This is a genomic window from Nocardioides agariphilus, from assembly GCF_015352445.1.
In the GTDB taxonomy this organism is placed as follows: domain Bacteria; phylum Actinomycetota; class Actinomycetes; order Propionibacteriales; family Nocardioidaceae; genus Nocardioides; species Nocardioides agariphilus.
Genome location: NZ_JADKPO010000011.1, coordinates 55885 through 113555 on the forward strand (window position 1 = coordinate 55885; position 57671 = coordinate 113555).

Annotated in this window: 52 protein-coding genes (2 of these 52 only partly in view); 36 read left to right on the forward strand and 16 right to left on the reverse strand. The window is 70.1% G+C overall.

Translation table 11 applies throughout. The features are described 5' to 3' along the window. Both ISU10_RS09875 and ISU10_RS09880 read left to right on the forward strand, forming a co-directional pair. Positions 1-340, forward strand: partial view of a dienelactone hydrolase family protein gene (locus ISU10_RS09875; RefSeq protein ID WP_194696231.1) — the 3' portion only. Its footprint begins 242 nt before the window's first position; 340 of the gene's 582 nt are visible here — the last part of the coding sequence; the start codon falls outside the window, past its left edge; it ends in the stop codon at positions 338-340. Positions 341-363: 23 nt separating this feature from the next. After that, positions 364-1446 (forward strand): PQQ-dependent sugar dehydrogenase, encoded by a 1083-nt coding sequence (locus tag ISU10_RS09880; RefSeq protein WP_194696232.1) that lies wholly within the window; start codon positions 364-366, stop codon positions 1444-1446. Between the two features lie 29 nt (positions 1447-1475). Here ISU10_RS09880 and ISU10_RS09885 read toward each other — a convergent pair whose 3' ends face one another. From ISU10_RS09885 to ISU10_RS09900, 4 genes are all read right to left on the reverse strand, one after another. Continuing rightward, entirely contained in the window at positions 1476-4853 is a 3378-nt protein-coding gene (locus tag ISU10_RS09885) for a pyruvate carboxylase (RefSeq protein WP_194696233.1), read from the reverse strand. Between the two features lie 78 nt (positions 4854-4931). Then, a complete protein-coding gene (locus ISU10_RS09890; RefSeq protein ID WP_194696234.1) occupies positions 4932-6494 on the reverse strand; it encodes a PH domain-containing protein in 1563 nt (520 codons plus the stop codon). Beyond that, positions 6491-6982 carry a PH domain-containing protein gene (locus ISU10_RS09895; protein WP_194696235.1) on the reverse strand — a complete coding sequence of 164 codons (492 nt, stop codon included), beginning with the start codon at positions 6980-6982 and terminating at the stop codon, positions 6491-6493. Before ISU10_RS09895 ends, ISU10_RS09890 begins: the two co-directional genes overlap by 4 nt. 51 nt (positions 6983-7033) lie before the next feature. Further along, on the reverse strand, positions 7034-8821 hold the full coding sequence (locus ISU10_RS09900) for an acetyl/propionyl/methylcrotonyl-CoA carboxylase subunit alpha (RefSeq protein WP_194696236.1): 1788 nt from the start codon (positions 8819-8821) through the stop codon (positions 7034-7036). A gap of 215 nt (positions 8822-9036) precedes the next feature. Here ISU10_RS09900 and ISU10_RS09905 point away from each other — a divergent pair, with 215 nt between their 5' ends. The 11 genes from ISU10_RS09905 to ISU10_RS09955 all read left to right on the forward strand — a co-directional run bounded on the left by ISU10_RS09905 (position 9037) and on the right by ISU10_RS09955 (position 21824). Beyond that, positions 9037-9420 (forward strand): nuclear transport factor 2 family protein, encoded by a 384-nt coding sequence (locus ISU10_RS09905; RefSeq protein WP_194696237.1) that lies wholly within the window; start codon positions 9037-9039, stop codon positions 9418-9420. 45 nt (positions 9421-9465) lie between these two features. Beyond that, positions 9466-9768 (forward strand): hypothetical protein, encoded by a 303-nt coding sequence (locus ISU10_RS09910; protein WP_194696238.1) that lies wholly within the window; start codon positions 9466-9468, stop codon positions 9766-9768. Continuing rightward, positions 9765-10598 carry a biotin/lipoyl-containing protein gene (locus tag ISU10_RS09915; RefSeq protein ID WP_194696239.1) on the forward strand — a complete coding sequence of 278 codons (834 nt, stop codon included), beginning with the start codon at positions 9765-9767 and terminating at the stop codon, positions 10596-10598. Before ISU10_RS09910 ends, ISU10_RS09915 begins: the two co-directional genes overlap by 4 nt. After that, on the forward strand, positions 10598-12799 hold the full coding sequence (locus ISU10_RS09920; protein ID WP_194696240.1) for an NHLP family bacteriocin export ABC transporter peptidase/permease/ATPase subunit: 2202 nt from the start codon (positions 10598-10600) through the stop codon (positions 12797-12799). The genes ISU10_RS09915 and ISU10_RS09920 overlap by 1 nt, the downstream gene beginning before the upstream one ends. Next, positions 12796-15594: an ATP-binding cassette domain-containing protein gene (locus tag ISU10_RS09925; RefSeq protein WP_194696241.1), complete on the forward strand. Its 2799-nt coding sequence runs from the start codon at positions 12796-12798 to the stop codon at positions 15592-15594. The genes ISU10_RS09920 and ISU10_RS09925 overlap by 4 nt, the downstream gene beginning before the upstream one ends. A gap of 77 nt (positions 15595-15671) precedes the next feature. Further along, on the forward strand, positions 15672-17030 hold the full coding sequence (locus ISU10_RS09930; RefSeq protein WP_194696242.1) for an FAD-binding oxidoreductase: 1359 nt from the start codon (positions 15672-15674) through the stop codon (positions 17028-17030). 26 nt (positions 17031-17056) lie between these two features. Continuing rightward, positions 17057-18244, forward strand: a complete 1188-nt coding sequence (locus ISU10_RS09935; protein ID WP_194696243.1) for an acyl-CoA dehydrogenase family protein — start codon at positions 17057-17059, stop codon at positions 18242-18244. After that, a complete protein-coding gene (locus tag ISU10_RS09940; RefSeq protein ID WP_194696317.1) occupies positions 18241-18876 on the forward strand; it encodes a class I SAM-dependent methyltransferase in 636 nt (211 codons plus the stop codon). Before ISU10_RS09935 ends, ISU10_RS09940 begins: the two co-directional genes overlap by 4 nt. 59 nt (positions 18877-18935) lie before the next feature. Further along, the gene (locus tag ISU10_RS09945; protein WP_194696244.1) at positions 18936-20120 is read left to right on the forward strand and encodes an acyl-CoA dehydrogenase family protein; all 1185 of its coding nucleotides are present in this window, start codon (positions 18936-18938) and stop codon (positions 20118-20120) included. A gap of 20 nt (positions 20121-20140) precedes the next feature. Beyond that, a complete protein-coding gene (locus tag ISU10_RS09950) occupies positions 20141-21193 on the forward strand; it encodes a hypothetical protein (protein WP_194696245.1) in 1053 nt (350 codons plus the stop codon). Between the two features lie 37 nt (positions 21194-21230). Next, positions 21231-21824 (forward strand): GtrA family protein, encoded by a 594-nt coding sequence (locus ISU10_RS09955; protein WP_194696246.1) that lies wholly within the window; start codon positions 21231-21233, stop codon positions 21822-21824. Here ISU10_RS09955 and ISU10_RS09960 read toward each other — a convergent pair. From ISU10_RS09960 to ISU10_RS09980, 5 genes are all read right to left on the reverse strand, one after another. After that, positions 21724-22362: a Maf family protein gene (locus ISU10_RS09960; RefSeq protein WP_194696247.1), complete on the reverse strand. Its 639-nt coding sequence runs from the start codon at positions 22360-22362 to the stop codon at positions 21724-21726. The two genes, ISU10_RS09955 and ISU10_RS09960, sit on opposite strands and share 101 nt — an antisense overlap. Then, positions 22359-24053 carry a DUF885 domain-containing protein gene (locus ISU10_RS09965; RefSeq protein WP_194696248.1) on the reverse strand — a complete coding sequence of 565 codons (1695 nt, stop codon included), beginning with the start codon at positions 24051-24053 and terminating at the stop codon, positions 22359-22361. Before ISU10_RS09965 ends, ISU10_RS09960 begins: the two co-directional genes overlap by 4 nt. Positions 24054-24105: 52 nt before the next feature. Beyond that, positions 24106-24978 (reverse strand): sigma-70 family RNA polymerase sigma factor, encoded by an 873-nt coding sequence (locus ISU10_RS09970; RefSeq protein WP_194696249.1) that lies wholly within the window; start codon positions 24976-24978, stop codon positions 24106-24108. A 96-nt stretch (positions 24979-25074) separates the two neighbouring features. Next, positions 25075-25305 carry an acyl-CoA carboxylase subunit epsilon gene (locus tag ISU10_RS23030; protein WP_194696250.1) on the reverse strand — a complete coding sequence of 77 codons (231 nt, stop codon included), beginning with the start codon at positions 25303-25305 and terminating at the stop codon, positions 25075-25077. Beyond that, complete coding sequence (locus ISU10_RS09980) at positions 25302-26867, reverse strand: acyl-CoA carboxylase subunit beta (protein ID WP_370865101.1); 1566 nt, start codon at positions 26865-26867, stop codon at positions 25302-25304. Before ISU10_RS09980 ends, ISU10_RS23030 begins: the two co-directional genes overlap by 4 nt. Positions 26868-26954: 87 nt before the next feature. Here ISU10_RS09980 and ISU10_RS09985 point away from each other — a divergent pair, with 87 nt between their 5' ends. From ISU10_RS09985 to ISU10_RS10000, 4 genes are all read left to right on the forward strand, one after another. Next, positions 26955-27728, forward strand: coding sequence for a biotin--[acetyl-CoA-carboxylase] ligase (locus tag ISU10_RS09985; RefSeq protein WP_194696251.1), 774 nt, complete (start codon positions 26955-26957; stop codon positions 27726-27728). 31 nt (positions 27729-27759) lie between these two features. Beyond that, complete coding sequence (locus tag ISU10_RS09990) at positions 27760-28269, forward strand: PH domain-containing protein (protein WP_194696252.1); 510 nt, start codon at positions 27760-27762, stop codon at positions 28267-28269. Beyond that, positions 28256-29272: an adenylate/guanylate cyclase domain-containing protein gene (locus ISU10_RS09995; RefSeq protein WP_194696253.1), complete on the forward strand. Its 1017-nt coding sequence runs from the start codon at positions 28256-28258 to the stop codon at positions 29270-29272. The genes ISU10_RS09990 and ISU10_RS09995 overlap by 14 nt, the downstream gene beginning before the upstream one ends. Positions 29273-29362: 90 nt before the next feature. Next, entirely contained in the window at positions 29363-29677 is a 315-nt protein-coding gene (locus ISU10_RS10000; protein WP_194696254.1) for a winged helix-turn-helix domain-containing protein, read from the forward strand. 6 nt (positions 29678-29683) lie between these two features. On the opposite strand, the gene lepB is transcribed toward ISU10_RS10000, so the two are convergent. Next, positions 29684-30466 carry a signal peptidase I gene (gene lepB, locus ISU10_RS10005; RefSeq protein WP_370865084.1) on the reverse strand — a complete coding sequence of 261 codons (783 nt, stop codon included), beginning with the start codon at positions 30464-30466 and terminating at the stop codon, positions 29684-29686. 65 nt (positions 30467-30531) lie between these two features. On the opposite strand from lepB, the gene ISU10_RS10010 reads away from it, so the two are divergent. Both ISU10_RS10010 and purE read left to right on the forward strand, forming a co-directional pair. After that, on the forward strand, positions 30532-31698 hold the full coding sequence (locus ISU10_RS10010; protein WP_228500424.1) for a 5-(carboxyamino)imidazole ribonucleotide synthase: 1167 nt from the start codon (positions 30532-30534) through the stop codon (positions 31696-31698). 5 nt (positions 31699-31703) lie between these two features. Beyond that, positions 31704-32222: a 5-(carboxyamino)imidazole ribonucleotide mutase gene (purE, locus tag ISU10_RS10015; RefSeq protein ID WP_194696256.1), complete on the forward strand. Its 519-nt coding sequence runs from the start codon at positions 31704-31706 to the stop codon at positions 32220-32222. Positions 32223-32324: 102 nt separating this feature from the next. Here the strand turns inward: purE and ISU10_RS10020 are convergent, their stop codons facing one another. Then, a complete protein-coding gene (locus ISU10_RS10020; protein ID WP_194696257.1) occupies positions 32325-33416 on the reverse strand; it encodes a potassium channel family protein in 1092 nt (363 codons plus the stop codon). Between the two features lie 79 nt (positions 33417-33495). Beyond that, a complete protein-coding gene (locus tag ISU10_RS10025) occupies positions 33496-33936 on the reverse strand; it encodes a CoA-binding protein (RefSeq protein WP_194696258.1) in 441 nt (146 codons plus the stop codon). A gap of 24 nt (positions 33937-33960) precedes the next feature. On the opposite strand from ISU10_RS10025, the gene ISU10_RS10030 reads away from it, so the two are divergent. From ISU10_RS10030 to paaI, 3 genes are read left to right on the forward strand one after another with little or no spacing between them, the layout of a single operon-like run. Beyond that, positions 33961-35142 carry an acyl-CoA dehydrogenase family protein gene (locus tag ISU10_RS10030; protein WP_194696259.1) on the forward strand — a complete coding sequence of 394 codons (1182 nt, stop codon included), beginning with the start codon at positions 33961-33963 and terminating at the stop codon, positions 35140-35142. Between the two features lie 57 nt (positions 35143-35199). Continuing rightward, on the forward strand, positions 35200-35904 hold the full coding sequence (locus ISU10_RS10035; RefSeq protein WP_194696260.1) for a dienelactone hydrolase family protein: 705 nt from the start codon (positions 35200-35202) through the stop codon (positions 35902-35904). Then, on the forward strand, positions 35901-36338 hold the full coding sequence (paaI, locus tag ISU10_RS10040; RefSeq protein WP_194696261.1) for a hydroxyphenylacetyl-CoA thioesterase PaaI: 438 nt from the start codon (positions 35901-35903) through the stop codon (positions 36336-36338). The genes ISU10_RS10035 and paaI overlap by 4 nt, the downstream gene beginning before the upstream one ends. Here paaI and ISU10_RS10045 read toward each other — a convergent pair. Beyond that, on the reverse strand, positions 36335-37918 hold the full coding sequence (locus ISU10_RS10045) for an LCP family protein (RefSeq protein WP_228500367.1): 1584 nt from the start codon (positions 37916-37918) through the stop codon (positions 36335-36337). The two genes, paaI and ISU10_RS10045, sit on opposite strands and share 4 nt — an antisense overlap. Positions 37919-38057: 139 nt before the next feature. Between ISU10_RS10045 and ISU10_RS10050 the strand changes: the two genes are divergently transcribed. After that, entirely contained in the window at positions 38058-39536 is a 1479-nt protein-coding gene (locus ISU10_RS10050; RefSeq protein WP_194696262.1) for an LCP family protein, read from the forward strand. Positions 39537-39754: 218 nt separating this feature from the next. On the opposite strand, the gene ISU10_RS10055 is transcribed toward ISU10_RS10050, so the two are convergent. Continuing rightward, complete coding sequence (locus ISU10_RS10055; RefSeq protein ID WP_228500369.1) at positions 39755-40162, reverse strand: hypothetical protein; 408 nt, start codon at positions 40160-40162, stop codon at positions 39755-39757. Between the two features lie 89 nt (positions 40163-40251). Between ISU10_RS10055 and ISU10_RS10060 the strand changes: the two genes are divergently transcribed. From ISU10_RS10060 to ISU10_RS10100, 9 genes are all read left to right on the forward strand, one after another. Beyond that, positions 40252-41583 (forward strand): DUF222 domain-containing protein, encoded by a 1332-nt coding sequence (locus tag ISU10_RS10060; protein WP_194696263.1) that lies wholly within the window; start codon positions 40252-40254, stop codon positions 41581-41583. Between the two features lie 13 nt (positions 41584-41596). Continuing rightward, the gene (locus tag ISU10_RS10065; RefSeq protein WP_194696264.1) at positions 41597-42514 is read left to right on the forward strand and encodes a glycosyltransferase family 2 protein; all 918 of its coding nucleotides are present in this window, start codon (positions 41597-41599) and stop codon (positions 42512-42514) included. Beyond that, entirely contained in the window at positions 42507-43427 is a 921-nt protein-coding gene (locus ISU10_RS10070) for a glycosyltransferase family 2 protein (protein WP_194696265.1), read from the forward strand. Before ISU10_RS10065 ends, ISU10_RS10070 begins: the two co-directional genes overlap by 8 nt. Positions 43428-43486: 59 nt before the next feature. Further along, entirely contained in the window at positions 43487-44683 is a 1197-nt protein-coding gene (gene glf, locus ISU10_RS10075; RefSeq protein ID WP_442417789.1) for a UDP-galactopyranose mutase, read from the forward strand. After that, positions 44684-46729, forward strand: a complete 2046-nt coding sequence (locus ISU10_RS10080; protein ID WP_194696267.1) for a glycosyltransferase — start codon at positions 44684-44686, stop codon at positions 46727-46729. After that, entirely contained in the window at positions 46722-47666 is a 945-nt protein-coding gene (locus ISU10_RS10085; RefSeq protein WP_194696268.1) for an ABC transporter permease, read from the forward strand. Before ISU10_RS10080 ends, ISU10_RS10085 begins: the two co-directional genes overlap by 8 nt. Further along, positions 47666-48430 carry an ABC transporter ATP-binding protein gene (locus ISU10_RS10090; RefSeq protein ID WP_194696269.1) on the forward strand — a complete coding sequence of 255 codons (765 nt, stop codon included), beginning with the start codon at positions 47666-47668 and terminating at the stop codon, positions 48428-48430. The genes ISU10_RS10085 and ISU10_RS10090 overlap by 1 nt, the downstream gene beginning before the upstream one ends. 38 nt (positions 48431-48468) lie before the next feature. Next, the gene (locus ISU10_RS10095) at positions 48469-49494 is read left to right on the forward strand and encodes an alpha-hydroxy acid oxidase (RefSeq protein WP_194696270.1); all 1026 of its coding nucleotides are present in this window, start codon (positions 48469-48471) and stop codon (positions 49492-49494) included. A 330-nt stretch (positions 49495-49824) separates the two neighbouring features. Continuing rightward, positions 49825-52722, forward strand: a complete 2898-nt coding sequence (locus ISU10_RS10100; protein WP_194696271.1) for an FG-GAP-like repeat-containing protein — start codon at positions 49825-49827, stop codon at positions 52720-52722. Here ISU10_RS10100 and ISU10_RS10105 read toward each other — a convergent pair. Then, on the reverse strand, positions 52697-53437 hold the full coding sequence (locus ISU10_RS10105) for a TIGR03089 family protein (RefSeq protein ID WP_194696272.1): 741 nt from the start codon (positions 53435-53437) through the stop codon (positions 52697-52699). The two genes, ISU10_RS10100 and ISU10_RS10105, sit on opposite strands and share 26 nt — an antisense overlap. Before the next feature lie 88 nt (positions 53438-53525). Here ISU10_RS10105 and ISU10_RS10110 point away from each other — a divergent pair, with 88 nt between their 5' ends. Further along, positions 53526-54095, forward strand: a complete 570-nt coding sequence (locus ISU10_RS10110; RefSeq protein WP_194696273.1) for a hypothetical protein — start codon at positions 53526-53528, stop codon at positions 54093-54095. On the opposite strand, the gene ISU10_RS10115 is transcribed toward ISU10_RS10110, so the two are convergent. Beyond that, a complete protein-coding gene (locus ISU10_RS10115; RefSeq protein ID WP_194696274.1) occupies positions 54092-54739 on the reverse strand; it encodes a hypothetical protein in 648 nt (215 codons plus the stop codon). The genes ISU10_RS10110 and ISU10_RS10115 overlap by 4 nt on opposite strands. 88 nt (positions 54740-54827) lie before the next feature. Between ISU10_RS10115 and ftsE the strand changes: the two genes are divergently transcribed. The 3 genes in view from ftsE to ISU10_RS24100 are tightly spaced (at most 56 nt apart) and all read left to right on the forward strand, a layout consistent with a single transcriptional unit that may run on beyond the window. Next, positions 54828-55517 carry a cell division ATP-binding protein FtsE gene (gene ftsE / locus ISU10_RS10120; RefSeq protein ID WP_194696275.1) on the forward strand — a complete coding sequence of 230 codons (690 nt, stop codon included), beginning with the start codon at positions 54828-54830 and terminating at the stop codon, positions 55515-55517. A 34-nt stretch (positions 55518-55551) separates the two neighbouring features. Further along, on the forward strand, positions 55552-56457 hold the full coding sequence (gene ftsX, locus ISU10_RS10125) for a permease-like cell division protein FtsX (protein ID WP_370865089.1): 906 nt from the start codon (positions 55552-55554) through the stop codon (positions 56455-56457). A gap of 56 nt (positions 56458-56513) precedes the next feature. After that, on the forward strand, positions 56514-57671 hold the 5' portion of the coding sequence (locus ISU10_RS24100) for a murein hydrolase activator EnvC family protein (RefSeq protein ID WP_194696276.1). It continues 129 nt past the right edge of the window; only the first 1158 of its 1287 coding nucleotides appear in the window; it begins with the start codon at positions 56514-56516; its stop codon lies beyond the right edge, outside the window.

Sequence of the window (57671 nt, forward strand, 5' to 3'; positions counted from 1 at the left end):
CTACGGCGTCCCGCCGGCTCTGCAGCTGACCGTCAAGCGCCCGGGAGCCCGGGGCCTGCTGATGCTCGAGTCGGCGATGCCGATCGCCGGCGAGTGGGCGGTCGGTCCCTTCCCCGACGGCGTACCGCTGCAGATCCACGGGGCCGAGGGCGACGAGTACTTCGGGGAGGACCGGCCCTTCGCCGACGAAGCGGTCGCTCTCCTCGGAGCCGAGCGCGCCGAGCTGTTCGTCTACCCGGGCGAGCAGCACCTGTTCACCGACAGCAGCCTCCCGTCGTACGACGCCGAGGCAGCTGCGCTGGTGACCGAACGCACGCTGGCGTTCCTGGATCGCCTGTAAGGCGCTGCGCGACACTTCAGGTCATGGGGCGGTGGGCTCGCGTGGTCTTCGCGGTCGGGCTTGCTGTGCTGGCCGGCGCGGTCGGCCTGTCTCGCTGCTCCAGCGTCGATCACGGGGACGGCGCGGCGCAGGTGCTGGCGACCGGGCTCGAGGTGCCGTGGGGGTTGACGTTCCTGCCCGACGGGGACGCGCTCGTCGGCGAGCGCGAGACTGGCCGGATCTACCGGCTGTCATCCGAGGGCGGCGACCGGACCCTCGTCGGGACCGTCCCGGGTGTCGCGCCTGACGGTGAAGGTGGGCTGCTCGGCCTCGCGTTGGACCCGCTCTTCATCCACTCCGGCCACGCGTTCGTCTACGCCTACCTCACGGCCGAGGCCGACAACCGCATCGTGCGGTTCCACCTCGATCCAGACGGCTCTGGGATCTACGGCCTGCAGGTGATCCTCGACGGCATCGCCAAGGCGAGCAACCACGACGGGGGAGGGCTGGCGTTCGGTCCGGACGGACAGCTGTACGCCGGGGTGGGTGACGCCGGTGTTCCCGCCCGCGCCCAGGACCCCGCGAGCCTGAACGGCAAGATCCTGCGGATGACGACGACGGGTCAGCCGCCGCTCTCGCCGGCCAACCCCGATCCCCACTCGCTCGTCTGGTCGATGGGCCACCGCAACGTGCAGGGCCTGGCCTGGGACGAGAACGGCGGCATGTACGCCACCGAGTTCGGCCAGAACTCCTTCGACGAGGTCAACCTGATCCGGCCAGGAGCCAACTACGGCTGGCCGGAGGTCGAAGGCAAGGGCGGCGAGCCTCAGTACGTCGACCCCTTGCTCACCTGGGCCACCGACGAGGCCAGCCCGTCGGGCCTGGCCTACCTCGACGGCGGCCTGTACGTCGGTGCGCTGAGGGGGCAGCGCCTGTGGCGCGTACCGCTGACCGACGAGGGCGTTGGCAAGCCGGTCGCGCTGCTCGCGGGCGACTACGGACGGCTCCGCAACGTGCAGGTCGCCCCCGACGGCTCGCTGTGGATCACGACCAGCAACCGGGACGGGCGCGGCGAGTTCGACCAGGGCGATGACCGGGTGCTGCGCGTGGTGACCGGATCGCCCTAGCGGCCGAGGACGACCCACCAGCCAAGCGGCTATCCCAGGACCAGCACCAGGTCGCCGCCGTCGACGGTCTGGGTGCCGGCGAAGGCGAGGCGCTCGACCGTGCCCGCGCGGGGGGCGGTGATGGCGGCTTCCATCTTCATCGCCTCGATCGTGGCGATGGTCTGGCCGGCCTCGACCTCCTCGCCCTTCTCGACCACCACCGTGACCGCACCCTGGAACGGCGCAGCGACATGGCCGGGCTCGTGGGGGTCGGCCTTCTCGGCAGCCGCGACGGCCGTCGAGACGTTGCGGTCGCGGATGCTGATCGGGCGCAGCTGGCCGTTGATCAGGGCCATCACCGTGCGGTATCCGCGCTCGTCGGGCTCCGAGATCGCCTGCAGGCCGAGGAAGATCGTCACGCCCTCGTCGAGCTCGACCTGGTGCTCGACGCCTTGGCGCAGGCCGTAGAGGTAGTCGATGGACGACAGCACCGACACGTCGCCGTAGGTCGCCCGCACCTCCTTGAAGTCCTTGGTCGGCCCGGGGAAGAGCAGCTCGTTGAGGGTGTGCCTGCGATCGGCCGCCAGGCCAGCGGTCTGCTCGTCGGTCAGCTCGCCCGACGGCGGCTCCCACGGGCGCCCCTCGATGGCGCGGGTGCGGAACGGCTCCGGCCAGCCACCGGGCGGGTCGCCGAGCTCGCCGTGGAGGAAGCCGATCACCGAGGCGGGGATGTCGAAGCGCTGGGGGTTCTCGGCGAACTCCTCGGGGTCGGCGCCGACCGCCACGAGGTGCAGGGCCAGGTCGCCGACCACCTTGGACGACGGGGTCACCTTCACGATGTGGCCCAGGATGCGGTCGGCCGCGGCGTACATGTCCTCGATCTGCTCGAACTTCTCGCCGAGGCCGAGAGCGATGGCCTGCTGGCGCAGGTTGGAGAGCTGGCCGCCCGGGATCTCATGGGTGTAGACGCGACCCGTGGGCGCGGGCAGGCCCGACTCGAACGGTGCGTAGACGCGGCGCACGGCCTCCCAGTAGGGCTCCAGGTCGCAGACCGCCTGGAGGGACAGTCCTGTCTCGCGTGGCGAGTGGTCGGTCGCCGAGACCAGCGACGAGAGCGCCGGTTGCGACGTCGTGCCGGACATCGACGCGGTCGCGGCGTCGACGGCGTCCACCCCGGCGTCGATCGCCGCGAGGAGGGTGGCGAGCTGGCCACCGGGGGTGTCGTGCGTGTGCAGGTGCACGGGCAGGTCGAACTCCCGGCGCAGGGCCGTCACGAGGGTTCGCGCGGCGGGTGCCCGGAGCACGCCGGCCATGTCCTTGATCGCCAGCACGTGCGCGCCCGAGGCGACGATCCTCTCGGCGAGACCGAGGTAGTAGTCGAGCGTGTAGAGCTTCTCGGCCGGGTCGGACAGGTCGCCGGTGTAGCACAGCGCGACCTCGGCGACCGTCGTGTCGGTCGCGAGCACGGCCTCGATCGCCGGGCGCATCTGCTCGACGTCGTTGAGGGCGTCGAAGATCCGGAAGACGTCGATGCCGGTGGCCGCCGCCTCCTCGACGAAGGCGTCGGTGACGGCTGTGGGGTACGGCGTGTAGCCCACGGTGTTGCGACCGCGCAGCAGCATCTGGAGGCAGATGTTGGGCGTCGCCTGGCGGAGCTTGGCCAGGCGCTCCCACGGGTCCTCGCTCAGGAAGCGCAACGCCACGTCGTACGTCGCCCCGCCCCACGCCTCCAGCGACCACAGTTGCGGGGTGGTGCGGGCGAGGTGTCCGGCGACGGCGAGCAGGTCGCGGGTACGCACGCGGGTGGCCAGCAGCGACTGATGGGCATCGCGGAACGTCGTGTCGGTGACGGCGACGCGGTCCTGGTCGCGCAGTGCCTGGGCGAACGCCTTCGGACCGAGCGAGAGCAGGGCCTGGCGCGTGCCGTCGGGAGCGGGCGCGGCGAGGTCGACGTCGGGCAGCTTGGTGACCGGGTCGATGCTGACCGGCGCCGGGCCGTGGGGCTGGTTGACCGTGACGTCGGCGAGGTAGGTCAAGAGCTTGGTGCCGCGGTCGCCGCTGGCCCGCGCCGTCAGCAGCTCGGGGTGGGTCTCGATGAACGACGTGGTCACGCGGCCGGCGTAGAAGTCCGGCTCGTCGAGCAGCGCCTGCAGGAACGCGATGTTGGTCGAGACGCCGCGGATGCGGAACTCCGCCAGCGCCCGGCGGGCGCGCTCGACGGCCTTGTCGAAGGTGCGGCCGCGACAGGTGAGCTTGGCCAGCATCGAGTCGAAGTGCGGGCTGATCTCGGCGCCGGTGTAGGTCGTGCCGCCGTCGAGCCGGATGCCCGCGCCACCGGGGGAGCGGTAGGTCGTGATGCGACCGGTGTCGGGCCGGAAGTTGTTGGCGGGGTCCTCGGTGGTGATCCGGCACTGCAGCGCGGCGCCGCGGATCTGCACGGTGTCCTGGCTCAGGCCGAGGTCCTCGAGGGTCTCACCCGACGCGATGCGCAGCTGCGACTGCACGAGGTCGACGTCGGTGATCTCCTCGGTGACGGTGTGCTCGACCTGGATCCGCGGGTTCATCTCGATGAAGACGTAGTTGCCCGCCGGGTCCACGAGGAACTCCACGGTGCCGGCGTTCTGGTAACCGATGTGCCGCGCGAATCTCACCGCGTCGGCGCAGATCTGCTCGCGCAGCTCAGGGTCGAAGTTGGGGGCCGGCGCGATCTCGACGACCTTCTGGTGGCGCCGCTGCACCGAGCAGTCGCGCTCGAACAGGTGCATGACGTTGCCCTGCTTGTCGGCGAGGATCTGCACCTCGATGTGGCGAGGGTCCACCACCGCCTGCTCGACGAACACCGTCGGGTCGCCGAAGGCGCCCTCGGCCTCGCGCATGCAGGTCTCGACGGCCTCGCGCAGGTCCTTCGGGTCGTCCACGCGCCGCATGCCGCGGCCGCCGCCGCCCGCGACCGCCTTCACGAACAGCGGGTAGGGCAGTGAGCTCGCCGCCTCGACCACCTCGTCGACGTTCGCACTCGGCGGCACCGAGGCGAGGGTGGGTACGCCGGCCGCCTTGGCCGCCGCGATGGCGCTCGCCTTGTTGCCGGTCAGCGTCAGCACCTCGGCGCTCGGACCCACGAACGTGATGCCGGCGTTGGCGCAGGCCTCGGCGAGACGCGGGTTCTCCGACAGGAAGCCGTAGCCGGGGTAGACCGCGTCGGCTCCCGCGCGCACCGCGACCGCGACGATCGCGTCGGGGTCGAGGTAGGCGCGCACGGGGTGCCCGCGCTGCCCGATCTCGTAGGCCTCGTCGGCCTTCAGCCGGTGCTCGGACCACCTGTCCTCGTTGGGGAACACCGCCACCGTGCGGGCACCCAGCTCGTAGGCAGCCCGGAACGCGCGGATGGCGATCTCGCCCCGGTTGGCCACGAGCACCTTGGAGAACATGGCCCGCAGGCTACCGACGCTGGGTCACGCCGAAGTCTGCGTCCCGCAGGATGAGGAGGCCGCGCTACCGCGACTCCCTCAACCGGTGACGAGGAACTGGTCCACCAGCCCGGGTACGGCGTCGCGCGCCACCGCCGTACCTTCCGCCTCGGGCACGTCGAGCACCTCCACGGCCTGCCGGCCGCCGGCCATGGTGGCGACCAGGGTGGTCAGGCCGACGCGGCGCTGGAACCAGGTCGCGGTCATCGTCCAGCCGATGATCGCGGGCGCCTCGAGCATGACGCGACGCCGCATCAGGCTGCCCGAGCGGGCGACCAGGTGGCCGGGTTGCTGGCGCGGCACGAGGGCGTGCCCGAGGCCGCGTGCCCGGTCGACCCCGAGCCCGGCACCCACCGCCAGCGCGAGCGGCGAGAGCCACAGCACGTCGGCAGGTACGTCGGCCAGCAGCACCAGGGTCACCAGCGCAGCGCTCAGGAGCAGTGGAACGGCGAGGGCCCGCGTGTAGCGGCGGCGTACGGCGGCCCGCCCGTGCTCGACGAGCGGGGCGAGGAGTGGGTCGGTGGTGCCGAGGATCTGGGCGGCGACGTGGTGCGCGACGCCCTCGGGCGCCGGGGGCACGACCGTCGACGAGCCCTGCTGCTCACGGTTGAGACCGGTGACGATCGCCGAGAGGCGAGCGCCGCGGGCCAGCCGAAGCCCGAGGGGCTCGACGAGGTTGACCCCCCGCAAGCGGTTGGCGTCCATGCTGGTCTCGCGCGTGGTGAACAGGCCGCGGCGAAGGTGCCAAGCATGGTCGGATCTGGTGTAGGTGACGGTGAAGCCGAAGTTGGTCACCAGGTAGCCACCCACCGCGAGGACCGAGGCCACGAGCAGCAGTCCGACCGCGATGACGGGGACGAGGACCAGCACCGAGAGTCCGGCCACGTTCTCCGCGGCTGCATCGAGGCGCAAGTGGTCCCAGAGCCCGCTCGCGTCGAGGATCTGGCTGCCACCGCCGAGAACGGCCGCGGCGATGACCAGGCCGGAGCTGGTGAAGGGTGCGTACCACAGCCAACGCGGCTCGAACCCCGCCACGACGACCGCGTTGTCCGGCGAGGTGGCGGCCTGGCGTTCCTCCGGCGAGGCGGTGCGGTGCAGCAGGTCGGTGCGCAACAGCTCGGCGGCGCGGGCTCTGATGCCGTCGAGGGCGAGCTCGTCCTCGCCCTGCTTGGAGGCCGTGCCGGTGCCGATCCGCACCGTGGTCAGCCCGAGGACGCGGTGGATCGGCGACGCGGTGATGTCGACGGTGCGGACGCGGTCGATCGGCGTGGACAGCACGTGCTTGTTGAGCAGGCCGCGCCGCAGCTCGACGCGCCCCTCGGAGATCCGGAAGCTGGTCGTCAGGTACCTCGCGATGCCGAGGGCGACCGGCCCGCCGATGGCCAGCACGTTCCACCACCACTGTCCGCCTCCCGAGGCGGACCCGGCGAGCAGCAGGCCGATCAGGGCCGGCAGGAACCGCAGCACCTCCCTGATCGGGTGGACCAACAGCATCATGGGGTCCAGCCGCTGCCACTCGCGGTGGTCGACCAGGAAGTCGGGCCGCGCGTCGGCGTACGGGTTCGTCGGCTGGACCTCGGGCTGGACCTCGGGTTGGGTCACGTGGCGTCGCCCGGGTTCGCATCGGCCTTGAGGGTCAGCTCGTCGACGAGGCTGCGCGCCCGGTCGCGGTCGAGTCCGGCGATCTCCAGGGCGCCCGCGGCGGATGCGGTCGTGGCGGTGACGGACGCCAGACCGAACAGCCGGGCGATCGCACCCTCGACGTAGTCGACGGTCTGGATGCGCGACATCGGCGCGATCCGGCGCTCACGTCGCCACCATCCGGTCTGGGTGTAGACCGCGGTGTCAGTGACCTCCCAGCGGTGCACGGCATAGCGCCACTGGGGAATCAGGACGGCGGCCGCGAGCGTGACGACGCCGAGCACGACCGGCATCCACCACTGCAGGTCGTACCAGTCGAAGGCGAGCGAGGTGACCAGCAGGACCGCCATCAAGACGACGGCACGGACCACCCCGCCGAGCATCCACATCAACTTGGCCCTCGGGCTGACGCGCTCGCGGGGGTCGCGCAGCCGGGGCGCTGGATCCATGCCACGACCCTACGACGACGCTTGTCCAGCAGCTCCCGTCGAGCTCGGCGCTCAGTCCTTCAGCTCGCAGATCACCGCGCCGTTGGTGACCGTGGCACCGACCTCGGCGGCCAGGCCGGTGACGGTGCCGGCCTTGTGGGCCTTGAGCGGCTGCTCCATCTTCATCGCCTCGAGCACGACGACGACGTCGCCCTCGGCGACGCTTTGGCCCTCCTCGACGGCGACCTTGACGATGGTGCCCTGCATCGGGCTGGTCACGGCGTCGCCGGAGGCCGCGGCGCCCGCCTTCTTGCTCGCCGAGCGCTTCGGCTTGGCGGCGCCTCCACCAGCGGGTGCAGCCAGACCACCCAGGCCGCCCGGTAGCACCACCTCGAGTCGCTTGCCCCCGACCTCGACGGTGACCCGCTGCCGCTCGCCGGGGTCGTCGGCCTCGGCGGTCTCACCGGAGTAGGGCTGGATCTGGTTGTCGAAGTCGGTCTCGATCCAGGTCGTGTAGACCTCGAAGGAGCCCTCCCCACTGGGGTTCGATGCCCCGACGTAGGCCGGGTCGTCGACGACGGCCCGGTGGAAGGGGATGACGGTGGGCATGCCGTCGACCACGAACTCCGCGAGAGCGCGGCGCGAGCGCTCCAGCGCCTGGGTGCGGTCACGGCCGGTGATGATGAGCTTGGCGATCAGGGAGTCGAACGAGCCGGGGATGGTCTCGCCGTTCTCGTAGCCTCCGTCGAGGCGTACGCCGGGGCCGTGCGGCGGCTGCCAGGCCGAGAGCGTGCCGGGGGCCGGCATGAAGTTGCGGCCGCCGTCCTCGGCGTTGATGCGGTACTCGATCGAGTGGCCGCGGATCTCGGGGTCGTCGTAGCCGAGCTCCTCGCCGGCCGCGATGCGGAACATCTCGCGCACCAGGTCGATGCCGGTGACCTCCTCGGACACGCAGTGCTCGACCTGGAGACGGGTGTTGACCTCGAGGAAGGAGATGGTGCCGTCCTTGGCGACGAGGAACTCGCACGTGCCGGCCCCGACGTAGCCCGCCTCGCGCAGGATCGCCTTGCTGGACTCGTAGAGGCGCGCGACCTGGTCGTCGGTGAGGAACGGCGCGGGTGCCTCCTCGACGAGCTTCTGGTGGCGGCGCTGGAGCGAGCAGTCGCGCGTCGAGACGACCACGACGTTGCCGTGCTGGTCGGCCAGGCACTGGGTCTCGACGTGACGCGGACGGTCCAGGAACTTCTCCACCAGGCACTCGCCGCGGCCGAACGCGCCGACCGCCTCGCGCACCGCCGACTCGTAGAGCTCGGGGATCTCCTCCAGCGTGCGCGCGACCTTGAGCCCGCGTCCGCCACCGCCGAAGACCGCCTTGATCGCAACGGGCAGGCCGTTGGCCTTGGCGAACTCGACGACCTCGTCGGCGTCCTTGACAGGGTCCTTGGTGCCGGGCGCCAGCGGGGCGTTGGCCTTCTGGGCGATGTGCTTGGCCTTGGCCTTGTCGCCCAGCGCGTCGATGGCCTCGGGCGACGGCCCGATCCAGGTCAGGCCCGCGTCGATGACGGCCTGCGCGAAGCCGGCGTTCTCGGCGAGGAAGCCGTAGCCCGGGTGCACCGAGTCGGCTCCGGACTTCTCGGCCACCGCGATGATCTTGGCGATGTCGAGGTAGGAGTCGGCCGGTGTCGCACCCGCGAGGCTGTGCGCCTCGTCGGCGAGCCGCACGAACAACGCGTCGCGGTCGGGGTCGGCGTACACCGCGACGGACCCGATCCCGGCGTCCTTGCAGGCACGGATGACGCGCACGGCGATCTCGCCGCGGTTGGCGATCAGGACCTTGTGGAGAGGCTTGATCTCAGGCACCGGGGCAGACTATCGCCCGCCTCGCCTCGTGCCCGGTGACCTCCCGCTCGCTGCACTTGTGACCCTGGCGGACGCCGAACGAGGGCATTCCGGAAGCCGTGGGGGTCACCAGTGACGGGATACCCGGACATCCGGGGATCCCGCCACGGGGGCGGCTCCGCGCTGCTCATCGGTGGAAGTACCGCTTCGGGTGCCCGCGGGCGGAAGATACCGAGATGACCACAGCGGACATCGACGTGCTCACCGATCTCCTGGCCGCCTTCAACGCCCACGACCTCGACCACATCATGACCTTCTTCAGCGAGGACTGCGTGCTGGAGACTCCGCGCGGCGCGAGCGAGTGGGGCACTCGCTTCACCGGTCCGGCCGAGGTGCGCGAGGGGCTGGCCCAGCGCTTTCGTGGACTACCCGACGTGCACTATGGCGAGGACGAGCACTGGATCAGCGGCAACCGCGGTGTCTCGCGCTGGCTGCTCACCGGGACGACGCCCGACGGCGAGCGAGTCAGTGTCCGCGGCTGCGACCTGTTCGACCTGGCCGACGATGGCCGGATCAGGCGCAAGGACTCGTACTGGAAGATCGTCGAGCCGTCGCGCTGACGGCGTCCTTGACCCCACGGCGGCGATCGGCTGGGATCTCACATCGTGCGGGACAGTCCGGGGGAGCGTGGCCGCGCGCTCGTTGCGTTCCTGGGACCCTCCCTACCGGCGTCCGTGGCGCGCCGGATCGTCCCGGATGTCGTCCTGCTGCCACCGGTGTGCCGGGGCGACCTGACCTCCGCGGTGCTCAACCTCTCACCGAGGGCCGTGCTGATCGTCGACGGGGAGTTCTCCCAGGCGCTCTCGGTGTGGCACAAGGAGGTCCTGCACGCGCCAACTCGGCCAGCCCGGGAGCCGCTCGTGCAGCCGTTCTTCCACTACACCTTCGCCGCCGAGGAGCCCGGGTGACCGCGCAGGGGGACCGCGAGACGCGGCGCAACCCGGACTTCGCCGAGCGAGCCCTGGGTGGCTCGGCCAACCCGTTGGACAACATCGACCACGTGTTCCGGCACACGGCGCGGCGTACGTGGCTCGGGGTGCTGGGCCTGGCGGTGCTCCTCGGGGCGGGCGTGCTGTGGACGGCCGTGGCCGAGCAGAAGGTCGTGGTGGACGCCTCGGCCATCGTCGCTCCGCACGACGGCGTCTTCGCCGTCGGCCAGGAGGTCGCTGGACTGGTCACCGAGGTGCTGGTGAGCCAGGGCGAGGAGGTCACGACGGGCCAGGTCCTGGCCGAGGTACAGACCTCCTCGGGCAAGCCTGTGGACGTCTCCAGCCCCGTGGCGGGCCTGGTGATCTCCGTCGACGTGCGCGCGGGTGACATCACCGGCGTCGGCGAGGGCATGGTCCGGATCGCCCCGCCCGGTGAGCAGCTCGCGATCGCGTTCTACCCCGCGGGCGACGTGTCCCGGCTGGCGGTGGGTCAGACGGTCGCGGTCACGGTCAACGGAGTCCTGCCTGACCAGCAGGGCCGCGCGGTGGGTCACGTCGACTCGATCGGCCCGACGCCGGTGACCGACCAGCGACTGCGTCAGATCTCCGGCGACGCCTCCCTGCTGGCGCTCGTGCAGCGGCTCGGTCCGCTGCGGGAGGTGCAGATCAGGTTCGAGAAGGCCGACACCCCCTCCGGCATCGCGTGGGCTGGCGGCCGGGGACCCTCGGCCCCGCTGGCGACCGGCACACTGGCGGTCGCGGCGATCACGGTGGGCCAGCGCACCTTGCTGGACCGGGCCTTCGACTGATGAGCACCACGAGCACGGCACCCGAGAAGCCCGCACATCCGGTGGGCTCCACGACGCGGGTGAGGACGCCGACGTACCTGCAGATGCAGGTGACCGAGTGCGGCGCGGCGTCCCTCGGCATGGTGCTGGCCCACTATGGGCGATGGGTGCCGTTGGAGGAGCTGCGCGAGCGCAGCGGAGCCTCCCGCGACGGCACCACGATGTCGGACCTCGTGAAGACGGCGGAGGCCTACGGGCTGGTCGGCAAGGGCTACCTGCGCGGCGCCAAGCTGCTGCCCGACCTCGGCTTCCCCCTCATCTTGTTCTGGAAGGGCGCCCACTTCCTGGTGCTCGAGGGTCTCGACGAGAAGTACGCCTGGCTCAACGACCCGGCCTCCGGCCCTCGCCGGGTCACCCGCGAGGAGTTCCAGCGCGACTACTCGCGGTTCTGCCTCTCGCTGCGGCCCGGGCCGGACTTCACTCCTGGCGGCTCCCCGCCGGCAAGGCTGACCGGGATCTGGCGGCGCGTGCGACCGGTGCTGTCGGAGGTGCTCGCCGTCGTCGTCATCGGCCTGTTGGCGACCCTGCCGGCCCTCGCGGTCGCGGCCGTGGCGAAGTTCTTCGTCGACGACGTGCTGATCCAGGGGCTCACCGACCGCACCTGGCCGCTCGTCGGCGCCCTGGCTGCGCTGGTGCTCGCCCAGGCAGGGTTGACCTGGTTCCAGCAACGGATCCTGTTGCGCCTGAGCACCCGACTGACCGTCGCCGAGTCCGCTCGGTTCGTCCGACACGCGCTGCGGCTCCCGGAGAGGTACTTCGTGGCGCGGTCGGTCGCCGACCTCGCCCTACGTGCCCAGCACAACCGCGAGGTCGCGAGCCTGCTGACCGGCAAGCTGGCCAGCGCGGGCGTCGGTCTGGTGATGATGCTGGTGTACGGCGTGGCGCTGGTGGCCATCGACCCGTTGCTGGCCGCGATCGCCATCGTCTCGAGCGCAGTGACGCTCGTGGTCCTCCGGCAGGGGCTGGCCCGCCAGCGTCAGCTGTCGCAGGTGCTCTTCCAGGAGCAGGCCATGCTCAACCAGACCACGGCCTACGGCGCGGTGACGATGGAGACCATCAAGGCCGGCGGCCTCGAGAGCGACTACTACGCCCGGTGGGAGGGCGGTGCGGTTCGCGTCAACGAGGCCCGGCAGCGGATGGCCGTCGCCGCCCAGCTGAGCGACTCGGTCCCGGTCCTGCTGAGGTCGCTGGTGGCAGCCGGGGTGCTGTGCGTCGGCGGTCTGCGGGTGATGGACGGCAGCCTGGAGGTGGGCTCCTTGGTGGCCTTCCAGTCGTTGCTCGGCTCGTTCGGTGCTCCCGTGGCCGAGCTGGTCGGGTTCTCGTGGCTGGTGCAGCACCTGCAGAACCTCGTCCGTCGCCTCGACGACGTCTTCGAGGAGCCGGTCGACCCGGCGTGCGACCCGGCCGTGCAGCGGCTCGAGCTGGCCGCTGGCACCCCCGCACGCCTCGACGGTGCCGTGGAGCTGCGTGAGGTCACCTTCGGTTTCAAGCCGACCGTGCCCCCGTTGATCCGTGACTTCTCACTGGCGCTCACGCCGGGCGCACGCGTGGCCGTCGTGGGTCCGTCCGGAAGCGGCAAGTCCACGCTGGTCAGGCTGGTGACGGGGCTCTACGAGCCGTGGGCAGGCACCGTGCTGCTCGACGGCCGGCTCCGTCACGAGATCCCGAGCCCCGTCATCGCGCGCTCGGTGGCCATGGTCGAGCAGCGGATCGCCCTGTTCGCGGGCACGGTGCGCGAGAACCTGACGCTCTGGGACGACGACGTGCGTGACGACGACCTCGCACGCGCGGCGATGGACGCCCAGATCTACGAGGACATCCTGGCCCGTCCTGGCGCCTTCGAGTCCCGCATGGAGGACGGCGGTGCCAACTGGAGCGGCGGTCAGCGGCAGCGCCTGGAGATCGCGCGCGCGCTGGTGCGCAACCCGGCCGTCCTGGTGCTCGACGAGGCCACCAGCGCGCTGGACCCCGACACCGAGGCGGCCGTGGAGGCCGCCTTGAGGCGGAGGGGCTGCACCACCATCGTCGTGGCCCACCGGCTCTCGACCGTGCGGGACGCCGATCTCATCTTGGTGATGGTCAAGGGCGAGGTCGTCGAGCGCGGCACCCACGAGGAGCTGCTGGCGCTCGACGGCCACTACGCGGGGCTGGTGCGCGAGTGACCGGCGTACCGCACCGCTCGACGGGGTCGGTCGTGCCCGCCGAGCTGGTGCTGCCCGATGGTCTGGCGCTGCTGGTGACCGGGGGAGAGGCGACCTTGTTCCTGGTCGACGAGTCGCGCGGCGGCGTCCGGACTCCCGTGGCGACGTTCCCAGAGGGCGGCCTCGTGGTCGCGGCGGAGCCCGTCGCCGGACGCCGCTGGGCGCTGTCGGGCGACCTGGGCAGCAGGCTCGAGGAGCTGGATCTCGGCGCTGGTGAGACCGCGCTCCTGGAGGCAGCGGCCACCAGCGCCACGGTGCTGGGTGACGTCCTGCGTGACATCGAGGGCCCGCCGGCCACCCGCGTTGCCTACCTGACGGGTCTGCCCACCACGCTCACGCCGGGCACCGGCGCCGTCGTGGAGGACGTCTCCTGGGTGTGGGTCTCGTCGGGGCTGGTCACCGTCGGCGGGCAGCGGATCCCGGACTCCGGGACGCTGGTCGCACCGCGCATCACGCTCCAGGTCGGTGAGGAAGCAGCGTTGCGGAGCGCGCCCGTCTCGGAGCCTGACGTCCACGGCCTGCTCGACGGCCTTGCTTGGTTGACCACGACGGTGGCGGCCGCTGTCGCCGCCGCCGCCGACCGACGGCTCATCGGTGAGGCAGCCAGTGCCGCGACGGCGACCGCCCGGGCCGCTGCCGCCGAGCGTCGAGGCGTCGAGCTGCTGGCGCGTGAGCTCCGCGCGGAGCGCGAACCCGTGCTGCCCCAGGACGCCCCGGAGTTCGTGGTCGCAGCTACCCGGGTGCTCGCCGCATCGGGGATGCAGGCCGTGGTCCCACGTGGCGGCCTGGGCGCGCTCGAGGGCATCGAGGCGGTGCGCGCCCTGGCCACCGCGTCCGGCTGCTTCTCACGGCGCATCAGCCTGCGCGGGGACTGGTGGCGCCGGGCCGTGGAGCCGGCACTGGGCTTCCTTCCCGATGGCACGCCCGTGTCACTGCTGCCCGACTCCTCCGGCGGCGTGCTGGCCTACCCGGGCGGTGATGCACCGGTCCTGGTCACCGCTGACGTCGCCCGGGGGCTGCTCGACACCGCGTTCACCTTCTCGCGGCCCCTCGTCGACGGCGAGGTCGACGAGCGCTCGGTGGGACGCAGCGCCTACCAGGGGGCGCGACGCGAGCTCGGTGCCTACCTCGGCTGGGCGGCCGTGCTCGCCGCTGCCGGGTTGGCCGTCCCCTTCGCCTCCGGCGTGGTCTTCGACGAGATCGTCCCGCAAGGAGACCGGAGCCGGCTGTGGTTCCTGCTGGCCACCCTGGTGATGGTGGCGCTCGCGATGCTCCCCGTGCAGGTCGCCCTCGCGTCGGTGCGGACCAGGCTCGAGACGGGCGCGTCCTACGACCTGCTTCGTGGCCTGTGGGGACGGGTGCTGCGCAGCCGCGTCAGCCTGGTCCGCCGGCTCGGCGCCGGCGACGTGACCAACCGCCTGGCCACCATCGAGGGCGCCCGCGACGCTGTCGACCGCTCGATGCTCGCGATGCTTCCGGCCGTGCTCTCCGGCCTGCTCGCCGGACTGGTCCTCCTGCACTACGACGCAGCCCTGGCGGGGTTGGTGCTGGCCTTCGGTGCAGTGATGTTCGTGCTCGCCGTGCTGCTCGCACGGGCGGGCGCCCGGGAGCAGACCGAGGTGGACCGGGCCACGGGTGCGGTCAACGGGTTCTTGTTCCAGGTGCTCGCCGCCATCCCCAAGATCCGGGTGGCCGGGGCGGAGTCGCGTGCGTTCTTGGCGTGGGCGACGAGGTTCGCGCCGGCGGTCGGCCGCCGCCTGGTGCTGCTGACCACGCGCCAGCAGCTGGTGACAGTGCTGCTGCCGACGGTGGGCACGCTGGCCCTGATCGCTGCCGCTGCCGTGGTCGGCCCCGAGCACATCGACGTCGGCACCTTCATCGCCTTCCAGATGACCTACTCGCTGTTCGTGACGGGCATCGCGGCCGTGGTGGGGGCGGCCTCGGCCGCCCTCCAGACCAGGCCCGTGCTCTCGCGCGGCCTCGAGCTCGCCCAGGACCGTCTCGACGGCGACGGCTCGGCCGACCAGGAGCGGCTGCTGGGCGGCGTACGCCTGGTGGACGTCACCTTCCGCTACGGCGGTGACGCCCGGCCGGCCCTCGACGGCATCTCGCTGCGCATCGAGCCCGGCGAGCTGGTCGCCATCGCCGGCCCGAGCGGCAGTGGCAAGTCGACGATCCTGCGGCTGCTGCTCGGCTTCGAGGAGCCCGAGCAGGGCTCGGTGCTCTACGACGACCACCCGCTCGGCTCGCTGGACCTGGGGTCCGTACGCCGCCAGCTCGGCGTCGTGCTGCAAGACGGCCAGCTGCTGCCCGGCAGCATCCACGACAACCTGGGCGGTGTCACCAGCCTCACCGAGCAGGAGGCCTGGGAACTGGCCGAGCTCGTCGCGCTCGCCGACGACATCCGCGCCATGCCGATGAAGCTCAACACCGTGATCACCCTCAACGGCGGTGCGTTCTCGGGCGGTCAGCGACAGCGGTTGCTGATCGCCCGCGCGCTGGCCTCGCGTCCCAAGATCCTGCTTCTCGACGAGGCCACCAGCGCCCTCGACAACGTCACGCAGCGCGTGGTCACCGACAACCTCGCCCAGCTGGGCATGACCCGGATCGTGGTGGCCCACCGTCTCTCCACGATGGTCGATGCCGACCGGATCCTCGTGGTCGAGGACGGGCGGTTGGTGGAGAGCGGCACCTACGCCGACCTGATGGAGCGGGGCGGACGGTTCCACGCCCTGGCCTCACGGCAGGTGCTGTGAGCGACCAGGAGTGGCTGGTGCCCGCGGACCTGGATCGAGGCCCTGCTGGAGCATCTCGCCGGGTCATCATGGGCGGCATGACGAACATCGACGACCTGGTCGCCTCGCTCCCGGAGGGCGTCGTGGTGACCGAGCCGGACGCGATGGAGAAGTACCGCTTCGACTGGTCGCGCGACCAGTCCGCCGGGACGCCGCTGGCCGTCGTACGCGCCGAGGACGCCGGCCAGGTGCAGACCGCGGTCAGGTGGGCCGCCGAGCACGGCATCGGCATCGTGCCCCGCGGGGCAGGCAGCGGGCTCTCAGGTGGGTCCAGCGCCGTCGACGGATGCCTGGTCGTCAGCCTCGAGCGGATGCGTGCGGTCCAGATCGACCCGGCGAGCCAGGTAGCGGTCGCGGAGCCGGGGGCGTTCAACGCCGACGTCAAGCGTGCGGCTGCCGAGCACGACCTCTGGTACCCGCCGGACCCGTCGTCGTTCGAGATCTGCTCGATCGGAGGCAACGTCGCGACCAATGCCGGCGGTCTGTGCTGCGTGAAGTACGGCGTGACGACCGACTACGTGCTCGGCCTGGATGTCGTGCTGGCCGACGGCACGTTGGTCGAGCTCGGCGGGAAGCGGATCAAGGACGTCGCCGGTCTGCCGCTGCTCAAGCTCTTCGTGGGCAGCGAGGGCACGCTCGGCATCGTCACCCGCGTCATCCTGCGGCTGGTGCCGCGCCAAGGTGCCCGCTCGACGCTGGTGGCGAGCTTCGCGACAGTGCGCCAGGCGGCGGACGCCGTGGTCGCGATCCGAGCGGTGCTGCGGCCCTCGATGCTCGAGCTGATGGACCGCGCCACGGTCAACGCCGTCGAGGACTACAAGCCGATGGGGCTGGACCGCACTGCAGGAGCGCTGCTGATCGCGCAGTCGGATGCGCCCGCCGCGGCCCGGTCGGCAGAGATGGCCGCGATGGAGAGCGCCTGCGCGGGCCAGGGCGCCGAGGTGTTCGTGACCGACGACCCCGACGAGGGGGAGCTGTTCGTGCAGGCCCGCCGCTCCGGCTTTCCGGCGCTCGAGCGACGCGGCTCCCTGCTGCTGGAGGACGTCGGGGCACCGGTGCCGCTGCTGCCCGACCTGCTCGACGCGATCGCCGAGATCGCCGAACGACACGGCGTGGAGATCCCCGTCGTCGCCCACGCGGGCGACGGCAACACCCACCCCAACATCGTCTACGACGCCACCGATCCCGACTCCGAGCGCCGTGCTCGGCTCGCCTTCGACCACGTGATGAGCGCAGCCATCGCCCTGGGCGGCACGATCACCGGGGAACACGGCGTCGGCCGAGCCAAGAGGGCCGCGCTGCCCGAGCAGCTGGGGCCCGACGTGATGGCGCTGAACCGTCGCGTCAAGGACGCGCTGGATCCACAGGGCATCCTCAACCCGGGTGCTGCCCTCTGACGGCTGTCTGCTTGTAGCGTCTCCGCGTGACCAACCGCCCAGGCCCCCTGGACCTGTTCGACCTTGACGACCTCGTCGGCGAGGAGGAGCGCGCGATCCAGCAGACCGTGCGCGACGTCGTCGAGCAGCAGATCCGGCCGCACGTCGCGCAGTGGTACGACGAGGGCTCGCTGCCCGCTCGAGAGCTCGCCCTCGAGCTCGGCAAGGTCGGGCTGCTCGGGATGCACCTGACCGGCTACGGGTGCGCGGGCACCAGCGCCACGGCGTACGGGCTGGCGTGTCTCGAGCTCGAGGCCGGTGACTCCGGGGTCCGCTCTCTGGTCTCGGTGCAGGGGTCGCTGGCGATGTACGCGATCTGGAAGCACGGCTCCGCGGAGCAGAAGGACGAGTGGCTGCCACGCATGTCGGCGGGGGAGGCCATCGGCTGCTTCGGCCTCACCGAGCCGGATGCGGGCTCCGACCCGGCGTCGATGCGCACCCGGGCCAGGCGCGACCCCGCGCCTGACGGACGGGGCGACTGGGTGCTCAACGGCTCCAAGATGTGGATCACCAACGGGTCCATCGCCGACGTAGCGGTGGTATGGGCCCAGACGGACGAAGGGATCCGCGGCTTCGTCGTACCGACCGACAGTGCCGGCTTCAGCGCTCCGGAGATCAAGCGCAAGCTCTCGCTGCGGGCATCGGTCACCAGCGAGCTGGTGCTGGACGACGTACGACTGCCGGCCGATGCCGTGCTGCCGGAGGTGACCGGCTTGAAGGGGCCGCTGTCGTGCCTGACCGAGGCGAGGTTCGGCATCGTCTTCGGCTCCATCGGCGCCGCTCGCGACTGCCTCGAGTCCGCGCTGCGCTACTCGGGCGAGCGCGACATCTTCGGGCGCAAGCTGGCCGCGTTCCAGCTGACGCAGGCCAAGCTCGCCGACATGACCATCGAGCTGGGCAAGGCGATGCTGCTGGCCCTGCACCTCGGCCGCCTCAAGGACGCCGGCCGCATCACCGCCGCCCAGGTCAGCCTCGGCAAGCTCAACAACGTGCGCGAGGCGATCGCCATCGCTCGCGAGTGCCGCACGATCCTCGGTGCCGCCGGCATCACGCTCGAGCACCCCGTGCTCCGCCACGCCAACAACCTCGAGTCCGTGCTGACCTACGAAGGCACCACCGAGGTCCACCAGCTGGTCGTGGGCCAGGCGCTGACCGGCGAGTCCGCGTTCCGGTGACCGCCTCCTCTGACCTGCCTCCGACGCGCTGGGAGGGACCGGCGAGCGTCGGGCGCGGTTACGGCGTGCACTTCGCCGAGCTGATCGCCTCCGGCGCCGACGTCGATGGCGAGGCGCGGCTGGCCGATGTCCTGGCGCCGCGCGGCGCTCGCATCCTCGACGCAGGCTCGGGGATGGGACGGGTCGCTGCAAGCCTCAGGGCGCGTGGTCACGAGGCCGTCGGCGTCGATCTCGACGCCTCCCTCATCGAGCAGTCGCGGGCGGCCTACCCCGAGCTCCCTGTCGCCCAGGCCCGGCTCGAGCAGCTCGACGCTGCGTTCATGGCGGCCCACGAGATGCCGGGCGTCTATGACCTGATCGTCTGCGTCGGCAACGTGATGGTGCTGTTGGCCGAGGGCTCCGAGCGCACCGTGCTGGCCAGGTTCCGGGGGCTGCTGGCTCCGGGCGGTCGGATACTGGTCGGCTTCTCCCTGGTGGGCGCCCCGCCGCGGTCGAGGGTGTACCCGGCCGAGGAGTTCGTGGCCGACGCCGCGGCAGCCGGCCTGGTGGTCGAGTCGCGGCATGCGACGTTCGACCTGCGACCCGTCGGCGCGGGCGACGACTTCGCCGTCTGGGTCCTCAAGGTCGCCTGACCAGGCACCGGGGGCGCACAGGTTAGCGATCATTAACCTGACGGGTTAGCATCTGCCGCATGGGCTTCGAGCTGTCACGCGAGCACGCCGAGTTCCGGCAGACGGTCCGCGAGTTCGCGGAGGCGGAGATCGCCCCGCACGCGGCGAAGTGGGACAAGGACCATCACTTCCCGGTCGACGTCGTGCAGAAGATGGGCGGCCTCGGACTGATGGGCCTGACTGCCCCCGAGGAGTACGGCGGCGCGGGCGACGACGGCGACTTCACCAGCCTGTGCGTGGCCATCGAGGAAATCGGCCGCGTCGACCAGTCGCTCGGGATCACCCTCGAGGCCGCGGTCGGGCTCGGCATCAACCCGATCCTCACCTTCGGCACCCAGGAGCAGAAGGACAGGTGGCTTCCCGACCTCGTGGCCGGCCGCACGCTGGCGGGGTTCGGCCTGACCGAGCCCGGCGCGGGCTCCGACGCCGGCGCCACCCGCACCAAGGCCGACCTCGACAACGGCGAATGGGTGCTCAACGGTGCCAAGGCGTTCATCACCAACTCCGGCTCCGAGATCACCTCGCTGGTGACCGTGACGGCGCGCACCGGGGTCCGAGAGGGCGGCAAGCCCGAGATCTCTGCGATCCTCGTACCTTCCGGCACCTCCGGCTTCACCGTCGAGCCGCCCTACGACAAGCTCGGCTGGCACGCCTCGGACACGCACGGACTGAGCTTCGCGGACTGCCGGGTCCCCGAGGACAACCTGGTCGGCGAGCGCGGCCGCGGCTACGCGCAGTTCCTGGCCACCCTCGACGACGGACGCGTCGCCATCGCGGCGCTGGCCGTCGGCTGCATCCAGGCGTGCCTGGACCTCAGCCTGCAGTACGCCGGCGAGCGCCAGACGATGGGCGGACCCATCGGTCGCAAGCAGGGTGTGGCCTTCCAGATCGCCGACCTGCAGGTGATGGCCGAGGCAGCGCGGCTGCTGGTCTACAAGGCCGCGGCGATCAAGGACGCCGCCAGGTCGGGGCGCTTCGACGCCCAGGCGTTCAAGCAGGCGGCCTCGATCGCCAAGCTCTACGCGACCGAGTCGGCCGTGACGGCGACTCGGATCGCGACCCAGGTCTTCGGCGGCTACGGCTTCATGGAGGAGTACCCCGTGGTCCGCTTCTACCGCGACGCCAAGGTGCTGGAGATCGGTGAGGGCACCTCGGAGGTCCAGCGGATGCTGATCGCCCGCGGGTTGGGCCTTCCGGTCGAGTAGCCAGGACCGACACTGTTCGGGTGACCCATCGTCGGCAACGCCTCGTGGCACTGGTCCTCGTCGGTGCGTGCGCTGCTCTCGCGGCGTGCTCCGACGACTCGTCCTCCACGGTCGCCGGCGAGGTGGTCGCCGGGCGGCCGTCGCTGGAGATCATCGGCGACTTCGGGTTCGTGCTGATCCCGACCGGGCGGATCGACGTCGTCGTGGGCGAGGCCCAGACCGGCGATGTCACCCCCGACGAGGCCCGCGACGACGCGACGCACCAGGCCCCCGAGGGCGGCAGCTGGATCCCGGTCCACATCGCCCATGACCCGTTCGGGCACATGGGCATCTCGGTCGGGCTGACCGGAGGGTCGCCGCAACCGGCCCAGGTCGCCCTCGTGGTCGACGGCAAGACGACCAACCTCGGGGCTCCCTACCGCGTGGTCGGCGACGAGGGGACGGCCGACTCGGGGCTCGACAACGTCTGGGTGGCCGTCGACGAGCGACCGGACCAGATCGACTCGGTGCGCGTGGCGGTGACCTATGACGGGCTGACGCAGACCGTAAATCCCAAGACCGGCGCGCGTGAGGCCGGGGCGGCCGAGCCGCTCTACGTCAAGCAGGCCCAGGAGTACCAGGCGCCCTGCGCCCAAGGTGGCATCGAGACCGGCGGCGTCGAGCTCGAGCTCGCGTGCACGATCGGCCCTGCGCAGCGCACGCCGTACCTCCCCGGCGCCGGCTGGGCAGCCGAGGACCATGCGTGGCTCGTCCTGGGTGCGGCGGTCTCCGTCTCGCGGGCAACCGCCGATGCCACGGCCTACGACGTGGTGAGCATGCAACCCGCCCTCACCGTCGACGGCTCGACCCCCCTGCCGCCCGACGGCCGGTTCGGTGAGGTACGCCGCGATCCCCAGCGCGTGTCAGGCACCTGGGCCTTCGACGTGGCAGCCGAAGGAGCGGTCAGCGTCGGTGTGGAGGTCGACCTCCGGCTGCGCAAGAGCGACGACGCAGATCCCGGCCCGGGCACCCGTCGGGCGACCGTTCGGCAGACCGTCGAGCTGGCCGGCGAGTTGGCCGGCGAGTCGGGCTGACGCCATCGAGAGCCGGCGCTCGGTAGTCTTGCCCCCCGTGGGAGAGGGCTGGGACCGCCTGCGGGTCGAGGTCGGGCGCTTTATGGCGGTCGGCGGCATCTCGACGTTCGCTGCGTTCGTGGTCTTCAACTTCTTGGCGCACGGCCTCTACCTCACCAACGACCCGTGGTTGCACGGCCACCCGGTGACGGCGTTCGTGATCGCGAACTTCGTCGGCATGGTGATCAGCTACCGGCTCAGCCGCGCGTGGACGTTCAAGCACCGCCCACCACGGCACGCCGACGGCGGACGTACGGCGTTCTTCGTGATCAACCTGATCACGATGCCGATCCCGATGATCCTGCTGTGGCTCAGCCGCAACTGGCTCGGCCTCGACGACCCCCTCTCCGACAACCTGGCCGGCACCGTGATCGGTCAGCTGCTGGGTCAGGTGGCGAGGTTCTACCTCTTCCGCGAGTACGTCTTCCAGCAGCCGATGCCCCTCGACATCCCGCGCCTGGTGCACTGGGGCGACGTCGAGGACGTCAGGTTCAGCTCGGAGACGGACCCGGAGGTGGCGCAGGGTGTGGCCACAGATCCGTCCACGAGTGGCCGAGCTCAGCCAGGAGCTCCCGCAGCAGGGGAAGGCTGAGTCCCACCACGTTGTGGTGGTCGCCCTCGATGGCCGTCACGAAGGCGCCACCGAGGCCGTCGATGGTGAAGGCTCCCGCCACGTGGAGCGGCTCGCCGGTCGCGACGTAGGCGTCGATCTCGTCATCGGTCACCCCGGCGAAGTGGACGACCGTCGACGCGGTCGCGGCAGCAACCCGGCCGCTCGCGGCGTCGTGGAGGGCGTGGCCGGTGTGCAGGACGCCGGACCTGCCGCGCATCGCCTGCCAGCGGGCGCGGGCCTCGTCCGGGTCAGCGGGCTTGCCGTGGGCCTGGCCGTCGAGCTCCAGGACGGAGTCGCAGCCGAGCACGACGTGGCCTTGCCGGTCTGGGCGCTCCGTCACCGTCCGGGCGACGGCCGAGCACTTCAGCTCGGCGAGCTGGAGCGCGAGCTCCGCGGGTGGCAGGTCGACCACCTGCGACTCGTCGACGCCCGACACGATGACGACGGGCTCGACTCCGGCGGCGCGCAACGTCGCCAGCCGGGCGGGGGAGGCCGAGGCCAGGACGAGGGTGGTCACAGTCGCGCCATCGCCGCTCTGAAGGGGTCGAGGCCCAGGGAGCCGAGGTTGAGCGCCTCGGTGTGGAACTGCTTGAGGTCGAAGGCGGCGCCCCGCCGGGCCTTGACCTCGTCGCGGCACTCGAGCCAGATGCGCTCGCCGACCTTGTAGGACGGCGCCTGGCCGGGCCAGCCGAGGTAGCGCAGCACTTCGTACTTGATGAACTCGTCGTCCATGCTCGAGCGCTCGCGCATGAAGTCCAGGCCCAGCTGGGGGGTCCAGATCTCGCCCGGATGAAACCCGAACGGGTTGTCGCGAGGGATCTCCAGCTCGAGGTGCATGCCGATGTCGACGATCACCCGGGCGGCGCGGAAGGCCTGCATGTCGAGCATGCCGAGCTTGTCACCCGGGTCGGCGAGGTAGCCGAGGTCGTCCATCAGTCGCTCGGAGTAGAGCGCCCATCCTTCACCGTGACCACTGACCCAGCACATCGCCCGCTGCCAGCGGTTGAGGATGTCGTCGCGGTAGAGGGTCTGCGCGCACTGCAGGTGGTGGCCGGGCACGCCCTCGTGGAAGACGGTCGTGGTCTCCTGCCAGGTGGAGAAGGTGTCGATGCCGTCGGGCACCGACCACCACATGCGGCCGGGCCGGCTGAAGTCCTCACTCGGCGGCGTGTAGTAGATGCCGCCGTCGTTGGTCGGGGCCAGCCGGCACTCCAGGCTGCGGATCGGCTCCGGGATGTCGAAGTGCACGTCGGCCATCTCGGCGACGGTGCGGTCGGAGAGCTCCTGCATCCAGTCGCGGAACCGCTCGCGGCCCTCGACCATGCGGGTGGGGTCGGCGTTGAGGGCCGCGATCGCTTCGTCGACCGAACCACCGGGCACGATGCGGTCCGAGGTCGCGACCATCTCGTCGTGGAGCCGTTTGAGCTCTGCCCAGCCCCAGTGATAGGTCTCGTCGAGGTCGACCGTCGCACCGAGGAAGCTGCGGTTGCACAAGGCGTACTCGTCGCGGCCGACGGCCTCGCGGTCGCGGCCGCGCGGGCCCAGCTCCTCGCCGACGAAGCGGCCGAAGTCGGCCATCGCAGCACTGGCCTCAGCAGCGTGCCTGGCCAGCGACTCGGCCATGGCGCCGTCGGCGTCGAGCGAGTCGACGAGCTTGGCGAACACGTCGCCGGTGGTGCCGTCCTGCCCGGTCCAGCGGCGCAGCTGGAGGGCGATCTCGGAGTACTGGCGCTTGGCGGAGACCCGGCCCCTGTCGGCGGACTCGAGGAGGGTGGCCCTGAACCCGGCCAGCGCCTCGGGCACCGCAGCCAGGCGGGCGTCGATGTTGGCGATCGCCTCCTCGCCCTCGGTCGGCATCAGGTCGAACGCGCCGCGGAGGCTGGTGACCGCGCTCGAGGTCACCGAGATCTGGCTGCGCGGGATGCCGGCGTCGGCCATCTCGACCTGGAGAGCGAGCCGCTCGATCATCGCCTCCCGCGCGACCCGTTCGCGTTCGTCGACCGGCGGCGCGTCGCGCAGGTCGGCCAGGGTCTTGCGGGTCAGGCCGTCTCGGGCGTCGTAGCCGTCGGGGGAGAGGTCGGGCAGCCGGTCGTCGTGACCGGCCACGCCGTAGTAGGTCGCCTGCACGGGATGGAGGGCCGCGGCCTGCTCGACGTAGCGCTCGGCGATCGCGTCTACGGTGCGGTCGGGCAGATGGCCTGAAGTCATGCGGGCCACCTTAGGAGCCGCCGCCGACGGCGCGCCTGCGGGTTCTAGGTCCTCACGATCGGCGAGGTGAGCGTCGGCCCACACGCGTGAGCACCGACGGGTCGGCCAGCAGCTCGATCTGCTTGACCTTCCCGTCCACCACGGTGAACGCGAAGACCACCTTGATCTCGCCGAGGTGCTGCCAGCACGATGCGGCACCGCCATCGAGGGTGGCCGGCAGTGCCGCCTTGGCCCGCCCCGCGAAGAACTCCGCGATCTCGCGGCCGCCCTTGATGGAGGTGGCCTGGCCGCCCATGGCGAGGGCGGCCTCGTCGACCCGCACCTCGGCGTCCGGGTCGAGCAGCTCCAGCAGGGCGGCGAACTCGTTGTCGCGCGAGGCGGCCATGAAGGCGTCCACCACCGCAGCGTCGGCGGCGGCGAGGTCCTCCCGCGGCTCCGGCTCCTGCAGCCGGCGCCGGGCCCGGCTGGCGAGCTGACGGGTGGCCACCTCGGAGCGACCGATGATCGGCGCGATCTGGTCGAAGGGCACCGCGAAGACGTCCTTGAGCACGTAGGCCAGTCGCTCGGCCGGCGCGAGCGAGTCGAGCACCACCGTCATCGCCTGCCCGATGGCGTCGGCGAGCTCGACCTGCTCCTCGGGCGTGGGGGCTCGGTCCACGAAGTCCGCGTCGTCGGGCCAGTCGTCCTCGCGTCGCGACGTACGGCTGCGCAGCAGGTCGAGGCAGATCCGCGAGACGACGGTGGTCAGCCAGCCGGCGAGGTTGTCGATCTCCTTGCCCCGCTGGTCGGTGCGGACCAGCCGGATCCACGCCTCTTGTACGGCGTCGTCGGCCGCGGCGTCGTTGCCGAGCATGCGCTGGGCGACCGAGCGGAGACGGGGACGCTCGGTCTCGAACTGCTCGGCCAGCAGTAGTTCGTCGGTCATCGGGTCACATCCTCCTCGGTGGCTGTCCGGAAGGTTGACGACCGACGCGCCACGAACGTGACACGGCGTCGATCGGGGCTGCCCGCGGACGAAGCCTCAGCGCGGCAGACCGGACGCCCGCCAGGTGCCGACACTGTGGCGATGGACCTCGCGATGCCCGCGGGCAGGGTGCGCCCAGGTGCTGCGCGGCTTCGCCTTCGCTGGCGCGATGCCGCCCATCGAGGCGACCACCGCCACCAGTGCGGCGATCTCCTCGGGCGTCGCGTCGCCGCGGACGATCCGGAGGAGGGGCTTGGTCTCGACAGGCTCGACCGACGAGGGGTTCACAGGGGGATGTTCCCGTGCTTCTTGGCCGGCAGCGTCTCGCGCTTGGTGCGCAGCAGGCGCAGTGCACGCACCACCTCGACCCGCGTCTCGTGGGGAGAGATGACGGCGTCGATGTAGCCGCGTTCGGCCGCGATGTAGGGGTTGGCCAGGGTGTCGTCGTACTCGGTCACCAGCTCGGCCCGACGCACCTCGGGATCGTCGGCGGCAGCGAGCTCCTTGCGGTAGAGGATGTTGACGGCACCCTGCGCGCCCATCACCGCGATCTGCGCCGTCGGCCAGGCCAGGTTGATGTCGGCCCCGAGATGCTTGGAGCCCATCACGTCGTAGGCGCCGCCGTAGGCCTTCCGCGTGATGATGGTGACGAGCGGGACGGTGGCCTCGGCGTAGGCGTAGATCAGCTTCGCGCCGCGGCGGATGATGCCGTTCCACTCCTGGTCGGTGCCGGGCAGGAAGCCGGGCACGTCGACGAAGGTCAGTACCGGGATGTTGAAGGCGTCGCAGAAGCGCACGAAGCGCGCGGCCTTCTCGGAGGCGTCGATGTCGAGGGTGCCGGCGAACTGCATCGGCTGGTTGGCCACGACACCGACCGGGTGTCCCTCCACCCGGCCGAAGCCGACGATGATGTTGGGCGCGAACAGCGCCTGCACCTCGAGGAACTCCTCGTCGTCGACTGTCGCGGTGATGACGTCGTGCATGTCGTAGGGCTGGTTGGGCGAGTCCGGGATGAGGGTGTCGAGCGTGCGGTCCAGGTCGCTGAACCCGGTGTCCGCGACCTCGTCGTACGTCGGCGCCGGGTCGAGGTTGTTGGGCGGGAGGTAGGACAGCAACGCCTTGACGTACTCGATGGCGTCCTCCTCGTCGGACCCCATGTAGTGCGCGTTGCCCGACTTGGTGTTGTGGGTGCGCGCGCCGCCGAGCTCCTCCATCGTGACGTCCTCGCCGGTGACGGTCTTGATGACGTCGGGACCGGTGATGAACATGTTGGAGGTGCCGTCGACCATCACGGTGAAGTCGGTGACCGCGGGGGAGTAGACGTGGCCGCCGGCGCAGGAGCCCATGATCATGCTGATCTGGGGGATCACGCCCGAGGCGTGCACGTTGCGCCGGAAGATCTCGCCGTACAGGCCGAGCGAGACGACGCCTTCTTGGATGCGCGCGCCCGCGCCCTCGTTGATGCCGACGATGGGGCAGCCGGTCTTGATGGCCAGGTCCATGACCTTGGTGATCTTCTCGCCGTAGACCTCGCCGAGCGAGCCGCCGAAGATGGTGAAGTCCTGCGAGAACACGCACACCTGACGGCCGTCGACCGTGCCGTATCCGGTGACGACGCCGTCGCCGTAGGGGCGGTTGTGCTGCAGCCCGAACGCCGTCGAACGGTGCTTGGCCAGCTCGTCGAGCTCGACGAACGAACCCTCGTCGAAGAGCATCGCGATCCGCTCCCGGGCGGTCTTGCGGCCCTTGGCGTGCTGCTTCTCGACCGCCTTGGCCGAACCCGCGTGGACGGCCTCGTCGAGCCTGCGATCGAGGTCGGCGAGCTTGCCCGCAGTGGTGTGGATGTCGATGCCGGAACCTTCAGGCGGGACATCCGTTCCCTCGCCGATCGACTGACTGGGGTGCACCGATGCGCTCACCTGGGTCAATCTAGCCATGTGACGACGCACCCGCCGCTCGACCCCGACCGCATCGAGGCACCCGCCGACTGGGTGGTCGAGGTGGTCGAGACCGCGCCTTCGACCAACGCCCTGGTCGCTGACCGGGCCCGTGCGGGCGCGGGCGAAGGGCTGGTCGTGGTGGCTGAGCACCAGACCGCAGGTCGCGGCCGGCTCGACCGCACCTGGGAGACCCCGGCCCGCTCGGCCCTGACGCTCTCGCTGCTGCTGCGACCCCGACTGCCGTCCGGTGACTGGCCGTGGTTCCCGTTGTTGGCCGGGTACGCCACGTCGCTGGCGCTGCGACGGGCCGGCGCCGTCGTCGACCTCAAGTGGCCCAACGACGTGCTGCTCGATGGTCGCAAGCTGGCCGGCATCCTCACCGAGCGGCTCGAGACCCCCACAGGGCCGGCCCTCGTCGTCGGGATCGGCATCAACGTCGGCATGACCGTGGCAGAGCTCCCTCTCGACGAGGCGACCTCGCTGGCCGTCGCGGGTCTCGCCGTCGACCGCACCGATCTGCTCTCGCTGCTCCTGCAGAGCCTGAGGACCGAGTACGACGACCTCCAGCGTCGTGGCCCGGTGCCGCTGCGCTCGGCGTACGCCGCGGCCTGCGTGACCGTCGGCCGGCACGTCCGGGTGAGCCTGCCCTCGGGCGAGACCCTCTCCGGCGAGGCCAGCGCCATCGACCAGGGTGGCCAGCTCATGGTCAGGACCCCGGGTGGCATCGCCAGCGTGTCGGCGGGCGACGTGGTCCACGCGACGATCGAGTAGCAAGCGGCCCGGATCTGGCAGCATGGCGGCCGTGGCCATCTCCAAGAACCTGCTGAACCCGGGCGAGGAGGTCGTCTTCGACGTCCGGACCCACCCCAAGGCACTGATCCTGCCGTTCCTCGCGCTGATCGTGGCCTTGGCGGTGGCGGTCTTCTTGGACCGGGCGATCGACAACTCCACGGTCTCCCTCGTGGTCTGGATCCTGGCCCTTGCCGTGATCCTGTGGCTCGCGGTGTGGCCGTTCCTCAACTGGCTGGTCGCGCACTACACCGTCACCAACAGGCGCCTGATCACCCGATACGGCGTGATCACCCGGCGCGGTCACGACATCCCGCTCTCGCGGATCAGCGACGTCGCCTACGAGAAGGACCTCATCGACCGGCTGCTCGGCTGCGGCACCCTCGTCATCAGCGACGCCAGCACCCACGGACAGGTTCCGCTGCACGACATCCCGCGCGTCGAGGAGCGTCAGCGGGTCCTCAACGAGGTGCTCCACCGCCTCCACGCCGACGGCTCGTCGCAGAGCAATGAAGGACTCTGAGCGGGCGGCAGCACGCCCGAGGCCCGAGGAGCTCGAGCGCGCCATCCTCGGCGAGGACCCGGCGTACACCGCCGCCGACGTCGCGGCCGAGACCGGCGTCACCATCGACCAGGCCCAGCGCCTGTGGCGGGCGCTGGGCTTCCCCGACCGCGGGCTGGAGGTGGCCTTCACCCACGCGGACGTCGAGGCCGTCTCCATCCTGGTCAGGCAGGTCGAGGGCGGCCAGATCGACTTCGACATGGCCGTCACGCTGACCAGGGCCGTTGGTCAGACGATGGCGCGCCTGGCCGACTGGGAGGTCGCCACCCTCGTGCACCGGGTGCAGGAGATCGAGGCCGGCGACAAGGCCACCGGGAGCAGGGCGACCACCGGCCTGCACCTCATCGAGCAGCTCAACGAGCCGTTCGAGCAGCTCCTGGTCTACGTGTGGCGTCGACATCTGGCGGCAGCGGTCGCCCGGGTCGAGGGGCTCGGCGGTGACATGGCTGCGGACACTGCTGACGCGACCGACCTGCGCACCACCCAGATGACGGTGGGATTCGCCGACATCGTCGGTTTCACCGAGCTGTCCAACGAGCTCACCCAGAGCCGGCTCGGCGACCTGGTGGAGCTGTTCGAGTCGCGATGCTCCGACGTCGTGGCCAGCCAGCACGGCCGGGTGATCAAGACGCTCGGCGACGCGGTGCTGTTCGTCAACGACGACCCGATCCGGGCCTTCGACACCGCCGAGGGGATCATCGCGGTGGTGGGGCGCGACGGCCGGATGCCCGACGTACGCGTCGGTCTGGCCTCTGGTTCGGTGGTGCTGCGCCTCGGTGACGTCTTCGGTCCGCCGGTCAACCTGGCCTCCCGGCTGACTGCCGTGGCCCGTCGCAACCGGGTGATCGTGGACCCGACGACAGCGGCCCTGCTGCCTCCTGACCAGTTCGAGACGCGGCCGCTGCCAGCGAGGCCCGTGCGCGGCTTCGGCCTGCTCGAGCCGGTCGCCGTACGCCGCCACTAGCGATCCGGAGGCTCGGACACCGGTCGAGGCCAGTCGCGCCATTTTTGCCGTTTCCCAGCGGTGGGGACTCGATTTTCCTACCGTTTGGCTGTGCTCGAGGTCCAGGACGTCCGCGTGGACCCGCTCGCACGCCGAGTGTGGCGCGCTGAGCGGGAGATCGTGCTGTCGCGCAAGGAGTACGACCTGCTGCACGCCCTGATCTCCCGTCCCGGCGACATCGTCAGCCGCGAAGAGCTGATGCGCGACGTGTGGGGAGCCAACTTCTGGACGTCCTCCAAGACGATCGACGTCCACCTGGGGTGGGTGCGCCGCAAGCTCGGCGACGACTCGCGCAGCCCGAGCCTGATCAGCACGGTGCGCGGTCGCGGTCTGCGGTTCGAGGTGGCCTCGCCCGTCGAGGTCTAGGGGTCCTCAACCGCCAGGACGAGCCGGTGGCGGCACTCCTGCGAAGGAGTCGGGCCGGTGCAGCCAGGTGAAGTGCTGCCAGGGCCACATCAGCACGAAGACCTTGCCGACCACCTGGTCGACGCGGACGTACTCGTCACCAGGCGTGCAGTGGGGGTCGGCGGGTTCACACAGGTGGTACGACGAGTCGGCCGAGTGGCTGCGGTTGTCACCCATCACGAAGATCGAGCCCTCGGGTACGGGCCCGGCGTCCCAGGTGCAGTCGTGCATGGGGCCGTAGCAGGTAGCCCCGTCCTCGCGGGCGTAGCCCTGCTCGTCGAGCGCGACCCTGTTGACCATGATCCGGCCCTGCGGGTCGCAGCAGTGGATCGAGTCGCCGGCGATGCCGATCACCCGCTTCACCAGGTGTCCACCCGACGGGTACAGGCCGACCTTCTCCATCGCCTTGGCGACCGTCCCCGTCGGCCCCGCTGCCTCGTCGGGCGGCAGCCAGTCGCCGGGGTCCTCGAACACCACGACGTCTCCGCGCTGGGGCGAGCCACCGAGCTCGTAGGAGATCTTCTGCACGAGGATGCGGTCGTTGCGAACGAGCCCTGGCTCCATCGACTCCGAGGGGATGTAGAAGGCCTGCAGCAACAGGGACTTCACCAAGAGCGCCGCTCCCACGGCGACGACGGCGACGACGAGGGCCTCTTGCCAGAGCGGACGTCGGGCGACCCGTGGGGCCGGACCGGTCGCCTCCTCGTCGGGAGGTCGGCGGCCGCGGGCCCCGGAGCGCTCGGACGTCACCCGGCGAGCGTAGGTCAGTCCCGTGTGCTGTCCCGCGTACGGCGGCGACTGGTCTGGTCATTACTCTGACGCCCGTGACGTCTCGCGCGCCGGCCGTGGCCGTGATCGGTGGCGGCCAGCTCGCGCGGATGATGGCGGAGCCGGCTGCTGCGCTCGGGATTCCCCTGCGCCTGCTGGCCGAGGGCCCGGATGTCTCGGCCACCCAGGTCATCCCCGACCACCGGGTCGGCGACTATCGCGACCTGCGGACGCTGACCGAGGTGACGGCCGGGTGCGAGGTGGTGACCTTCGACCACGAGCACGTACCCACTGCGCACCTCGAGGCGCTGGCGATGGCCGGGGTGGCCTGCCGGCCGGGTCCTGCCGCGCTGGTGCATGCCCAGGACAAGGCGGTGATGCGAGCCCGCCTCGCCGAGCTCGCGGCTCCCTGCCCGCGCAACGCAGTGGTCACCTCGACCGACGACGTGGAGGCGTTCGGCTTCCCGTGCGTGCTCAAGACGACCAGGGGCGGGTACGACGGCAAGGGTGTGTGGGTGGTCCGCTCGGCCGACGACTGCCTCGAGCCGTTCGCGGTGGCCCAGGAGTCCGGCGTAGGCCTGATCGCCGAGGAGCTCATCGACTTCCGTCGCGAGCTCTCTGCGCTGGTGGTGCGCTCGCCGAGCGGTCAGGCGGCGGCGTACCCCGTCGTGGAGTCGGTGCAGGTCGACGGCATCTGCAAGGAGGTCGTGGCTCCCGCGCCCGGCCTCGACCCCGCCCTGGCCGGCCAAGCACAGCAGCTGGCGCTGATGCTCGCGGGCGAGCTGGACGTGACGGGGGTGCTCGCGGTCGAGCTGTTCGAGACGACCGACGGCCGGGTCCTGGTCAACGAGCTCGCCATGCGTCCCCACAACACCGGCCACTGGAGCCAGGACGGCGCGGTCACCTCGCAGTTCGAGAACCACCTGCGAGCCGTGCTCGACCTCCCCCTCGGCTCGCCCGAGCCACGGGCCAGGTGGACGGTGATGGTCAACATCCTCGGCGGCCCGCACGAGACGGGCAGGCTGTACGACGGGTACCCGCACGCGATGGCGCGCGACCCGAGGCTGCGCGTGCATCTGTACGGCAAGGACTTGCGGCCGGGTCGCAAGGTCGGGCACGTGAACGCCTACGGTGAGGACCTGGACGACTGCCTGGAGCGGGCCAGGCACGCCGCCGCATGGTTCGCCGGTGAGCTGGGAGACGAGAGTGAGTGATCCCCATGGTTGAGGCCAGTGTCGGCATCGTGATGGGGTCCGACTCCGACTGGCCGGTGATGGAGGCGGCGGCGAAGGCGCTGGAGGAGTTCGGCATCCCGTTCGAGGCCGATGTCGTCTCGGCCCACCGGATGCCCGAGGAGATGCTCGCCTACGGCCAGCAGGCCGCCGGCCGCGGTCTGCGGGTGATCATCGCCGGGGCCGGGGGAGCGGCCCACCTGCCGGGCATGCTCGCCTCGGTGACCCCACTGCCCGTCATCGGCGTACCCGTGCCGCTCAAGCAGCTCGATGGTCTCGACTCCCTGCTCTCGATCGTGCAGATGCCCGCCGGTGTGCCGGTCGCGACCGTGGCCGTCGGAGGTGCCCGCAATGCCGGCCTGCTCGCCGTCCGCATCCTGGCTGCAGCCGACGACGGCCTGCGCCAGCAGATGACCGACTTCCAGGGCCGCCTGAAGGCCGAGGCCCACGAGAAGGGCGCCGTCGTACGACGCAACGCCAGCGGATCGAGCAAGCTGGGGTTCTGACCCGCCCGGGGTTGCCAGCCAAATCTCTGGGTTGGCACGGCATGCATTGGCCGACAACCCAGGGATTACCCGGCCGGCCGGGTAATCCCAAGGGGCCGCGCGTCAGACGGTCTCGTCGGTGTAGTCGGCGTCCATGGGCTGGAGGGTGCCGAGCGACTCGGCGACCACGAGGGCGTCGTCGCCGAGCTCGAGTCGGAAGTCGGGGGGTGGGTTGACGAAGGCACGGCCGCCGCGGCCGATGGCGAGCAGGGTGGCGGCATGCTCGGACCGGAGCTTGGCGGAGAGCTCGTCGATCGACAGTCCGATGTACTCGTCGGGCAGGTTGACCCGGTAGAGCTCGGAGCCCTCGCCGCCCGAGACGATGTCGGTGACGAGCTCGGCCAGACCCGGGTAGAGGGAAGACCTCGCGAGCAGCCGCGAGGCGATCCGTGAGGTCACCATGATCTCGTCGGCGTGGGCCCGCTTGAAGTGCTCGACGTGTGCGGGGTTGTTGACCTCGACGACGGTGCGCACCTGCGGAGCGATCGACTCGATCGCCATCACGGTCAGGATCGAGCGCATGTCGGACTCGTTGGAGGCGTCTGCCGGACACACCACGGCGGCCATCGCCTCCTCGATGCCCGCGCGACGCAGGTCGTCGGCACTGGTCACGTCGCCCTGGACGAAGTACACGCCGCTGCCGCCGGGGTTCTTGTCGGCATCGTGGATCAGCACGATCTTGCGGTCGTAGTCATCGCCGTCGAGCTCGGCGATCAGCTCGCGAGCCGTCGAGTTCCACCCGCAGACCACGATGTGGTCGCGGTATCCGCTCGCACCCATGCCTTGACCCTCCTTGAGCAAGAAGTCGATGAGGAAGCCGACCAGCGCACCGGTGATGGTCGCGACGATCGCGACCCCGAACAGCACCAGCAGCCAGCTGATGATGAACCCGACCAGCGAGTCGACGTGCGACGCGTCGCCGGATCCCATCACCGTGGTGACGCCCCAGTAGAAGTTGCGACCGAGGTCCTTGAACCAGTCGGCCACGCTGTCGCGGCTGCCCTCGGCCGCGTTGACGGCGAAGGCCGCGACCAGGACGACGATGAACAGCCCGCCGAAGAGCCGGAGGAAGAACGTCTTGTCGACGTTCCTGGTCATCACGCTGACGTGGTAGCCGATGCGGCGCAGCAGTGGCGCCGAGAAGATGGAGGCCACGAACGTCCTGGCGCGCAAACGCAATGCATCCCCCTGACTTCAGCTAACGCCACATCTTGTCAGAGGAGCACCGTGCGCGTCATGAGATACGCGGTGGTCCCACGGGCCGTCGTCGCCACTCGATCGCCGGGCAGGTGTCCATCACCATCGGGGTGCCGGTCGCAACGGTGCGCGCGAAGGCGTCCTCGTCGATCACGCCGAGCTGGAACCAGACCCCTCGGGCCCCGATCTCGACGGCCTGGTCGGCGAACTCGCCGGCAGCCGAGGACCGCCGGAACACGTCGACCACGTCGATCGCGAACGGCACCTCGGCCAAGCAGGCGTAGCCCCGCTCGCCGAGCACGGGCTCGCCTCCAGGCCCGCACAGTGGATGGATGGGCACGATCCGCTTGCCGTTGCGCTGCAGCAGCTCAGCGATCGAGTACGCCGTGCGGCGGGGGTCGCGCAAGCCGATGATCGCCCACGTCTCGCACTCGTCGAGCATCAGGTCGACCCACTCCTGCCGCTGCCAGTCGCTCATCTTCCTGAGCCTAGGCTTGGGTCCATGGGAGACCTGCCGTTGTTCGCGTTGTCGGAGGAGCACCAGGCCATTCGCGAGGCGGTGCGGGAGCTGTGCGCGGCGAAGGTCGAGCCGTTCGCCGCCGCAGTCGACGAGGAGGCGCGCTACCCCGAGGAGGCCGCCGCGGCGCTGCAGGCGGCCGACTTCCATGCCCCCCACGTGCCGGAGGAGTACGGCGGGGCGGGGGCCGACGCGCTGGCCACGGTGCTGGTGATCGAGGAGATCGCCCGCGTGTGCGTGGCGTCGTCGCTGATCCCTGCGGTCAACAAGCTGGGGTCGATGCCGTTGCTGCTGTCCGGTTCGGCGGAGCTGAAGCAGACCTACCTGAGCAAGCTTGCTGCCGGTGAGGGTGGCTTCTCCTACTGCCTGTCCGAGCCGGATGCCGGCTCCGATGCGGCGGCGATGAAGACGCGGGCCGTGCGTGACGGGGACGACTGGGTCTTGAGCGGGGTGAAGAGGTGGATCACCAACGCCGGGGTCTCGGAGTACTACACCGTGATGGCCGTGACCGATCCCACCGTGTCAACGGGCGGCAAGGCCAAGGGGATCTCGGCCTTCGTGGTCGAGAAGTCCGACGAGGGCGTCTCGTTCGGGGCGCCGGAGAAGAAGCTCGGCATCAAGGGCAGCCCGACCCGCGAGGTCTACCTCGACAACGTCCGCATCCCCGGCGACCGCATCATCGGCGAGGAGGGCACCGGCTTCGAGACCGCGATGCGAACCTTGGACCACACCCGGGTCACCATCGCCGCCCAGGCGGTCGGGGTCGCCCAGGGCGCCTTGGACTATGCCTTGGGCTACTCCCAGGAGCGCCAGCAGTTCGGCAAGCGCATCGCCGACTTCCAGGGGCTGCAGTTCCTCCTTGCCGACATGGGCATGAAGATCGAGGCCGCCCGCCAGCTCACCTACGCCGCCGCCGGCCGCTCCGAGCGCGGCGACAAGGACCTGACCTTCTTCGGTGCCGCCGCCAAGTGCTTCGCCTCCGACGTGGCCATGGAGGTCACCACCAACGCCGTCCAGGTCCTCGGCGGCTACGGCTACACCCGCGACTACCCGGTCGAACGCATGATGCGCGACGCCAAGATCACCCAGATCTACGAAGGCACCAACCAGGTCCAGCGCATCGTCATCGCCCGCCAGCTCCTGGCCGGCATCCAGTCCCAGCTGTAGCGCTGGTCGAGGAGGTTTCGCTAGGAACCGTCTGGAAACCACGCATAGCCTGGCCTGGTGACGACGACGATCGAGATCCCCGTTGCCGACGGCACGGCCGAGGCGTACGTCGCCGGGCCCGATGACCGAACCGCCCCGGGCGTGTTGTTCTACGTGGACGCCTACGGGCTGCGGCCGCAGATCGCGGACATGGTGGATCGCGTCGCGAGCTGGGGCTACTCGGTTCTGGCTCCCCACGTGTTCTACCGTCACGGCCGGGTCGCCGACCTCGCGGCGGACCGCGAGCACGCGATCGAGCGTGTCCGCGGTCTCGCACCGGACCAGGTGCTCGGCGACGCCACGGCGTACCTCGCCGCCCTCCGCGCTCGATGTGCTGACGGTCCGGTCGGCACCACCGGCTACTGCATGGGTGCCCGGCTGGCCGTCCGCACCGCCAACGCCCACCCCGACGACGTCGCAGCGGTGGGCGGGTTCCACGGCGGGGGGCTCGCGACCGACGACGACGACAGCCCTCACCGGGGTATCGCCCATGCCCGGGCCGAGTTCGTCTTCGGTCACGCCGACAACGACCGGTCCATGCCGCCGGAGGCCGTGGCGCTGCTCGGTGAGACGCTCTCGAACGCCGGCTTGGTGTTCATCAACGACGTGTACGCCGGGGCGTCGCACGGCTACACCATGAACGACTCGCCGGCGTACCACGCGGAGTCGGCCGAGCGTCACTACCGGGTGCTCGAAGAGCTGTTGGCACGGACCTTGCGATGACGGGCGAGACTGCCCAGGAGGTTGCCCAGGACGTTGCCCAGCGGTCGGCGGCCGCGATGTGGGCAGATGACCGGGCCAGCCAGGCGCTCGGCATGGAGATCCTCGAGATAGGCCCGGGCCGGGCGGTACTGCGGATGACGGTGCGCGAGGACATGGTCAACGGGCACGCGATCGGCCACGGCGGCCTGACCTTCACCCTCGCCGACTCCGCGTTCGCGTTCGCGTGCAACAGCTACGACCGGCGCACTGTCGCGGCCGGCGCGGAGATCCGGTTCCTGGCCCCCACGCGGCTCGGGGACGTGCTGGTCGCCACCGCGGTCGAGCGCAGTCGTGAGGCGCGGACCGGCGTGTACGACGTCGAGGTCAGCTGCGACGACCGGCTCGTGGCGACCTTCGTCGGTCGCAGCCACGAGATCGGCGGCTCGTTGGTCTAACCCGCCAGGCCCGACGGGGTGCAGAGGTCCTTGCCGATCGAGGACGTGTCGTCCTGCTTGATCAGGCGGAACATCCTCTTCGAGCGCGCGTCGTCCCAGTGCACCTCCAGGTCGGAGATGGGCACGCCACAGGTCAGGCCGTCGGCGCCGCCGACCTTGGTCATCGCGATCGCCAGGCGGGCTGCGCTGATCGGGCTGCTCTGGTCGTCGATGGCCACGAAGTCGGCTGCGGACATGTTGAGGTTCCAGTAGCGCAGCGGGTTGATGATCGACCAGGGCTCGATGGCCTTCTTGCCGACCTTGGAGACGACCTCGCGCTGGTGGGCCGCTCGGTCCAGGTCGCCGAGCTGCTGGGTCTTGCGCGAGCGCGCGTAGGCCAAGGCGACCTTGCCGTCGACGTCTTGGCAGCCCTTCTTGATCCGCAGCCCCGCATCGGGATCGACCATGTCCTGGTCGGGACAGATCTCGATGCCGCCCACGGCGTCGACGAGGCCCACGAACCCGCCGAAGCCGATCTCGACGTAGCTGTCGATGCGGATGCCGGTGTTCAACTCGATCGTGCGGACCATCAGCTTCGGCCCGCCGAACGCCGTCGCGGCGTTGATCTTCGTCGTGCCGTGACCGGGGATCGGGACCAGCGAGTCACGCGGGATGGACATCAGCAGGTTGGGGCCGGACCCGGTGTGCAGCAGCATGATCGTGTCGGCACGTTGGCCGCTCGCGCCGCCGGTGCTCAGGTCCTTGCGCTCCTCGGGCGACAGGCCGGCGCGGGAGTCGCTGCCCACGAGGAGGTAGGTCGTGCCCGGCTGGTCAGCCGGTCGCTTGCCACCGGGCATCGCGTCGATCTTGTCCACCTTGTTCCAGGCGACCAGAGGAACCAGGACCAGGTAGATGATCCAGAGAAGCAGCAGCAAGAAGATGTAGCGGAACTTCAGCCGGAAGCCGCCGCCAGAAAAGCTGCGACCGGGCGTCGGCGCGAGGGGCGGCGGTGTCGGTCGGCTGCTGCGCTCGGAGCTCTGACGTTCCTGGTCGCGCTTGAGCTGCTCGCGTCGCTCACGGGCGCTCATCGGCACGCGCGACTGCGACGGCGGGAGGATCTCCATGACCTGGGTGTCCTCGGGACGCTCGCGCGGTGGCTGTCCAGGCGGTTGGCGGGGCTGCTCGCTGCGCAGGTGCTCGATCCGGAAGACCTCGTGGGGGTTGGTCTGGCCCGGAGGCAGCTGGCCCTGCTGTTGGCCCTGCTGCTGGACCTGCCGCTGATCGGGCCGGGCGGTCGGCAGCCCGGGTTGGCGTGGAGTCTGGGTTGGCGGCGTCGTGGGTTGAGCTGTCGGGAGGCCCGGTTGGCGGGGAGTCGCCTGCTCGGGACGCGGCTGCTGCGGCACGGGTCGCGTGTCGTCGGGGCCGCGATGCCGCCCGGTCCCCATCGACCCGGTGCGAGGGAAGCCGGGGCGGGTCTCGACCGGTTCGTCCGCCTTGTCCTCGGGGTCGCTCTTCTTGCCGCCGTAGAGCCACTCGAACTCCGGTGTGCCCTCGAGGGGGGCACCGTCGCCGGGCGTCCGCCCGGGCGGAGTGGCTGTCATAGCCGTGAACTTACCTTCTGAACGCCTCAGTCCGGCGTCGGCGCGTCGATCCCGGCTGCGACGGGTGTGACTGGTGATACTGACCTTCGACGGCTCCAGCAGTCTCACGCTCCTTCCCCAGCAAGAGAGGCGCCACCCGATGCCGCCCGCACCGGACCCCTTCGCCACGTCCCCACGCGCGAGCATTCGCGAGCGGGCCGCCCGCGTCCGCTACCGCCGAGCGCTGATGCTGATGGCGATGACGCTGGTCGTCCCGGGCTCCGCCCAGCTGGCTGCGGGCAACCGCCAGGTCGGCCGGGTCGCGATGCGGATCTGGCTGGCCCTGGTGACCTTCGGCGTGGCCAGCGTGATGATCGGCTTCCTCTCCCACGAGTACGTCTTCTGGCTCGCCTCCGACACGGCACTGCTCCAGCTCCTGCGATTCGTGCTGATGGGCCTGGCTGTCGGCTGGGCCTACCTGCTCGTGGACGCGTGGCGGCTCGGCCAGCCGCTGTCGTTGAGCCTGACCCACCGCCGCGCCGTCGTCGGTCTCAACGGGGTGCTGTGCCTCTCCGTCGCCGGCACGTTGCTGTTCGGCGCGCACCTCGTCGGCGTCCAGCGCGACTTCATCTTGACCATGTTCGCGGGCGACCACGTCAGCTCGGCCAACCACGGCCGTTTCAACGTCCTGCTCCTCGGTGGCGACTCGGGCGCGGGCCGCTGGGGTCTGCGTCCGGACTCGATGACCATCGCCAGCATCGATGAGGAGACCGGTCGCACGGTCCTGGTCGGTCTGCCGCGCAACATGGCGAACTTCCCGTTCGCCAAGGGCTCGGTGATGGCCAAGCAGTTCCCGAAGGGCTTCGACTGCGACGGCTGCTACCTCAACGGTGTCAGCACCTGGGCCGAGGACCACACCGGTCTGTTCGGCAAGTCCAAGCACCCCGGCGTGGACGCCACCATCATGGCCATCGAGGGGATCACCGGCCTCAGGATCAACTACTGGGCGATGGTCAACCTGCAGGGCTTCCGGGACCTGGTCGACGCGGTCGGTGGGGTGACCCTCAACGTGCGCCAGCCGATCCCCGTCGGTGGACTCGGCAGTGACGTCACCGGCTACATCAAGCCCGGCAAGCGCAAGCTCGACGGTCACGACGTGCTGTGGTTCGCCCGGTCCCGCGAGGGCTCCGACGACTACTCGCGGATGGCGCGGCAGAAGTGCGTGATGTCAGCGATGCTCTCGCAGGTCAGTCCGCAGACGGCGGTCACCAACTTCGAGGCGATCGCCAACGCGTCCTCGGCCATGATCTCGACCAACATCCCCGCCAGCGAGGTCGACCGGTTCATCTCCTTGGCGCTGCAGGCCCGCGGGCAGAAGATCTCGACCGTCTCGCTGGTTCCCCCGATGGTGATCACGGCGCATCCCGACATCAAGACCGTGCGCAAGATGGTCAACGGCGCCATCGCCCGCGCCGAGGGACGCAAGCCCTCGGCCCAGCCGAAGCCCGATGCCAGCGATGCATCAGGCACTCCAGCCGAGTCGCCCACACCGCCCGCCGTCGTCACCGGCGGCTCGGTCGGGACTCTGTCGGACGGCTATGCCGCCAACCAGAGCGATGACCTGGGCGCCAGCTGCTGACGGAGTGCAGGTGGGTGCGGCACTCCGGCTCCCCTCTGGGTCAACCGGCGGGCTGGAGCGACCTCTTTCGGGTGGAGGTGGACGGGCGTAGCGTCGTTGCCGCGGGTCCGGGAAGTGGCTGAGCCGACGTGTCGATAGGCGGGTGGAAGTCGACCGCGCTGGATATGAGTGACGCCCCGCATTGCCCTGCGCGCGAGCGGCAGGCAGCCCGGCATGGTCTAGCCCGCGAGCAAGCGGGCAAACCCAGCGTGGAGCTCGTGAACGCGTACCACCCCACTGCCCAGCAGAACTGCCTTCTGCCGCAGCTGCTCAACGAGCGCGGCGTCCGGATGGCCATACACGTCGATCGCCAGCATGTTGATGAACTCACCAATTGGCGCGAACTTGGGACCGGCCACCTTCATGTGGAACTCGAGCGACGCCGAGTCGGGATTGATGTGCAGGACGGTCATCCGAGCCCCGTCCTCACTGAAGTACACCTGGTAGGCAAGCAGCCGTGGCTCGCTGGCTTCCACAAACTCAGCCAAGTCGTTCATCGCCACCTTGAGCTCCTCCAGCCTCCCTTCCCGAACCCCGGACGTATCCACGTACACAATGGGCTGAGACTTGCCCGACATCGTCCTCATGCGGCGATGGTGCTGCGGAGGCTGCAACAACGCACCATCATCGGGCAGGAGCGACATCAATGTCGGTGGTCTCTGTTTGACTTCTGGCTATGGATCTCGGGGGTCTGGATGGCATGTCGGGTGGTGAGCTGCTCGACCATGTCGATGCTCTGGCCCGCGTCCAGCGGGAGACCGATGTCGCGATCTTGCAGGCGGCCTACCAGCACGCCGTGATCCACGACGCGGACTCGATCCCGTCCTGGCAGCTAAGGGCGCCCGGTGGTGAGCGACCGCGGAGGTTCGGTGGGGTGGGGACGCCGCTGGTGGCGGAGTTCTCTCCCGCCACCCTGGGCGGACGCCTCGGCATCAGCACGCACGCCGCGCGAGCGTTGATGGCCGACGCGGTTGACATACGTCACCGTCTGTCCCGGATCCAGGCTCGCGTGGTCACCGGACAGGCCAAGGTCTCCTACGCCCGGTTCGTCGCCCGCAAGACCCGCGACCTCACCGTTGAGCAGGCCGACTACGTCGACGAGCGGGTCGAGGAGTCGGTGGACGGGCGGTTGCCGTGGACCCGGTTCGTGACCCTGGTCGAGGCCGCGATCAAGGCCTCCGACCCCGACGCCGCTGCCGCGAGGGAAGACGCCGAAGCCAGGCGACAGTTCGCCACACCGACGCACTCGACCGAGGACGGCATGCGCGGCTTCTATGTGCGTGCCCCGTTCCCGGTGATCAGCAAGCTCGACGCCGCGGTCGCGTTCTTCGCGATGGTGCTCGCGCACCTCGGCGACGCCCGCAGCGAGGACGAACGCCGGGTCACTGCGGTCCTGGTCCTGGCCAACCCCGTTCATGCCATGGACCTGCTGCGGCGCTACCAGCACTGGGTGGCAGCCCAGCATCCCGAGGCTGGCAAGCCGACGGTTGACCTGGCAGACCTGATGCCTGCGGTGGTCGTCTACGTCCACATGTACGCCGGCACCGACTCCGACCTCGTCGCGCGCGTCGAGGACCACGGCCCTCAGACCGAGACCTGGATCCGCCAGCACCTCGGACCCCACGCCAGGTTCACCGTTCAACCGGTGCTCGCCATCGAAGGACAAGCACCCGTCGACGGCTACGAGGCCCCGGACCGACAACGCCAGGCCGTGCACCTGATGGGGCCGGCCGACTCCTTCCCACACTCCCCGAGCCTGAGCAGGGGCCAACAGCTCGACCACACCATCGCCTACCGCAAGGGCAAGGCGGCCAAGGGCGCGGGGCAGACCCGCATCGGCAACCTCGGCAAGCTCACCGTCCTTCATCACCGGATCAAGACCTTCGCCGGGTGGCAGGTCCAGCAACCCTTCCCTGGGATCCACGTGTGGCGGGACCCCTTCGGCGCCCTCTACCTCGTCGACCACACCGGCACCCGGAGGCTGGGAGAGCACGACCGGGCTGCCTGACAGACTGGCCCGCGTGACCGACGTACCTGCCACCCGCATCGTCGCGGTCGTGGTCACCTTCAACCGCTTGGCGCTGCTTCAACGACTGGTGTCCCGGCTCCTCGAGGTCGGGGGACTTGCCGAGATCCTGGTCGTCGACAACGCCTCGACCGACGGCACGGCGGAGTGGCTGGCAGCCCAGGCTGCGCCGGTCAGCACGCTCTCGCTGCCCGACAACCGCGGCGGCGCGGGCGGTTTCGACGTGGGCGTCCGTGCCGCCTATGACGGTGGTGCCGACCTGATCTGGCTGATGGACGACGACGGGATCCCGGAGCCCGACTGCCTGAAGATCCTGCTCGACCACGACGAGTACGACTTCTGGGGTCCGGCGGTGCTGGCCGAGCAGGACCCCTCGCGTCTGTGCTTCCCGATCCGGCTACCGGGCCGGGCGGCGGTCGTGCACCGGATGTCGGAGGTCGAGCTGGCGGCTCGCGACGGCGTCATCGCCGACGTGGTGATCCCCTTCAACGGCGTGCTCGTCACCCGTGAGCTCGTCGGCAGGATCGGCACCCCTCGAGCGGAGTTCTTCATCTGGGGCGACGACGTCGAGTACCTCTGGCGCGCCCGCAAGGCAGGAGCCCGCACGGGGACCGTCGTCGCCGCGCGGTTCCTGCATCCCGCCACCGACGACCTCGGCACGCCGATGGCGTTCGGCCGCACGACCTACAACCACAGCCCCAGCGACCTCAAGCACTACTGCATGGCGCGCAACAACCTGGTCAACCTGCGCGACTACCGCGGCTGGCCGGCCGCGCTGGCGTTCGTGGCCAAGACCGTCTGGTTCTACGCCTTCACGCGCCCCGACCCGGGCCGCCTCCTGATGAGCGCCAAGGCCATGTACGCCGGAGTGCGCGGCGACTTCACCGGTCACAGGAAGTACCTACGTGGCTGACGCGCGCGAGACCGTCGCGGTCGTCGTGGTCACCTACAACCGCGCCGACCTGCTCGGCCTGATGCTCGACGGGCTGGTCGCCCAGACCTGGCAGCCGGACGCGGTGATCGTCGTCGACAACGCCAGCGCCGACCACACGGCAGAAGTCCTCCGACGCGCCGACCTGCCGTTGCGCGTGATCACGAGCGAGCAGAACCTCGGCGGCGCCGGCGGGTTCCGGATGGGCATGGAGACGGCGTACGCCGGGGGCTGGGACCGCATCTGGCTGATGGACGACGACGTGGTGCCGGCACCCGACTGCCTCGCCACGTTGATGGCGATCGACGAACCCGCGTTGATGTGCGTGCGTGAGGACCTCGAGGGCCGGCTGGTGGAGAAGAGCGCGACCACGTTCGACCTTCGCAACCCCCTGGCGATCAAGCCGAAGACGGCGAGCATCGAGACGACGTACGCCACCCGGTCGGCGATGCCGGCGCTCGTCGAGATCCAGGTCGTGGCCTTCGAGGGGCTGCTCGTGCGCCGCGAGGTGGTCACGGCCGTCGGGCTGCCCGACGCGGACTTCTTCATCTTCTACGACGACGCCGACTTCGCCTTGCGCGCGCGCAAGGCGGGCTTTCGGATCTGGGCCGTGCGCGACGCGGTGCTGGTCCGGCAGCTGGCGTTCTCCCAGCAGCACGCACTGGAGTCGTGGAAGGGCTACTACATGTACCGCAACCTGTTCGTCGTGCACTTCCGGCACGGCGAGAACGCCCTCGTGCGCGTCAAGCCCTACGCCATCGCCGCCGCCGTCACGACGCTCAGCCCGCTACGCGGAGGGCGCGCCGAGGCACGCAACGTGATCCGCGCCATCCGCGACGCCCGGACCATGCGCAAGCCGCGCGCGGAATCGGGCCAGGCACCCACCCGTCGCTAGACTCGGCAGGGTTATCCAGTCGTTATTCATCGCCTAGTGAAATGTTCAGGGGTTTCTCTGTGCCCGACCTCCCGGACCTCCTCGTCGTCGGCAGCGGGTTCTTCGGCCTCACCGTCGCCGAGCGCTGCGCCAGCGAGCTGGACCTCAAGGTCCTGGTCCTCGACCGGCGCCACCACCTCGGTGGCAACGCCTACTCCGAGAAGGAGCCGACGACCGGCATCGAGGTGCACAAGTACGGCGCGCACCTGTTCCACACCTCCAACCAGAAGGTCTGGGACTACGTCACCCGGTTCACCACCTTCACCGGCTACCAGCACCGCGTCTTCGCGCGCTACCAGGGCCAGGTCTACTCCTTCCCGATGAACCTCGGGCTGATCAACCAGTTCTTCGGCAAGGCCCACACGCCCGAGGAGGCCCGCGAGCTGATCGCCAAGCAGGCCAGCGAGTTCGACACCGAGACCGCGGCCAACCTCGAGGAGAAGGCGATCAGCCTGATCGGCCGGCCGCTCTACGAGGCGTTCGTCAAGGGCTACACCGCCAAGCAGTGGCAGACCGACCCCACCGAGCTGAGCCCCGACATCATCACCCGCCTGCCGGTCCGCTACACCTACGACAACCGCTACTTCAACGACACCTACGAGGGTCTGCCCACCGACGGCTACACCGCGTGGCTGACCCGGATGGCCGACCACCCCAACATCGAGGTGCGCCTCGAGACGGACTTCTTCGACCAGTCGAACGGGGTGGCCGAGCAGTTCAAGGGCAAGGTCCCGATCGTCTACACCGGCCCCATCGACGAGTACTTCGGCAACTCCGAGGGGCGACTGTCGTGGCGCACCGTCGACCTCGAGCAGAGCGTCGTCGACGTCGATGACTTCCAGGGCACCTCCGTGGTCAACGCCAACGACGAGGACCTTCCCTACACCCGGATCCTGGAGTTCAAGCACTTCCACCCCGAGCGCGTGAAGACCCATCTTCCGGGCAAGACCGTGATCGTCCACGAGTACAGCCGCTTTGCCGAGGAGGGCGACGAGCCCTACTACCCGATCAACACCGCCGAGGACCGCGAGAAGCTGCTCAAGTACCGCGAGCTGGCCAAGCTGGAACCGATGGTCCTCTTCGGTGGGCGACTCGGCACCTACAAGTACCTCGACATGCACATGGCCATCGGCTCGGCCCTGTCGATGTACGAGAACAAGCTCAGGCCGCACTTCGCCGACGGTGCCGAGCTCAAGTCCGGGGGAGTGGACGAGTAGATGACGACCACCGCAGAGACCGTCGACCAGGGCGCGCCGACCGTACGCCGGCTGCTCCAGCGCCAGATCCTGCCGATCGACCGCGACACCGACGTGTTCGCGCTCTACGTCGACCCGGAGGAGCCGAAGCTCGACGCGGACCGCTACGACATCGGCGGCAACCGGGCGGCCAAGGACCTCAACAACGCCGCCATCCGCCAGTCGACCTCCACCGGCCGCGCTGTGCACCCCGACCAGATCGAGTCGCGCACGGCCTTCCGGGTCCGACAGGGCAGCAAGATCTCGTTCGGCACCTACTTCAACGGCTTCCCGGCGTCCTACTGGCGGCGCTGGTCGGTGGTCAGCGAGGTCCGGCTGAGCGTCACCGTCGCGGGCAAGGGCGCGAGCGTCACGGTCTACAAGTCGATGGCCAACGGCCGCTCGCAGCGCGTCGACGCCGCCACCGTCGAGGGTGACCGTGCGACGTTCGAGTTCGACCTGACACTCACCCCGTTCGTCGACGGCGGGTGGTACTGGTACGACGTCGTGGCCGGCGACTCCGACGCCGTGGTCGAGAGCGCCGAATGGACCGCCGAGGTGCCCGCCGATCGCGGAGCGGACCAGCACGGCACGGTCGACATCGTCATCACCACCGTCAACAAGCCGGACTTCTGCGCGAAGCTGCTCACCCAGATCGGTGACGACGAGACGCTGCGCCCCTACCTCGACACGGTGTTCGTCTCCGAGCAGGGCACCAAGAAGGTCGCTGACCACGAGCTGTTCCCGGGCGCCCAGAAGGCGCTCGGCGACCTGCTCGTCATCAACGAGCAGGGCAACCTCGGTGGCTCCGGCGGCTATGCGCGCGGCCAGCTCGAGTCGGTCCGCAAGGGCACGGCGACCTACGCGATGATGATGGACGACGACGTCGTCTGCGAGCCCGAGGGCATCGTCCGTGCCATCACCTTCGGCGACCTCGCCCGCCGGCCGACCATCGTCGGCGGCCACATGTTCTCGCTGTTCTCCAGGTCCCGCCTGCACTCGTTCGGTGAGATCGTGCAGCCCTGGAAGTTCTGGTGGCAGACGCCGCTCGACGGCTACTCCGACTGGGACCTCGCCGCGCGCAACATCCGATCGGCGCGATGGCTGCACAAGCGGGTCGACGCCGACTTCAACGGCTGGTTCATGTGCCTGATCCCGCGGGTCGTGCTCGAGCGCGTCGGCCTGTCCCTGCCGATCTTCATCAAGTGGGACGACCTGGAGTACGGCCTGCGCGCCAAGGCGGCCGGCTTCCCGACGGTGGTGTTCCCGGGCGCCGCGGTCTGGCACGTCCCGTGGACCGACAAGAACGACGCGGTCGACTGGCAGGCCTACTTCCACCACCGCAACCGGCTGATCGCCGCACTGCTCCACTCCGACTACCCCTACGGCGGCCGGCTGCTCCGCGAGAGCCTCAACCACCAGATCAAGCACCTGGTCTCGCTCCAATACTCCACCGTCGAGCTGCGCCACAAGGCGATCCAAGACGTGCTCGCCGGCCCCTACGGGCTGCACGAGACGCTGCCGACGGCCCTGGCCGAGGTCAACGCCTTCCGCAAGCAGTGGACGGATGCCCAGCTGCACCAGGACCCGGACGCGTTCCCGCCGATCCGACGTACCAAGCTGCCCCGCAAGGGGAAGGGACCAGGCTCGGAGATCCCCGGCCGGCTCTCGCAGCTGATCACCGCGGGGCTTGCCCCGATCCGGCAGCTGCGGCCGGTGCGCGAGATGTCCAAGCAGTTCCCCGAGGCCGAGCTGACCGCGATGGACGCCAAGTGGTATCGCCTGGCGACCTACGACTCGGCCATCGTCTCGATGAACGACGGCACGTCCGCGGCTCTCTACCGTCGCGATCCCGCTCACTACCGCGAGCTGCTGGGCAAGACTCTCGCCATCCACGCCGAGCTGCGACGCGAGTGGCCGCGCCTGGTCGAGGAGTACCGCGCCGCGCTGGGCGACATCACCTCTCCGGAGGCCTGGGAGAAGACCCTGGCTCCGTGGATGAGCGGCTCCGAGGCGGGCGATGACTGACACCATCAAGTCCGACGGCGCGGCCTGGGATCCCGAGGAGCACGCCCGCAACGCGGCGACGCGCTCGGCCGCCCTGGCCGACGTACCCCTCGCATCACCCGCACCGCGCGGCGGGATCCGCGGGGTGCTCGAGCACCGCTACCTGCTGACCCTGCTGGTCAAGCGCGAGGTGACCGCCCGCTACACCGGGTCGTTCCTCGGCATGGTGTGGTCCTACATCACGCCGCTGACGCAGTTCTTCATGTACATCTTCATCTTCGCGCTGCTGCTCGGACGCGGTAAGGCCATCGAGCACTTCGCCATCCACGTGTTCGCGGCGCTGATGGTGGTGACGCTGTTCACCGAGACCATCCAGGCCGGCACCCGCTCGATCACCCGCAACTCCTCCCTGCTGCAGAAGAGCGCGATGCCGCGCGAGATGTTCCCGGTGGCCTCGCTGCTGGTCTCGATCTACCACCTGTGGCCGGAGTTCGTGATCCTGGCCATCGCGCTCGTCTACACCGGCTGGTCACCCGACCTCACGGCCGTCGCTGCCGGCGTCCTGGGCTACGCCGTGATCATCGTCTTCTCTCTCGCACTGGGCCTGATGCTGAGCGTGAGCCAGGTCTTCCTGCGCGACACCAGCCAGATGGTCAACGTGATCAACAACTTCATCCGGTTCGGCGTGCCGATGATGTACCCCTACAGCCTGGTCGCGTCGCGGTTCCACGGTCACACCGATCTCTACCTGGCCAACCCGATCGCCGACGCGGTGCTCCTGGTGCAGCGGTGCTTCTGGGTGCCGACCACCAGCGACCAGCAGGAGACCATCGCGCTGCACATGCCCGACCACCTGTTCACCCGTGGGCTCATCGCGCTGGCCGCCGCGCTGGTTCTGCTCGTGGTCGCGCAGAAGGTCTTCGCCCGGTTCGAGAACAAGATCCCCGAAAGACTGTGATGTCCGACTCGATCATCGTCGAGAACGTCTCGAAGCGCTTCACCAAGCACTACCACCGCACCCTCAAGCAGGTGACGGTGGCGATGGCGCGTCGTCAGCCGGTGACCAACACCTTCCTGGCGCTCGACGACGTGTCCTTCCGCGTGCAGCAGGGTGAGGCGATCGGCCTGATGGGTCTCAACGGCTCGGGCAAGAGCACCTTGCTCAAGCTCGTGCAGGGCGTGATGCACCCCGACGCGGGCAGCGTGCGCACGCGCGGCCGCATCTCCGGACTCATCGCCACCGGCGCCGGCTTCCATCCCCAGCTGACCGGACGCGAGAACATCTACCTCAACGCCGCGATCCTCGGCATGAGCGAGGCCGAGACCAAGCGCAAGTTCGACGCGATCACCGACTTCGCCGCCCTCGACGACTTCCTCGACTCCCCGGTCGGTCACTACTCCTCGGGCATGTACGCCCGCCTCGGCTTCGCCATCGCCATCCACGTCGACGCCGACATCTTCTTGGCCGACGAGGCCCTGTCGGTGGGCGACAAGCCCTTCAAGGTCAAGTGCATGGCCAAGCTCAAGGAGATCCGCGAGAGCGGCGTGACGATCTTCTACGTCAGCCACGCGGCCGGCTCCGTGCGCCGGATCTGCAACCGGGTCCTCGTGCTCGAGAAGGGCGTGCTCGGCTTCGACGGCGACGTTGACGCCGGCATCAAGTACGTCAAGTACGACGACGACTCCGAGGGCACCGACGACGAGCTCGGTTCGGAGGTCTGAGGTCCGCGACCCGGGCTCCCTGGGGGCACACTGCACGCATGTCGTCGCCGCTGGACCGTGAACCGGACGCTCGCGGCGTCCTGCCCCCGGACATCCACGACTACGTGGCCACGGGCGCAGGCGACGAGGAGACCGTCGCGGCCAACCGGGACGCCTGGGGCCGCTGGTGGCTGCGACCGCGGGTACTCACCGGCGTCTCGGACGTGGACCTGACCACGACCATGCTCGGGACCACGGTCTCGTCCCCTGTGCTCGTCGCGCCGACCGGATACCAGCGACAGGTCCATCGCGAGGGCGAGGTCGGCACCGCTCGCGCGGCCGCCGAGGCCGGCGCCCTGTTCGTGCTGTCGACGCGGGCGTCGTGCCGGCTCGACGACGTAGCTGCGGTCGCCGGCCCGTGGTGGCTGCAGGTCTACGTACTGCGCGACCGCGGCATCACCGAGGAGGTCGTACGCCGATCGGTCGCGGCCGGCGCCAGGGCCCTGGTGCTGACCGGTGACACCCCGGTCGTCAGCACCCGGTCGCGGCGCAGCAGCTTCGACCCTGCTCACGCGGCAACCATGGCCCGCGACCTCACGGATGTGCGCGACGACTCGGCCTACGAGCAGGCACCCGACGTGACCTACGCCGACATCGGCTGGCTGCGCGAGGTCAGCGGTGGCTTGCCGGTCGTGGTCAAGGGCGTGCTGCGTGCGGACGACGCACGAGCATGTGTCGCGGCCGGCGCAGCGGCCGTGTGGGTCTCCAACCACGGCGGCCGCCAGCTCGACGGTGTGGTCCCGACCGCGGTTGCGCTGCCGGAGGTGGCCGATGCCGTGGGGTCCGACGCCGAGGTGTTCGTCGACGGAGGGGTGCGCCACGGCCGCGACGTGGTGCGTGCGCTCGCTCTGGGCGCCAGGGGAGTGGGCCTCGGTCGGGCCGTGCTCTGGGCGCTGGCGGCTGACGGCAGCGCCGGTGTCGCCGACCTGTTGGCGGCGTACGAAGCGAACCTCACCGAGACGATGCAGCTGGTGGGCGCTCGCTCTCCCTCCGGCGTCACGCGCGACCTGGTCACCTGGCGCTGAGCGCCCACCCCAGGCGCGGCGGGGGAGCGGGGCGAGGCAGTCGCAGGGCGGACGGCACCGGCCATCGCCCTCTTGTGACCCTGACGGCTGCCTCATCGTGCGTATCGAGCGGCCAGGAGGGTCACTTGTCAGGAATTCCCCGGTCAGCCGGGTAATCCGCCACGCGCCAGCCCCGATCGTGCTGCAATCTCCTGGACGAATTGCCGGTCACTCGGCGTGTCGACTGGAAATTACACGATTGTAGTTACTCAGAACCTCTACCGGGGCCACTGTGACTCGTGTGAAAGTTGCTACTCGTGTGACCTTCCCCCGCACTTGGAGTAGCCCCTCATGTCCCCTGGTCCGACGCCTTTCCAGGCCCGTTTCGTCACTGCGACCCAGCAGCTGCTGGCGCTCGCGGTCGTGTGCGCGGGGCTGACGCCGGCGCTGGGAGTGGTCAGCCTCGACGTGGTGGCCCAGGAGCCGGGGACGAGCGCGGCGGCCACCGCGAAGGTCTTGCTGTCGGCCTACGGCGAGGAGGCGCAGCAGGCCTCGAGGCTGCCGAGCGGGCCGGTGTCGGCCAAGGTGCGTGAGGTCCAGCTGACGCAGCCGGCCAGCGCCGCCACCACCGGCAGGACCTTCGGGCGCATCGCGCCCCGCACCGCCAACGCCCGCGTCGCGGCGACGCCGGGCAGCACCAGGCTCACCAGCCTGCCGCAGCGGGTCACCGGCTACGGCTCGATCGGCGTCACCTGGGCGCATGGCGTCACGGTGCCCGACACCGACCTCTCCTTCCAGGTCCGCACCCGCACCGACGGTGCGTGGTCGAGCTGGACCACGCTGGACTACCACGACGACCACGGCCCCGATCCCGACAGTGCGGAGGGGCGGCACGCGCGGCCCGGCACCGAGCCGCTGCTGGTGGGCAACGTCGACGACGTGCAGGTGCGCGCCGACACCACGACGATCCTCCCGGCCGACATGCAGCTCGCGGTGATCGCTCCCGGCAAGCCGGCCAGCACGGTGACCGCGCGCGCGGCGATCGACACCAGCACCATGGACGGCAACCACGGCGCGCACTCGGCCTACGACGCGGCGGCTCTCGGCGCTGCCGAGCAGGAGGCCGGCAACGGCGACCTCGCCCTGGCTGCCGCGACCTACACCCCGAAGCCGGTGATCTACTCGCGGGCGCAGTGGGGCGCCAACGAGAACATGCGCGAGAAGAGCGCGCTGCACTACTACGAGGTGCACGCCGGCTTCGTGCACCACACGGTCAACGCCAACGACTACACGCCGTCCGAGGTGCCGGGGATCCTGCGCAGCATCTACGCGTACCACACGCAGAGCCGCGGCTGGAGCGACATCGGCTACAACTTCCTGGTCGACCGCTTCGGCCGGATCTGGGAGGGCCGGTACGGCGGCGTCGACCGCCCCGTCGTCGGCGCCCACACGCTCAACTACAACGAGAACTCCTTCGCGATGTCCGCGATCGGCAACTTCGAGCTGGTGCGTCCGTCCGCGGCCATGCTGCAGGCCTACGGCGTGCTGTTCGCGTGGAAGCTCAGCCTGCACGGCGTGGACGCCTCGTCGACCAAGCAGTGGGTGGGCTCGAAGTACTTCCAGGCGATCAACGGTCACCGCGATGCGGCCGCGACTGCCTGCCCCGGCAAGTACCTCTACGCCAAGATCCCGTTGATCCGTGAGTACGCCGCCGCGGCGCAGCAGGGTTGGGCGGGCCGCGAGCTGGAGTCGAGCATCGCCGGTTCGCCGTACCCCGACCTGCTGGTGCGCAGGGCCTCCGACAAGCAGGTGTACGTCGTGCCCACCGGTGGCATGACCCGCTTCTCGGCCCCGATCGCGATCGGCGGCAACTGGTCCGGCAGCGACATGACCATGCTGGTGCCCGACGTGACGGGCGACGGCAAGGCGGACCTCCTGGCCCGATCCGCCGCCGACGGCTCCACCCAGGTGCGGCCGGGCAACGGCCAGGGCGGGTTCGGGCAGCCGGCCGCCACCTTCACCAGCCTCGCCGGCCGTGACCTCGTCGCGGCAGTCGGTGACCTCAACGGCGACGGGCACGCGGACCTCGTCGCCCGTGATCCCGGTTCCGGCCGCCTCGATGCCTATCTGGGCAATGGCCGGGCCGGGTTCACGGTCAAGCGCACCGACGGCGACTGGAGCAAGTACGACCTCATCTCGGGTCCTGGCGACGTCGACGGCGACGGTCACGACGACCTCGTGGCCCGCGGAATCGGTGGCGCGTTCTACCTGCTGCCAGGTCTGGGCGGCATCAGGTTCGGCGACGCTCAGCAGATCCGCGGCAGCTGGCGGCTCTACGACACCATCACCGGCCATGGCGACTTCACCGGCGACGGCAGGCCCGACCTCCTGGTGCGCCCGGCCGGCTCGTCCCAGCTCTACGTCCGGCCCAACCGCGGTCACCTCCGGTTCGGCCACCCGCTGGGCCCGGTCAACGGCCCGGCGGGAGCCACGGGAATCAGCGCCGGCGCCTCGGCCTACGGCAGCGCCGCACCCGACCTGCTCGCCCGTAGCGGCGACTCGCTGGTGCTGCTACGCAACGCCGGCACGACCGAGACCGGCGCGATGATCCCGACCGGTGTCTTCCTGCCGACCGCGGTGGCGATGCTCAACGCGGGTGACTGGGACCGTGACGGGTACGCGGACATGATCGTGCGCAACGCGGGCTCGGGAACTCTGTGGCTTTACCGCGGCAACGGCAAGGGCGGCTTCGCGGCGCCGCTGCAGCTGGCCACCGGCTTTGCGGGAGTCCGCCTGCTGGCGGCGGTCGGCGACATGACCGGCGACGGCTACCCGGACCTGACCGGTCAGCCGAGGAACAGCGCGATGCGGATCTACCCGGGCAACGGCACCAGCGGCCTGAAGGCGTCCTACGTCGCCTACGGCGCGATCTCGGCCACCAGCCAGGTGCCCGTGGGGCGGTGGGACTCCGACGGTGCGCCCGACAGCCTGTTCCGGTCGGGCGGCAGGCTGACCTTCTACGCCGGCAACGGACCTGGAGGGTTCACCGGCGCGAAGGCTCTCAGGACCGGGGTGACGAAGTACGACTGGATGGTGGGCGTCGCCGACATGGGGGTCAACGGTCACAGCGGTGTCGTCGTACGTGAGACCGAGACCGGCTACCTCTGGCTGCTGACCGCGACCACCAGGGGCTTCTCGAAGCGGATCTTCCTGGCGCAGGGGTTCAAGGCCTATGACCTGGCAGGGTGACCCGCTCGACCTCGGCGATCCGGGCCAGATCCTCCGGGGCGCCTGACCCCGCGACGAGCACGAGAGAGCCGCCACCCCCCAGCGGCTCGGTGAAGGCGGCCAGACCGGACGGGGAAGCCGGGTTGGCCGTCGAGAGGACCCGGCCGCCGCCGGGGTGAGAGGTCCCGGCGGCGGCCAGGCCCCACAGCTGTGTCTGCGACAGCTCGCGGCCCTCCCAGTCGACCGCCGCGTCACCGGGTCCTGGCGGGTCCCATGCCACGAAGCTGTCGGGCTGGCCCCAGACCTCGAGGCCCACGTCGTGCACGCCGGCAGGCAGGGGCTCGGCGAAGCGCACGCCCAGCGGGAGTAGCGAGCAGGCGAGCACGGGCCGCCGATCGGCGTACGGCGCCCAGTGCTCGAGCGCTGCCGGCCCACACACCACGGCGTCGGGCTCGTCGTCGTCGGTCACCACCAGCCCGACCATCCAGGCGGCGCCGAGGAAGACCGGACCGAGCCAGTGGGTCGGCAGGTCGACTCGCAGGCGCTGCCCGCGCTCGAGGCCGTGCTCCTCGGACATGAGGGAGGCCGTCTTGGCCACCCAGTTGGCGTACGTCGTGACCGAGAGCTCCACTCGTTCGCCCGTGCCGAGGTCGTAGTAGGTGACCAGGGGGCGGCCGGGTCCACTCCCGGGGTCATCCCGGATACGACGGGTCAGCACGTCGGTGAAGGTGGTCACCGGGGCAGGCTAGACCGCCGATCCCGTCCGGTCGGCGGTGCGGGCTAGCATCCCCGGCACGGGTGAGGTGAAGCGAGAGGGCAGGTTGATGCTGACGTGGGCGAGGGCCACGGCCACGGTGATCCTGGTGGCCGCGTCGCTGGCGGGGCTGGCGGGATGCGCAGGCTCCTCGAGCAGTGACGCCACCGACAGGCTCACCGACCCGGCCAGCTCCAGCAGTCCGACCCCGACGCAGTCCACCCCGGTCGACCCGTCGGGCGACCCATCGGACACCGCCGAGGGCTGCCCCTACCTGACCAACGACCAGGTGTCCGCAGCGGTCGGGATGCCCACCTCCGAGACGGCCGGCTCGGTCCACGCCTGCTTCTTCGACCCGGTCGGCGGTGTCGGCCCGACCGTGATGGTGAGCCGGGTCGACGTCCAGATCGACCCGGTCGACTACGCCGCCCAGACCAAGGCGCTGTGCCTGGGAGAGGTGACCGACCTCGATCTGGGGGATGAGTCCTTCGCGTGCGTGATGGGGTTGGGGCCGCAGGGCCAGCTCTACGTCGGCAAGGTGCTGATCACGGTCAACGTCGAGGACGCCGTCGACGACGACACCGGCATCTCGATGGCCGCAGCCATGCTGCGTGAGGTGACGGTCCCGCCCACGACCTAGCTCTGCGATGCGGCGCCCAGGGCCACCACAGCGCACCACTCGGACGCGCGCCCGGTGACATCAGGTGCATCAGCGGCGGCCAAGGTCAGCGAGCAGGTCAACCAGGCATCGCCGAAGAGTCCTCCGATGCGCACCTCCTGCTGGCCCTTCGCGGGCTGCCACGAGCACGAGGTGGAGGGCTCCCCGAACGCGGGCACCTTCGTGGCCTCCCGGCACGTCGACCTGCTCAACGCCTGCACGATCGCCTCGGCCCGCTGCGGCGTCACCGGTGGGGCGAACACCCACGCCTGCGCCGTGTTGTCGCCGGCGCTCCACCGGCAGCCGAACTCGTGGACCACGTCGGCGACATCGGCGCTGATCCTGACCCGCTGCCCGCTGCGGTGGGCAGCGGCATCCGTCGGCTCCGCGCCCAGCGCACGCGTGATCGCAGCGGGGGCGATCCGGTCGCAGAACGGCGTCCGTGGCACCACGAGCGACGTCGTGTCGACCTCCTCGAGAGGCGTGGCGGTCTCGGTCGCCTGCGAGCCTGCCGAGGTCGGACGCGGTGCCGAGGAGTCGGAGCCGGAGCAGCCGCTGAGCACGATCACCGCCGACACGAGCAGCCCCAGGAGCCTTCCGAAGGTGACTCGGGACACACCGATCACCGCCGGGACCGTCGTACGCGCGACATGCAGGGCAGCCTAGAGTCCGAGGTTTCCAGAACCTCTGCCCCTCTCGTCTAACCTCGATCCGGTGATCCGCTTCGAGAAGGTCTCCAAGACCTACCCCGGCCAGGGCCACTCTGCCCTCGACAACGTCTCCATCGACGTCGAGAAGGGCGAGTTCGTGTTCTTGGTCGGTGCTTCAGGCTCGGGCAAGTCCACGGCTTTGCGACTGGTGCTGCGCGAGGCACGGCCCACCGAGGGACGGGTCTACGTCGCGGGCAAGGAGATCAACCGCCTGGCCGGCTGGAAGGTGCCGCGGCTGCGTCGCCAGATCGGCACGGTGTTCCAGGACTTCCGGCTGCTGCCCAACAAGACCGTCACCGAGAACGTCGCGTTCGCCCTGCAGGTGATCGGCAAGTCGCGCTCGGAGATCGTCAAGGTCGTGCCCGAGACCCTCGAGCTGGTGGGACTGGAGGGCAAGGGGGAGCGGATGCCCGACGAGCTCTCCGGGGGCGAGCAGCAGCGCGTGGCGATCGCGCGCGCCTTCGTCAACCGGCCGATGATCCTGATCGCCGACGAGCCCACGGGCAACCTCGACCCCGCCACGTCCGTGGGGATCATGAAGCTGCTCGACCGCATCAACCGCACGGGGACCACGGTGGTGATGGCCACCCACGACCACGGCGTGGTCGACCAGATGCGCAAGCGGGTGGTGGAGCTGTCCGCCGGGCAGGTCGTGCGCGACCAGGCCCAGGGCGGGTACGGCTTCTCCCACTGACCGACCAGCACCACCCTGCGAGAGAGAGACCCCTGTGCGTTACACCTTCACCGAGCTCGGCCAGGGCCTGCGCCGCAACATCTCGATGCACCTGGCCGTCGTTCTCACCCTGTTCGTCTCGCTGACCCTGGTCGGCATGGGCGTGCTGCTCAACCAGCAGGCCACCAAGGCGGCCGACCACTGGGGCAGCGAGCTGCAGATCACCGTCTGGCTCTGCAAGGACCGCGACCAGAACGCCGCCTGCGTCGGCGAGGTCACCGACGCCCAGAAGCAGGCCATCACCGATGTCGTCGAGGAGAACCCCGAGGTGGCGGGCTACCACTTCGAGAGCAAGCAGGAGGCCTTCGACAAGCTGAAGGAGACCTACGCGCCCGGCAAGTTCGACGGACCCAACTCCGTGATCACCGCCGACGACATGCCTGAGTCGTTGTGGATCCAGCTCAAGGACCCCGAGAAGTACGAGGGCATCACCAGTGCCGTCATCGGTCTCGACGGCGTCTCCGGCATCCGTGACATGCGAGACACGCTGGCGCCCATCTACGGCGCCATCAACGCCTTGCAGTGGGGTGCCCTCGGAACCGCGTTGTTCCTCGTCGTAGCAGCCCTCCTGCTCGTGGCCAACACCATCCGGCTGGCGGCCTTCGCGCGGCGTCGCGAGATCGGCATCATGCGGCTGGTCGGCGCCTCGACGATCTACATCACCTTGCCGTTCCTGCTGGAGGCCCTCGTCACCGCAGTCCTCGGCGTGGCGCTCGCGGCGGGAGCGCTGGCGGCCTTCGAGAAGTTCGGCATCCAGGACCGGATCCAGGGCGAGCTGACGTTCGTGCCGTGGATCGGCTGGCCGGAGGTCCAGTACGCCGCGGTCGCGATCGCCATCCTCGGTCCACTGCTGACTTTGGTCCCGACACTCGTGTTGACGCGCAAATACCTCAAAGTGTGATCCCGCTCGGTTAGCGTCGTCGGTGTTCACTTCCCCGAACACCCAAAGGCGAACAGGTGCGTTCCTTCCCCCGCATCGGTTGTCGGCGGGCGTCTGCGGCACTTGTGGTGCTGGCGCTCGGCGTCGGACTGTTGAGCGTCCTCACCGGACCCCAGGCCACGGCTGGCGAGCTTCACGACCGCAAACAGGCGGTCCAGAAGCAGATCGAGAAGGCCAACCACGAGTTCGACGAGTCGAGCGCGCGGCTGCGCCGGGCCACGCAGGCCCTCTCCCACGCACGCGAGCAGCTCACGCAGGCGCGAGCCGAGCTGGGCGACGTACGTGCCCGTCTCGCGCTCGCCCGCCAGCGAGACGAGGAGATGAAGGCGGCGCTCGCCGAAGCCGAGGCCAGGCTCGACCAGGCCCGCACCGACGTCGCCAACGGCAAGCAGGCCTTGCAGGACCAGCGTGACCTGGTGGTCGACACGATCACCTCGATCTACCAGCAAGGTGACCCGAGCCTGATGGCGTTCACCTCGATCCTCAACGCCCAGACCCCCGCCGACCTCACCCGGCAGCAGGAGGCCAACAGTTCGTTGGTGGACCGGCAGGACAACGCCTACGACGACCTGCGCGCCGCCGAGGTGCTCCTCAAGGTCCACGAGGACGAGGTCGCCGACGCAACCGCCGAGGTCGCCGAGAAGCGGCAGGAGGCCGCCGAGCACCTCGTCGAGATGGAGCAGCTCACCGACGAGGCCCTGTCGGCCAAGCAGCGCGTGCAGGCCATGGTCGGCCAGCGCAAGGACGCCGAGTCCGCGGCCTTCCGGGCCAGGCAGAAGGACCGCAAGGCGCTGGCCGCACTGAAGAGGCAAGAGGACCGGATCGACAAGCTGATCCAGGAGGCCATCCGCAAGGCCCGCGCCAAGGCCGCGGCAAACGCCAAGAAGCACGGACGCCCCGTCGACACCAACGGTCTGCTGATGCATCCCGTCAACGGCCCGGTCACCTCGCCGTTCGGCTACCGCATCCACCCGATCTACCACTACTGGGGCCTGCACGACGGCGTCGACTTCGGTGCCGGCTGCGGTGCGAACCTCTATGCCTCCCACGGCGGCAAGGTGCTCAGCGAGTACTACTCCTCGGTCTGGGGCAACCGTCTCTACCTCAACGTCGGCATGATCAACGGCAAGTTCATCACCTTGATCTACAACCACCTCTCGCGCTACCGCGTCGGC

Bases quoted from the DNA above. Each gene is read 5' to 3' on its own strand.
- ISU10_RS09880 (WP_194696232.1), top strand. From the start codon at position 364: ATGGGGCGGTGGGCTCGCGTGGTCTTCGCGGTCGGGCTTGCTGTGCTG.
- ISU10_RS09885 (WP_194696233.1), bottom strand. From the start codon at position 4,853: ATGTTCTCCAAGGTGCTCGTGGCCAACCGGGGCGAGATCGCCATCCGC.
- ISU10_RS09895 (WP_194696235.1), bottom strand. From the start codon at position 6,982: ATGGATCCAGCGCCCCGGCTGCGCGACCCCCGCGAGCGCGTCAGCCCG.
- ISU10_RS09905 (WP_194696237.1), top strand. From the start codon at position 9,037: ATGACCACAGCGGACATCGACGTGCTCACCGATCTCCTGGCCGCCTTC.
- ISU10_RS09920 (WP_194696240.1), top strand. From the start codon at position 10,598: ATGAGCACCACGAGCACGGCACCCGAGAAGCCCGCACATCCGGTGGGC.
- ISU10_RS09930 (WP_194696242.1), top strand. From the start codon at position 15,672: ATGACGAACATCGACGACCTGGTCGCCTCGCTCCCGGAGGGCGTCGTG.
- ISU10_RS09945 (WP_194696244.1), top strand. From the start codon at position 18,936: ATGGGCTTCGAGCTGTCACGCGAGCACGCCGAGTTCCGGCAGACGGTC.
- ISU10_RS09965 (WP_194696248.1), bottom strand. From the start codon at position 24,053: ATGACTTCAGGCCATCTGCCCGACCGCACCGTAGACGCGATCGCCGAG.
- ISU10_RS09970 (WP_194696249.1), bottom strand. From the start codon at position 24,978: ATGACCGACGAACTACTGCTGGCCGAGCAGTTCGAGACCGAGCGTCCC.
- ISU10_RS09995 (WP_194696253.1), top strand. From the start codon at position 28,256: ATGAAGGACTCTGAGCGGGCGGCAGCACGCCCGAGGCCCGAGGAGCTC.
- purE (WP_194696256.1), top strand. From the start codon at position 31,704: ATGGTTGAGGCCAGTGTCGGCATCGTGATGGGGTCCGACTCCGACTGG.
- ISU10_RS10025 (WP_194696258.1), bottom strand. From the start codon at position 33,936: ATGAGCGACTGGCAGCGGCAGGAGTGGGTCGACCTGATGCTCGACGAG.
- ISU10_RS10030 (WP_194696259.1), top strand. From the start codon at position 33,961: ATGGGAGACCTGCCGTTGTTCGCGTTGTCGGAGGAGCACCAGGCCATT.
- paaI (WP_194696261.1), top strand. From the start codon at position 35,901: ATGACGGGCGAGACTGCCCAGGAGGTTGCCCAGGACGTTGCCCAGCGG.
- ISU10_RS10045 (WP_228500367.1), bottom strand. From the start codon at position 37,918: ATGACAGCCACTCCGCCCGGGCGGACGCCCGGCGACGGTGCCCCCCTC.
- ISU10_RS10050 (WP_194696262.1), top strand. From the start codon at position 38,058: ATGCCGCCCGCACCGGACCCCTTCGCCACGTCCCCACGCGCGAGCATT.
- ISU10_RS10055 (WP_228500369.1), bottom strand. From the start codon at position 40,162: ATGAGGACGATGTCGGGCAAGTCTCAGCCCATTGTGTACGTGGATACG.
- ISU10_RS10060 (WP_194696263.1), top strand. From the start codon at position 40,252: ATGGATCTCGGGGGTCTGGATGGCATGTCGGGTGGTGAGCTGCTCGAC.
- ISU10_RS10080 (WP_194696267.1), top strand. From the start codon at position 44,684: ATGACGACCACCGCAGAGACCGTCGACCAGGGCGCGCCGACCGTACGC.
- ISU10_RS10085 (WP_194696268.1), top strand. From the start codon at position 46,722: ATGACTGACACCATCAAGTCCGACGGCGCGGCCTGGGATCCCGAGGAG.
- ISU10_RS10090 (WP_194696269.1), top strand. From the start codon at position 47,666: ATGTCCGACTCGATCATCGTCGAGAACGTCTCGAAGCGCTTCACCAAG.
- ISU10_RS10095 (WP_194696270.1), top strand. From the start codon at position 48,469: ATGTCGTCGCCGCTGGACCGTGAACCGGACGCTCGCGGCGTCCTGCCC.
- ISU10_RS10100 (WP_194696271.1), top strand. From the start codon at position 49,825: ATGTCCCCTGGTCCGACGCCTTTCCAGGCCCGTTTCGTCACTGCGACC.
- ISU10_RS10110 (WP_194696273.1), top strand. From the start codon at position 53,526: ATGCTGACGTGGGCGAGGGCCACGGCCACGGTGATCCTGGTGGCCGCG.